Source organism: Streptomyces sp. NPDC025833, from assembly GCF_055558055.1.
In genome coordinates this window covers 338,537-392,715 of sequence record NZ_JBVHNF010000004.1, presented here as the reverse complement: position 1 = coordinate 392,715, position 54,179 = coordinate 338,537, and the positions used below count along the sequence as shown (strand labels likewise).

The following is a 54,179-nucleotide window of genomic DNA, read 5'->3' as shown; positions in this document are numbered from 1 at the left end:
GCCGCCGTCGGCGCCCACGCTGCCACCTCCGTCGGCGCCCACGCTGCCGCCGCTGTCGGCGCCCACGCTGCCGCCGCCGTCGGCCGTGCCGCCCGTGCTGCCGGAGCCCGCGGTGGCGCCGGCGTCCGTGTCCCCGCCGGAGGCGCTCCCGCCGCTCACGCCCCCGGCGGACGAGCCCCCGGTGTCCGTGTCCGGCGGGACGGTGCTCGCGACGCGCCCGTGGCGGGGGCCGTCGCCCGACGGGGCCGCGAGCGCCACGCCGACGCCGAGGGCGGCCAGGGTCGCCGCCCCCGCGACGGCGACCGACAGCCGCCTCAGCGGCAGCGCGCGGCGAGGAGTGGATGAGTCGCGAGGAGTTCCTGGTTCCTGTGCCTTCTGTGTGTCATCCATGGGGGGAGGTTAACCAGGGGTGATCAGCGGACGGGCGGCTTCCGCCGAACCGCCGCCGGCCCGGACCGCCCGGTCCCGGTAGCGCCCCGGGGTGACACCGACCAGCCGCTTGAAGTGCCGGGTGAGGTGGGCCTGGTCGTGGAACCCGGTCACCGGCGCCACCTCGCCCGGCGGCACCCCGTCCAGCAGCAGCCGCCGGGCGCGGCCGACCCGCCGGGACATCAGGTACTGGTGCGGGGCGATGCCGTACGCCCCGCTGAACGCCCGCACCAGGTGCGCCGGGTGGGCGTGCAGCAGCCCCGCGGCCTCGGCCAGCGAGACCCCCTCGACGACCCGCGCGTCCAGCAGCTCCCGCAGCGCGCGGGCGAGCTGCGGGTCCCGCACCAGGCGCGGGGGACCGGTGCGCCGCCGCAGGTGCGCCCGCAGCCGCTCCGCGACCAGGGTCAGCCTGCTCTCCGCCTCCAGCTCGTCACCGGGCCGGGCGAGCGCGGTGTGCAGCCGGCCGACGCGCAGCCGCAGCACGGGATCCCGCAGCTCGGGCGAGTCCACGGCCCGGCCGATCAGCTCGTCCCCGAGCCGGCTGCCGTCGAGGTAGACGACCCGCTTGCGGAAGCCACCCGGCGTCGCCGGCGACCCGTTGTGCGGCACGTGCGGCGGCAGCAGCGACACGGTGCCGTGCGGGGTGCCGTGCTCGTGCCGGTCCAGGTCGTACCGCACGGCCCCGTCGTCCACGATCAGCAGCGTCCAGGCGTCGTGGACGTGCATCGGATAGGCGTACTCGGTGAAGCGGGCGTGGAAGACCTCCGTGACGCCCGGGACCCGGGGACGCCACGCGGTGACTTCCTGCCCGGCGGCCATGCAAAGAACGTACAAGACGCCGGTGAGGCCCGCGGGCGAGTCTCGGTCCATGAACACCGAACCCCTCCGCTCCGACACGAAGACCGCGGTGCTGCTCCGCGCCGACCTGGAGACCTGGCAGCGACTGAACGTCACCGCCTTCCTGGTCAGCGGCCTCGGCACCGCGCTCCCCGAGGTGATCGGCGACCCCTACGAGGACGGGGACGGCGTCTCCTACCTGCCGATGCTCCGGCAGCCGGTGCTGGTCTTCGAGGGCACGAGGGAGACCCTGGCGGCGGCCCACGGCAGGGCGTTGGGCCGCGCCCTGCCCTGCGCGGTGTTCACCTCGGACCTGTTCGCCACGGGCAACGACCGCGACAACCGCGCTGCGGTCCGGGCCGTTCCGACGGCCGGCCTCGACCTGGTGGGACTGGCCGTGCACGGCCCGCGGAACGGCGTGGACAAGGTCCTCAAGGGGGCGCGGATGCACCCCTGAGGCGCGTCGCGTCAGCCGAACATGCCGGGCACGTAGTCGCCGGCGGGCTGCCGGACGATGACGTTCGCGCGGTTGTAGGCGTTGATGACGGCGATGAGGCCGACCAGCGCGGCGAGCTGCTCCTCGTCGTGGTGCCGGGCGGCCCGCGCCCACGCCTCGTCCGTCACCCCGCCGGCCGCGTCGGCGATGCGGGTGCCCTGCTCGGCCAGCTCCAGGGCGGCCCGCTCGGCGTCCGTGAACACGGTGGCCTCGCGCCAGGCCGCGACCAGGTTGAGGCGGGTCTGGGTCTCCCCGGCGGCCAGCGCGTCCTTGGTGTGCATGTCGGTGCAGAACCCGCAGCCGTTGATCTGGCTGGCGCGCAGCTTCACCAGTTCCTGCGTGGCGGCCGGCAGCGCGGAGTCCGCGAGCGCCTTGCCGGCGGCGTTGAAGTGCTTGAACACCTTGCCGGCGACGGGGCTGGCGAGGAGGTCGAGACGAGCGTCCATGGTGTGCTCCCGGTGGGTGGTCGCGGATGCCTGCACCCCATGGACGGGCGCGGGCGCGCCGGACGTGACACGGGCGGATGTGAGCTGCGCCACGTCCGGGGCCCGCCCGCTCAGGCCGCGCTCACCTCGGCCTCCTTGCCCGCCGGGGCCGCGACCGGGACCGGCCGTTCCGGCGGGACGCGGCGCATGAGCAGGCCGTAGCCGAGGCCGGCCACCGTGCCGACCGCCGCGCACATGGCCCACAGCCACTGCGCGCCGAAGCGGTCGATGACCGCGCCCGACATCAGCGGGGCGACCAGCGCGGCGACGGACCAGGACAGGGTGTACATGCCCTGGTAGCGCCCGCGGCCGTGCACCGGGGAGAGGCGGACGACGAGCCCGGTCTGGGTCGGTGCGTTGACGATCTCGGCGAGCGTCCACACGCACACCGTCAGCATGAAGACGCCGACCGACCCGGCGAACGCGGTCAGCCCGAACCCGTACCCGGCCAGGATCGACGAGACGACCAGGAGCGTGCGGGGATCGCGGTGCTCGATGAACCGGGTCACCGGGATCTGGAGCACGACGATCAGGACGCCGTTGACGGCGATCGCCAGGCCGTAGTCCGCGGCGGAGAACCCGGCCCGCCCCATGGCCACCGGCAGCCCGACCGAGCCCTGCTGGAAGACCAGGGCGACGAGGAAGGACAGCCCGACGACGGCCATGTACCGCCCGTCCCGCAGCACCGTGCCGAGGCCGACGTCCGCGCCCGCCTGCCGGGCCGTGGGCGCGGGCCGCGACTCCGGCACCCTGGCGAAGACGACGACGGCGCAGGCCAGGGTCATCCCGGCCTCGATCAGGAACCCGGTGAGGTAGCTGGACTCGGCGATGAACCCGGCCGCCGCGGAGGAGACGGCGAAACCGAGGTTGATGGCCCAGTAGTTGAGCGAGAAGGCGCGCACCCGGTCCTCGGGGCGGACGATGTCGGCCATCATCGCCTGCACGGCGGGCCGGGAGGCGTTGGAGGCCATGCCGACCACGAAGGCCACGGCGGCGATGGTGACCGGGTCGGTCATGAAGCCGAGCACGGCGACGGAGACGGCGGTCGCGCTCTGGGAGAGGAGCAGGGTGGGCCGCCTGCCGAGCCGGTCGGCCATCACCCCGCCGGCCAGCGAGGAGACGACCCCGCCGAGGCCGTGCAGCGAGGCGACGAGCCCGGCGTACGAGGCGGAGTAGCCGCGGTCGAGCGTGAGGTAGAGGGCCATGAACGTGGCCACGAAGGCGCCGAGCCGGTTGACCAGGGTGCTGGTCCACAGCCACCAGAACTCCCGGGGGAGCCCGGAGACGGACTCCCGGACGGCGCGTCTCACACGGGCTGGCGACATCGACGATCCCCCACGTCTGTAAGTGGCTCAAGCGGCAGCCACACGTTACAAACGCGGGGTTCCGCGTCGCCAGTCGATTAGCGGGGCGCGTCAATCGGCGCGCGGCGCCGCGGCCGGCCCGGCCGGCTGCGTCTGCCGCCGGGGCCCTCCCACGCGCCGGGCGGCCGGCCGGCGCCGGGTCGCCCCGCTCGGCTCGGCCGGGTGCGGGGCGGTCCGCGAGGCCCGCTCGAAGCGGCTCGGGAACGGGAACCGCCGTTCCAGGAAGGCGTGGATGGCCGCCTGGGCCGCCGCCCGGTCCCTGGGGTGGGTGTCCACGTCGTTGAGGCAGAAGAAGTCCACGTCCTCGCCGGCCGCGAGCCGCGCCAGCCGCCGCCGCATGTCGGGCGTGCCCAACTGCACGTACCGGAAGCTGTAGTCGGCCGGGACGGCCCGGCCCGTCGCGATCGCCCAGTGGTGGTGCAGCGTGGAGGCCGGGGGGACGTCGGAGGTGGACCGGAAGCGCGAGTACGACGTCCGCTCCAGCTCCTCGATGCCGAGGCCCTCCATCTCCCGCATCACCGACAGCAGTTGCGGGTGCGGGGTGTGCAGCGACTTGTGGGTGGCGTACCGGCCGTGGAAGCGCCGGACGATCTCCCGGGCGTTCTTCCCGGCCGAGTTCGGCGCGGGCTCCAGCGGGTGCGGGGCGCCGACCCCGAGCTTCAGCGGGGACAGCGGGATGCGGGCGATGCCGTTGCCGTGGAAGAAGGCCTCGGGCCCCACCGGGCGGTTGATGAAGACGTCGTCGTTGAAGTACAGGTAGTGCTCGGACAGGCCCGGTATGTGGTGCAGCCGGCTCTCGATCGCGTGCGAGTTGAAGACGGGCAGCGCCTCGGCCGGGAGGATGTCCCGGTGGTCGACGACGGTCAGGCCCGGCGTGTCCGGGTCCAGCCAGTCCGGCGTCTGGGAGTCGGTCACCAGGTACACGTGCCGGATGAACCCGGCGTGCGTGTCCAGCGACCGCAGCGCGTACCGCAGCTCGTCGTGGCTGGTGTACCGGGAGGCGCCGGTCTCGCGTGCGGCGATGACGTTGTCGGAGACCGCCTGGTGGGCGCGGCGCTTGGCGGCCAGCACCGGGTCGTCGCCGTCGACCCAGGTGTACACGGCGTCGACGGGGAAGCGGACCCGGTCGATGCCGGGCTCGGCGAACGCCGCGAACGTCGGCACGGCCCGCCCCGGCGCCCCGGCGGCCGCGTCGGCCGGGGACGGCTCCTGCGGCTCCTCCGCCGCGTACGGGTACCGCCCCGGCACCACGTTCAGGTGCCGGTCCGCCGCGGTGGCGGGCCGCCCCTCCGCCGCGGCCGGCTGCCAGACGGCCGCCGGCAGCACCTCGGAGACGGCGTTGCGGCGCGGGGCGACCAGCGCCGGACCGAAGTCGTCCGCCAGCCGGGTGCCCGGCACGGTCAGGTACCCGGGCTCCGCGCCCAGGTCCCGGCCGTACCGCCAGAACTCGATGTCGCAGCCCGCCTCCAGGCCGCCGAGGACCTGTCCGGCGGGGCCCAGCCGCACCACGCCGGTGCGCAGGACCGCCGCCCCGCGCACCGCCCGCGGCAGCCGGCCGTCGGCCCACGGCACCGCCCGCGTCACGGTCCCGTCCGGGGCCACCGCGCCGACGTACTCGGCGCCCCCGGCGAAGTGCTGCCGGGCCCGGTCGAGGACCGTTCCTCGGTAGGACTCCGGCACACCGAGCACCGGCCGCCCCACACCGGGCCCCTGCTCGGCGGGGACCAGGAAGTAGGGGACGCCGGCCGCCTCCAGCAGGGAGCACACCCGCTCCAGGTCCTCGGCGGCGGCCTGTGCCGAGGCGTACGCGGTGACCGTGCGCCCGTACAGCCGCACCGGCCCGCGGCCCACGGGACGCAGTCCCGGGACGGCGCGGCGCAACCGGCGGCGGGCCGGCGCCGCGCGCAGCGCCCAGAGCCGGGCCGACAGCCACAGCCGCAGGCGCACCAGGAGGTTCCGCACGGCCCGCAGTCCGGGCGGCGCGGCCGCGATCCGGTGGCGGAGGTCCATGGCCATGACCGTGGGCCCGTCAGCCCTGCGGGGCGTCGGAGCCGGACGCGGGCTCCTGCTTCTCGAACGGGCTCGGGAAGGGGAAGTAGTTCTCCAGGAACTCGTGCATCCGGACGCTGACCTGCTCCCGCTCCTCCGGCGGCACGTCGACGTCGTTCAGGCAGAAGAAGTCGAAGCGGCGGTTGCGGCGCAGGTCGGCCAGGCGCCGGTCGGCGTCCGGGCGGCTGATGTTCACGTACCGGAAGCTGAACTTGCCGGGCACGCCGCGGCCGGTCATCAGCGCGTACTGGTACAGCAGCGGGGCCGTCATCGCGATGTCCTGCGGCGAGCGGAACCGGGACGCCGTGGTGCGCCGGACGTCCTCCGGGAACAGCTCCTCCAGCGCCTGCAGCGCCCCGCGCTGCTGCGGCAGCGGGGTGTGCATGAAGTTGTTCGTCGTCATCCGGCCGAACTTCTCCAGCAGCAGCCGGCGCACGTTCTTGCTGGCCGAGTTGGTCGCGGTCTCCTCGCCGTGCGGCTTGCCGACACCGATCTTGAGCGGGGACACCGGGACCCGCATCAGGCCGCTGCCGAAGAAGAAGTGCTCCGGGGTGACCCGGCGGCCGACGAACACGTCGTCGTTGAAGTACAGGTAGTGCTCGGACAGGCCCGGTATGTGGTGCAGCCGGGTCTCGATCGCGTGCGAGTTGAAGACGGGCAGCACGCCCTCGGGGAAGATGTCGCGGTGGTCGACGACCGTGATGCCCTCGACGCTGTCGTCGAGCCAGTGCGGCTTCTGACCGTCCGTCACGATGTAGATGTGGCGCACGAAGTCGGCGTACATGGCCAGCGAGCGCAGCGAGTACTTCAGCTCGTCGTGGCTGGTGTAGCGGGAGGCGTTGGTCTCCTTGTCCAGGATCTCGGCGATGCCGTCGCCCTGGTACCGGGCCCGCTTGGCGCGCATCGACGGCTCCTCGCCGTCGACCCAGGTGTAGACCACGTCGACCGGGAAGGTGACCTGGTTCACCGTCGGCAGGGTGAGCGGGACGAAGCTCGGCAGCTCCCGCTCGCCGACCCGCACGGTGGCGGGCTTCTGCTCGCTCGCCGGCAGCACGTCCGTCACGCCGTTGTTGCGCGGGGTGACGAGCGACTCGGCGAACACGTCCTCCGACGCCTGCGGCTGCACCTTGGCCAGCCGCCGCGGGCCGTCGGCGGAGGCCAGCAGGGCCGCGCCGTCCTCCCAGAACTCGATGTCACAGGCCAGTTCGGGCCCGGCCAGGAGCTGGCCGGCGGGCCCGAGCAGGTTCTCGCCGACGCGCAGCACCGGGGACGTGCGCAGCTGGGGCGGCAGCGTGCCGTCCAGGAAGAGCGCCGGGTGCTTGAGCTGGCCGCCGGGCAGCGGCCGGCCGATGAAGACGGCCGTACCGGCGTAGCGCGCCTCCAGCGCGGCGAGCAGCCGCGGCCGGTCGACGGCGTTCACACCGACCGTGTACCGGGTACGGGAGGTGGGCACCAGGAAGTAGGAGACGCCCTCCTGCTCCAGCGCGGAGACCACGATGTCCAGGTTGGACGCGGCGGCCCCGACCGCGGTGAAGCCGTCCACCACCCGGCCGTAGAACTGCTGGCCGCGCACGGCCACCGGGCGCAGCACCGGGTCCGTGACCGCCGCCTTGCGGCGCCGCCGCATGGTACGCAGCTGCCACACCCGCTCGGCGGCCTTCCGCTCGACTCGCGGTCGTATCCGCCGCGCAAAGGAACGCACGGTCACGTTCTGTGCCCCTCTTCCTGCTGCCTGACCTGTTGGCGTTAACCAGACAGATTGATGTTCTGAAAGGTTGTACACGAGTTAACCCGATTTTGGTGAGGGGCCGTGAGCCCCGCCAGGCCTTTCCCGGTCCGGTGTGTCAGGCCCCACACGGGAAGCGCGTCGCACAGACCCGTTAGGTAGGCTAAGGGCATGGCCGACGCACCGTACAAGCTGATCCTCCTCCGCCACGGCGAGAGCGAGTGGAACGCCAAGAACCTGTTCACCGGCTGGGTGGACGTGAACCTGAACGAGAAGGGCGAGAAGGAGGCGGTCCGCGGCGGCGAGCTCCTCAAGGAGGCCGGCCTCCTGCCCGACGTGGTCCACACCTCCCTCCAGAAGCGCGCGATCCGCACGGCGCAGCTGGCCCTGGAGGCCGCCGACCGCCACTGGATCCCGGTCCACCGCTCCTGGCGCCTGAACGAGCGCCACTACGGCGCACTCCAGGGCAAGGACAAGGCGGCGACGCTCGCCGAGTTCGGCGAGGAGCAGTTCATGCTCTGGCGCCGCTCCTACGACACCCCGCCCCCGCCGCTGCCGGAGGACTCGGAGTTCTCCCAGGCCCACGACGCGCGCTACGCGACGATCCCGCCGGAGCTGCGCCCGGACACCGAGTGCCTGAAGGACGTCGTCGTCCGCATGCTCCCGTACTGGTACGACGGCATCGTCCCCGACCTGCTGGCCGGCCGCACGGTCCTGGTCGCCGCCCACGGCAACAGCCTGCGCGCCCTGGTCAAGCACCTGGACGGCATCTCCGACGCCGACATCGCGGGCCTGAACATCCCGACCGGCATCCCGCTCTCCTACGAGCTGGACGCCGACTTCAAGCCGGTCAAGCCGGGCGGCACGTACCTGGACCCGGAGGCGGCCGCGGCAGCGATCGAGGCGGTCAAGAACCAGGGCAAGAAGAAGTAACCCCACACGGACACGCCCCCTGCCTGCGTTTTCCCCGCTGGTAGGGGGTTTCTCCTGCCCGCGGTCCGCCCCCGGACCACTGAGCGCCGCATCACGACGCATAGGGCAGCCGGCACCGATGAACCGGGCGGCGCGGCCGGAGAGGCGCCAAAGACGGACCGTGCCGTGACGGCGGCCCCGGTCACCGCGCCGCGGCGATCTCCTCGGCGGCGTCGAGGACCAGGTGCCACGGGTACCTCTCCGGTCTGCCCTGTCCCGGCTCGTTCGGGAGGAAGCCGCCGGCGCCGTAGAGCACCCGCACCCCCATCTCCCGCAGGTCGGTGATGCTCCGCTCGAACTGCCGGTGCCGTGCGTAGGCGGTGTTCACGCACGGCATCGCGATCATGGGGATGCCCTTGCCGATGCCCTCGGCGGCGACACCGACCACGAAGTCCCGCGTGATGCCGAGCGCCCACGCGTTGACGGTGTTGAAAGTGGCGGGCGCCACCGCGATCACGTCCGCCCCCGGCCACACGTCCGGCTCGCCCGGCTGCTTGTACGCGCTGCGCACGGGGTGCCCGGTGAGCCGCTCCAGTGCCGCCCGTTGCGGCTCCAGCCAGCGGGCCGCGGTCGGGGTCAGGCCGAGACACACGTCGAAGCCGCGATCACGGGCGTCCGCGACGGCCTTCGCCACGTCGAGGACCGGCGGAGCGGCGGAGCCGAAGAGGTAGAGGACAGGACGCGTTGTCGTCATGGGCCCATCGGAGCACAACCGGTCGTCGTCTCCCACGGGTGAGTGGGGCGCGTACGGCACGTAACCGTACGACCGCCTGGGTACCGTTCCCGACGGGTGTTCAGAACGGAGACCGGCATGCCCCCACGGGACGAAGACCACACGGGCGTACGCATCAAGGAACAACGCAGACTGGCCAGACTCACCCAACGGCAGTTGGCCGAGCGGCTCCCCTACTCCTACAGCTACCTCAACCAGGTCGAGTGCGGGGCACGTCCGGCGACCGCCGCGTTCGTCGCGGCCTGCGCCAGAGCCCTCAGCATCGAGGTCACCGCACTGACCGGACAGCCCTACGTGACCGAACTGCAGCGCGACCGTCTCGCCGAACTGGTCCGGCCGATCCGCGAATCCCTCGACCTGTACGACCTCGGTCCCGACCCCGCCCTGACCACCCGGCCCACGCCACAGCTCGTCGCGGCGGCCGACCGCCTCTGCGCCGAGGTGCGGGCCGCCCGCCTGCGCAGCGCGGCCCGCGACCTGCCGGGGCTCATCACCGAGCTGACCCACGCGGCATGGTCGGCGCCCTCCACGCACCTGTGGCGGGCGCTCGGGTCCGCGTACCGCACAGCGCACGACATCAGCGTGAAGCTCGGCTACCACGACCTGTCCGCGGTCGCTCTCGACCGCATGGACTGGGCGGCGGGACGTGCTTCCGACGCCTGCCTGGCGGCCGTACGGCAGTACATGCGTGCCCTGGTGTACTTCCGCGAGGGCGAATACCGGATCGGGCAACGCCTCGTCGCCGCCGGCCACGACATGATCACGCAGGAAGAGGGCTCCCGGGAGGCACTCGCCGTCACCGGACAACTGCACCTCGGCGCCTGTGTCATCGCGGCCCGCGCCGGCCAACGGGCGACCGTCGAGCAGCACATCACCGAGGCCCGCCGGATCGCCCGGCACACCGGGGACTCCTCCGAGGTGCACTGGCTCAGCTTCGGTCCGGCCAATGTAGCCCTGCACGAGATGTCCGCCGCCGTCGAGATGTGCCGGTACGACGACGCCCTGAAGCAGGCCCGGAACATCGCGCTGCCGCCCCGGCTCCCCACATCCCGCCGTGCCCACTTCCTCGTCGACCGGGCCCGCGCCGAGATGGAGACCGGGCACACCGACGCCGCGCTGACGTCACTCATGGAAGCCCGCCGCCTGGCCCCCGAGCAGACGCGGTACCACCCCGCCGCCCGGGAGGCGATCACCGGCCTGGTGCACCAGTCCCGCCGCACACCGGAATCGCTCAACCACATGGCGGTCTGGATCGGTCTGTAGAGCGCTCGCGACGCTCACAGAACTGTGAGCGTCGCGCCCTTCGCGGCTTGTCACCCTTTACTCACATCTCGTCACCGGAGAGTGAGGGCGACGAGAGGAGGTGCGCCCCGGCGGCCGCGCGAGCGACCCCGGGGCCGGCCGATGCCGCGAAGGAGCGTCGACATGCCGAACGCCGCATGCCCGTCACAGGACGATCAGCCAGCAGCCAGGATGACGATCAGGGTGTACCAGGTGAACCGCCACGGCACCGTCATCAAGGAGTGCGGCACGGTGAGCGTCCCACCCCTCGAAGAACCGCCACCGTTCACCTCGGCCTTCCCGTCATGCGCATGCCCGGACTGCAGGGCGGGAGGGGCGACTGCCCGGTGACGCGGACCGCGGAGAACTCGCGGACCCGCGCTACGACGCGGACCGGCGGGCCGCCCGCCGGACGTCATCGGGGGCCGTCCCGCACCGGGCCGAGGCGGCACCGGCAGACGTAGGCTCTGTCACCGGCCCCGCCCCGGCCCTCCCGTGGCCGGGACCCGGCGGGCACCGGCCGTCCCGCGGGCAGCGAGCCGGGCGGCGGGAAAACGCGCAGATATTTGCCGTGCCGGGGGAACCCGGACGCCGAAGGAATACTGGTGGTCCATGTCGGTCGAGTGTCTGCCGCACCGGGGGTGACGCACATGCCGCCTGAAGGGGCCGGGCCACCGGCCGGGAGCGGTCCGCCGCCCGATGCCGAGGTCCGCCTGCGGGTCACCGAGACCCTGGCCGCCGCGGCGCGCGGCGCCGAGGACCCGCGCGCGGTTCCGGTGGCGCTCTGCGTCGCCTGCGTACGGCTGCTGCCGATCGCCGGGGCCTCCGTGTCGATCTCCGGCGGCAGGGGCGTCCAGATGACCTGGTGCGCCAGCGACCGGATCGCCTCCAGGCTGGCCGAGCTCCAGTACACCGTCGGCGACGGCCCTTGCCAGAGCGCGCTCGACGAGGGCGCACCGGTCCTCGCGGCCGATCTCACCGACGGCCACGACGCCCGCCGCTGGCCGATCTTCGCCCACGAGGCGGTGGGGCTCGGGGTGCGCGCCGTGTTCTCCCTGCCGCTCGGCGTCAGCGGCGCCGCCATCGGCACGCTCGACCTGTACAACCGCCGGCCGGGCGGGCTCGCGGAGCCGGACCTGCGGACCGCGCTGTGGGTGCGCGACGCGGTCACCTTCGCGCTGATGAACCTCCAGACCACCACCGCCGGCCCCGGTGAGCCGTACACCGGCGAGGACCCCGGGGACGCCGAGGACGAGGTAGCGTCCTGGATGGCGGCGTCCGAGGCCGACCACACCGAGGTCTACCAGGCGGTCGGCATGGTGATGGTGCAGCTGGACGTCGATCCCGAGCAGGCCCTGGACCGGCTGCGGGCCCGCGCCTACGCCGAGGGCCGCACCGTCAGCCAGGTGGCCCGGGACGTCCTGGACCGCCGGCTGGCCTTCGCGGCCGAGACGGACGGCGGCCACCCGTACTCCGCGGACCCCCCGGGGGACAGTCCCGCGGACCCCCCGGGGGAGCGAACCGAGCGGGACACTGGGGACGAGGGAAGGGACGGTGAACGGTGATGGGCCGTGAACAGCAGCTCACCGAGGCGCTCGTCGGACTCGCCGACTCCTTCGCCGACGACGTCGACCCGGTCGTCCTGACCGACCGGCTGGCGCGCAACTGCGTCGCCCTCACGGGCGCGGACGCGGTCGGCATCATGGTGATCTCCGGACGCGGCGAGCTGCGCCCGATCGCCGTCACCGAGGAACAGGCCGCCTTCCTGGAGTTCTTCCAGCTTCAGGCCGACGAGGGGCCCTGCCTGGACTGCTTCCGGGAGGGCCACCGCATCGACGTGACCGACCTGGCGCACAGCGCCGACCGGTGGCCCCGGGTGGCGCCCTTCGCCGTGCGCCGGGGCTACCGCTCCGTGCACGCCGTGCCGCTGCGGGTGCACGAGGAGACCGTCGGCGCGGTCAACCTGCTGCTGCGCCGGCCCGGCGGGCTGCCCGCGGCGGAGGTGGAGCTGGCCCAGGCACTCGCCGACGTCACGGCCGTCGCCCTGATCAACTGGCGCCCCGAGCGGCTGCGCACCACCGACATCAGCACCCGCGTCCAGGCCGCCCTCGCGGCCAAGGCGGCCGTCGACATGGCCACCGGCATGCTCGCCGAGGCCGGCGGCACCACCCCGGAGGAGGCCGCCCGCGCCTTGCGCGGCTACACCGAGCGCCACCGGGGACGCCTGGTGGACACGGCCCACGCGGTGGTCCGGCGCACGCTCCGGCCGGACGCCGTCCTCGGCCGGGAACAGGGCGCCGGCCGGGCTGACCGGCTCCCCGCACCGGACTAGCCTGGAGGTGCCGGGCCGCGCACCGGACCGGCGGGCCCCGTGTCCCGGGGGCCCCGCGACGGGCGGGCGGCAGGCGTACAGGCGGGAGGCCCGTCATGCCGCACTTCTCCTGCCGGACCGTGCTCGACCTGGACCTGCCCGGTCCGGCCACCGGCCGGCTCACCGTGCTGGCGGTGTACGGCGACACCGGGGTCGGCGCCGCCCTGGAGTCGGCCCTCGCCGCGCAGGGCTGCACGGACCTCGTCCTCGACCTGTGCCGCCTGGAGAGGCTCTCCCCGGACGCGGCCGAGATCCTGTACCGGTGCACCGCGGCCCGGGCCGCCCGGGGCGGCCGGCTGGAGCTGGCCGCCTGCCCCGCCGGCGCGGCCGGTGTCCTCGCCCGCGCCCGGCCCGCCGGAGCCCCGGCACCGGAGCTGTACCCCACCCTGTGCGACGCGCTGACCGCCATCGTCGCCCGCGCCGCGGGCCCCGGCGCGGGCGCGCGGCCGGCGGCCGGGGTGCGACCGGGCGCCCTGCGGCTGCGGCACGCGCTGCTCGCGCACGCCGGGGTCGCCCGCGCCCAGGGGATGCTGCTGGAGCGGTACGGCCTGCGGGACGTGCGGAGGGCCGCCGCGCTGCTCCACACCGTCGCCCGCGCGCACGGGCTGTCCCGCGCGGTGCTGGCCGCCGCGCTCGCCCGGACCCCACCGCCCGCCCCCGGCGAGCCGTGGCGGCCCGGTGCCGGGCCCGCCGTCCAGCCCGCCGTCCGGTTCCTCGGGCCGCCGGGCACCCGGCCGCCGACCCGGGCGGCCTTCCTGGACGCGCTGCGCGACGCCGTCTGCGCGGCCGCGCACACCCGCATGGCAGGCGTCCAGCTCCTGGACCGTGCCGACCACACGCTGTGGCTGGAGTCCCACTGCGGCTTCCCGGACGAGTTCGTCCGGTTCTTCGCGGTGATCGACGCGGCCGGCCCGACGGTCTGCGGCGCGGCCGCCCGCACGAGCGAACGCGTCGTCGTGGACGACGTCGTCACCGCCCCGCTCCTCGACGAGGACTCGCGCGCCGTGCTGCTCGCCGCCCACAGCCGCTCCCTCCAGAGCACCCCCATCCCCGGCGCCGGCGGCCGCCCGCAGGGCATTTTTTCCACCCATCACGCACGGTCGGGCCACGCCTACACCGCGGCCGAACTCGCCGCGCTGGACCGGATCGCCCGGGAGGCGGGCGCGTGGCTCGACTGGCAGCGCGGCCTCACGCTCCGCGGCGCGCTGGCCGACCTGCACCGCCGCGCCCGCGTGCCCTGACCCCGGGCGGGGCCGCAGCCCATCCAGCCGGAGCACACCCTGCCGGAGGCACACCCTCGCGCGCCGGGAGCGCACCCTGCCGGGGGCACGGTCGCGCGCGCCGGGGCCGGCCTCAGACCTGGAGCGGAACCGGGTACACCTCGTCCGCGCGGTGCCCGGCGCGTTCGTGGACACGCTGCACGGCCTCGGCCGAGGGCGCCTCGGAGAGGCAGTAGACGAGGCCGGACTCCGGGTCCGCCCAGGCGTGCTCGAAGTGCACGGACTCCTCCTCCTCGATGGCGAGGTCGGCCCGGTGCGCCTCCCTCAGCTGCTCGGCCGTGATGCCCCGCATGCCGCGGTGCACGTCCATGAACCTGGCCATGGCCGCACCTCCTTGCCGCCGGTCCGGTCCCCCCGTCCATGCTGCGCCCCGCGGGCCGGGCGGGCATCCGGTACCGCGGCGGGTACGGCACGGGGCCGGCGCGAACCGCGTCCGCACCGGCCCCGGGTGTCGTCGTCGTTCAGCCGCACTGGCAGGGGTTGCCCGACTGGCACCCGCAGCCGCAGCCCGAGCCGCAGCCGCACGCGCCGAACAGCGGCAGACTCTTGATCTCGGCGGGCTGCTCGGTCTCGCGCTGCTGTGCGGGATCGGTGGTACCGGGAGTTTCGGCCATGGGTCCCTCCTGGGCTTCGGGGCGGGCATGTCCTCCTCCATTGCACGCCCGTCCGGCCGGGCGCATCAACGGCGCACGGAGGCGCCCGGCCGGAACCGGTCTCCCGGCCCCGGGCGGGTCACGCGCCCTCGACGCCCGTCACCGGCGGGATGTCCTGCTGGAGCTCGTCCGCGTGCTCGCCGGTGACCAGGTAGACGACGCGCTTGGCGACGGCCACGGCGTGGTCGGCGTACCGCTCGTAGTAGCGGCCCAGCAGGGTGACGTCCACGGCCGTCTCGATGCCGTGCTTCCAGCGGTCGTCGATCAGGTGCTGGAAGAGGGTGCGGTGCAGGAGGTCCATCTCGTCGTCGTCCTGCTCCAGCTGGAGCGCCAGGTCGACGTCCTTGGTGATGATCACCTCGGCGGCCTTCGCCATCAGGCGCTGCGCGAGCTGGCCCATCTCCAGGATCGTGGCGTGCAGGTCCTGCGGGACCGCGCGCGCCGGGAAGCGCAGCCGGGCCAGCTTCGCCACGTGCTGGGCGAGGTCGCCGGAGCGCTCCAGGTCGGCGGACATGCGCAGCGACGTCACCACGATCCGCAGGTCGGTCGCCACCGGCTGCTGCCGGGCCAGCAGGGCTATCGCCCGTGCCTCCAGGTCGTGCTGGAGCTCGTCGATCTTCTGGTCGGCCTCGATCACGCTCTCGGCCAGTTTCAGATCGGCGTCGAGGATGGCGGTCGTGGCGCGCCCGATGGCCGACCCGACCAGCCGGGCCATCTCCACCAGTCCGTCGCCGATCGAGTCCAGTTCCTCGTGGTACGCGTCCCGCATCTTCGGTTCCCTCTCGTGCGTCGTTCGTTCGAGGCTTCGTCCGGGTCCGGGGCCGTCACGCCACGCGTGCGCCCCCCGCGAAAACCGACGGTACGAGCCCCACGCTGCCACGCTGTGCCCCGTACGCGTCCGTTTCCGCCTTCCCGGGTGAACCGGTACTGGCTGCAAGGTGAACTCTGGGCGACGAGTGTTCGAGGTCGCACCCCGACGGCTGCGGGCACGTCGTACGCCATGCCTAACCTTGAGGCATGGACGTGAACGCGGCGGTCGCCGCAGCGGCAGCGATCGCCGGGGTGCTCACCGGCGTCATCGCCATGCTGGCGTTCCGCTGGAGCGAACGCGACCAGAAGCGACCCACCAGGACTTCCTTGCACACAGATCCCGTACTCCCGCCCGGCGTGGACACCGTGCTGTCGGTGCTGCGCTCCTCCGCGGTCGTCCTCGACGAGGCCGACGCCGTCGTCAAGGCCAGCTCCGCCGCCTACGCCCTCGGGCTGGTCCGCGGCGGCAAGCTCAGCGTGGAACCGATGCTCCAGATGGCCCGGGACACCCGGAGAGACGGCGAGATACGCCAGGTAGAGCTGGATCTGCCCCGGCGCGGCACCGGACGCGGGGAGGCCCTCGCGGTCTCCGCGCGCGTGGCCCCGCTCGGCTCCCGCCTGGTGCTGCTGCTGGTCGAGGACCTGACCGAGGCCCGCAGGATCGAGGCGGTACGGCGCGACTTCGTGGCGAACGTCAGCCATGAGCTGAAGACCCCGGTCGGCGCGCTCTCCCTGCTCTCCGAGGCGGTGATGGACGCCTCCGACGACCCCGAGGCCGTCCAGCGGTTCGCCGGCCGGATGCAGATCGAGGCGACCCGGCTGACCAACCTGGTCCAGGAGCTGATCGACCTCTCCCGGGTGCAGAACGACGACCCGCTGGAGGACGCCGAGCCCGTCCGGGTGGACGAGCTGGTCGCCGAGGCCATCGACCGGTGCCGGCACCAGGCGGGCACGAAGCAGATCACCATGGCCACGAACGTGTGGACGCCCGAGGGACCCGAACAGGGCGGCGGGCGCCGGGAGGAGGGCGTGGCCGACCTGCACGTCTGGGGCAACCGGGGCCAGCTGGCCGCCGCCATCGGCAACCTGGTCGAGAACGCCGTCAACTACTCACCGGCGCGCACCCGCGTCGGCATCGCGGCCCGCCGGATCACCGCGCCGGGCGGCGACATGATCGAACTCGCCGTGACCGACCAGGGCATCGGCATCTCCGACAAGGACAAGGAGCGCATCTTCGAGCGCTTCTACCGCGTCGACCCGGCCCGCTCCCGGGCCACCGGCGGCACCGGTCTGGGTCTCGCGATCGTCAAGCACGTGGTCGCCTCGCACGGCGGGGAGGTCACGGTCTGGAGCGCCGAGGGCCAGGGTTCCACCTTCACCCTCAGACTGCCGGAGGCGGGCGCGGCCCGCGACCGCGCGCAACAGCACCCCGACCTCGATGACGAGGCCGGGCTCTCCGACTCATCCCCGTACGAACCGCTTCCCGCCCCGGAGGTCCTTCCGTGACCCGAGTGCTCGTCGTCGAGGACGAGGAGTCCTTCTCCGACGCCCTGTCCTACATGCTCCGCAAGGAGGGCTTCGAGGTCGCCGTCGCGGCGACCGGCCCCGACGGCCTGGACGAGTTCGAGCGCAACGGCGCCGACCTGGTCCTGCTCGACCTGATGCTGCCGGGCCTGCCCGGCACCGAGGTCTGCCGCCAGCTGCGCGGCCGCTCCAACGTCCCCGTGATCATGGTGACCGCGAAGGACAGCGAGATCGACAAGGTGGTCGGTCTCGAAATAGGAGCCGACGACTACGTCACCAAGCCCTTCTCCTCCCGCGAACTGGTCGCGCGCATCCGCGCGGTGCTGCGCCGCCGCGGCGAGCCGGAGGAGGTCACCCCCGCCGCGCTGGAGGCCGGACCGGTCCGCATGGACGTCGACCGCCACGTGGTCACCGTCGGCGGCTCCAAGGTCGACCTGCCGCTGAAGGAGTTCGACCTGCTGGAGATGCTGCTGCGCAACGCGGGCCGCGTCCTCACCCGCATGCAGCTCATCGACCGCGTCTGGGGAGCCGACTACGTGGGCGACACCAAGACGCTCGACGTGCACGTCAAGCGCCTGCGCGCCAAGATCGAGCCGGACCCGGGCGCGCCCCGGTACCTGGTGACGGTGCGCGGGCTGGGCTACAAGTTCGAGCCCTGACCGGGCCCGCGCCGGGCGGGCCCCGCTCCGGCCGGCGCGGTGACCGGGCCGCGCGTCCCCGCCGTGGGCCGTGGCACCGGCGCGTAGACGCCGAAGGGCGGCACCCCCGCGGGGGTGCCGCCCTTCGGCGTACGGACGGTCAGCGGGCCGAGGCCGAGCCGCTCGGGGCGACGGGCTCGCCGGAGGCGGAGCCGGACGGGTTCGCCCCGTCGTTCTTCGCGGGCTTGCCGCTGTCCGACGGCTTCGCGCCCGGGGCGGGCTTGCCGGCCTCGGCGGACGGGACCTCGCTCGGGCCCCACTTGTCGAAGTAGCCGGTGGCCGGCACCACGAAGGCGCGCAGGCCCACCTCGCCGGCCTTGCTGAAGGTGAACGTGACCTGCTGGGCGTTGCCGTCCTGCACGGCCTCGCGGCCGCTGGGGATCAGGGCGGTGGCGTTGTCCTTGCCGCCGACGACCAGCGAGCCGTGGGCCGGGACGGTCAGGCTCTGCCCCTTGGCGGGGGTCAGCTTCACCGGCTCCTTCGACCCCGCGACGGAGATCGACTGGAGCGTCTCGTCCTTGCTGCCCATGTTGAACAGGGTCGCGGAGACCGCGGCCGGCCCGGAGGCCTTCAGGTCGGGCTGGGTGATGATCGTGGCGTTCTGGACCTTGATGTCCCCGACGCTGGTCGCCGCGTTGTCCGGCTTGACCTGCAGGGTCTGGGCGTTGTTGCCCGAGCCGCAGGCGGCGAGCGAGGCGAGCGAGAAGGCGATGGCGGAGGCGGCGAGGGCGCCGCGTCGAAGGCTGCTGCTCACGGCGGCGGCAACTCCTTGAACGCACGGGCGGCTCCCTTATAAAGCCACCCTAAGTGTCTGTCAGCGGCCTCAGGTTACCGAGCCGTTCCCACGCCGCCGCACCCGACCCTCCCCCACGGCCCGGCCATCCCTCCGGGTGGGGGTACCCCGCGGGGTGCGGGGGACACCGCGGCCGCATTGCCCGGCGGGCCCGTCCGGCATTCGCAAAACGCGGCGCCGGACGCCTCCGCCGGCGCACGCGGATATTCCGTGAAGGAATGCGCGCGCCTCCCCGAAATTGATCACGGGGCACCCCTCCGGCCACCGCTGATCAATTTCGGATTCGGCTCACATCCACCCGCGGCCACCGAACGGAGTAGCGGAAGTCGCACGCCTGGGGGTGGACAAATCCGGACGTTCCGCCACTTGGAACGGGTTCGCCGGGTGTGTAACGTAGGCGTTTCCCCCTCCCTGAAGAGCCCCTCCGACCTGCGAATACCCGCTTCCGCGAGCTTCGCGCAGCACGTTCCGGTTGCTGTTGTCAAGCCCCGAGATATGCCCTGACCTGCGAAAACGCCATTCAGAAGACGCCGTATCCGTGTTACCCTGGATAGCCACGGAAGGGGTACCTGTCACATGACGTTCAAGGTTGGCGACACCGTGGTCTATCCCCATCACGGGGCCGCGCTGATCGAGGCCATCGAAACTCGCCAGATCAAAGGCGTGGACAAGACCTACTTGGTGCTGAAGGTCGCCCAGGGTGACCTGACGGTACGTGTGCCAGCGGACAATGCGGAGTTCGTCGGCGTACGTGATGTGGTCGGTCAGGATGGACTGGACCGGGTCTTCGAGGTGCTGCGTGCGCCGTACGCGGAAGAGCCCACGAACTGGTCCCGTCGCTACAAGGCAAACCTGGAGAAGCTCGCCTCCGGCGATGTCATCAAGGTCGCGGAGGTCGTGCGCGATCTGTGGCGTCGCGAGCGCGAGCGCGGACTGTCCGCCGGTGAGAAGCGCATGCTCGCCAAGGCCCGCCAGATCCTGGTGAGCGAACTGGCTCTCGCGGAGAACACGAACGAGGACAAGGCCGAGGCCCTGCTCGACGAGGTGCTCGCCTCCTGACGCGCAGCGGCAGCGAACCCTCGCTTCCGGCACGCTCAGCACTGTGAAATGCCGCGGTGCCCGACGACACTGATCCTGTCGCCGGGCGCTGCGGCATCTTGCGTCCCCGCAGCGGGTGTTCTTCGGGCAACCTCTGGAACGACCCCCCGATACTCGATGTGCCGGGCCCGGGCGGCCGACTCGACCAGGGTCACGGAAAGGGTCCGGTCAGGGCGTCGCGCCCGGCACTCCTCCAGGCCATACCCACGTAGGTCGAGCACACAAACCTGACAGGAACCGATGTCTGACGAATCGCGCCCCACGCCCGCGCAGACCTCCGTCGCCGCCGTGATTCCGGCCGCCGGCCGGGGCGTGCGCCTCGGTCCGGGCGCCCCCAAGGCGCTCCGCGCGCTGAACGGCACCCCCATGCTCATCCACGCGGTCCGCGCCCTCGCCGCCTCCCGGCACGTCTCGCTGGTGGTCGTCGTCGCCCCGCCGGAGGGCGCCGCCGAGGTGAAGTCCCTGCTCGACGCGCACGCGCTGCCCGAGCGGACCGACTTCCTCGTCGTCCCCGGCGGCGAGTCCCGCCAGGAGTCGGTCCGGCTCGGCCTGGACGCCCTGCCGCCGCAGCACGGCATCGTCCTGGTGCACGACGCGGCCCGCCCGCTGGTCCCGGTCGACACGGTCGACGCCGTCATCGAGGCCGTCCGCGACGGCGCCCCGGCCGTGGTGCCCGCGCTGCCGCTGGCCGACACGGTCAAGGAGGTCGAGCCCGCCGCGGCGGCCGGCGGCCCCGAGCCGGTCGTCGCCACCCCGGAGCGGGCCCGGCTGCGCGCCGTCCAGACCCCGCAGGGCTTCGACCGGCAGACCCTGGTCCGCGCCCACGAGACCGTCACCGGGAACGTCACCGACGACGCGGGCATGGTGGAGCGGCTCGGGCTGACGGTGGTGGCCGTCCCCGGCCACGAGGAGGCGTTCAAGGTCACCCGCCCGCTGGACCTGGTCCTCGCCGAGGCCGTGCTGGCCCGCAGGAGGCTGAACGATGGCTTCTGAGCCGCCCTTCCCGCTGCCCCGCGTCGGCATCGGCACCGACGTCCACGCCTTCGAGGAGGGCCGCGAGCTGTGGTGCGCGGGCCTGCGGTGGGAGGGCGAGGGGACCGGTCTGGCCGGGCACTCCGACGCCGACGTCGTCGCCCACGCGGCCTGCAACGCGCTCTTCTCCGCCGCCGGGCTCGGCGACCTGGGGCAGCACTTCGGCACCGGCCGCCCCGAGTGGTCGGGCGCCTCCGGGGTCACGCTGCTCACCGAGGCCGCCCGGATCGTGCGCGCGGCGGGCTTCGCCGTCGGCAACGTCGCCGTCCAGGTGGTCGGCCCCCGGCCGAAGATCGGCAAACGCCGCGAGGAGGCGGAGAAGATCCTCTCCGCGGCGGCGGGCGCCCCGGTGTCCGTGTCCGGGGCGACCACCGACGGCCTCGGCTTCCCGGGCCGCGGGGAGGGACTGATGGCGGTGGCGACGGCACTCGTGGTGCGGGTGGACTGAGGGCGTGCGAGGGTACCCCCAGCACGAAACCAGTGATCCCTGGAATCCGGGAGGGTACCCATGTCCGCCGCACTGTCCGACCGCCTGAAGTCCGTACTCGACGGCAAGGTGTTCGTCGTCGTCGGCACCGTCCAGCCCGACGGCAGCCCGCAGATGTCCCCGGTCTGGGTGAAGCGCGACGGCGACGCCCTCGTCTTCTCCACCACCGTCGACCGGCGCAAGTACCGCAACCTGGAGCGCGACCCCCGGGTGACGGTCACCGTCCTCGATCCCGAGCAGCCCTACGAGTACGCCGAGATCCGCGGCACCGCCGAGACGACGACCGACGGCGGCGGGGACCTCATCGACGAACTGAGCGTGAAGTACACCGGCAAGAAGTACGCGGAGTTCAACCCGGCCTCGGCGGACGACGCCGAGCGCGTGGTCGTGCGGATCACGCCGCGCAAGGTCGTCGGCCGGCTCTGAACGGCGCCGCCTTCCCGCGGGGGTGCGCCGCAACCTCGTGGGAAGGCGCATGGCACTGTCCGGCGCCCACTACCCTGGAGTGGTGACCATTCGCCTGTACGACACCAGCGCCCGGCAGATCCGTGACTTCTCCCCGCTCAAGCCGGGTTGCGTCTCGATCTACCTGTGCGGCGCCACCGTGCAGGCGGCACCCCACATCGGCCACATCCGCTCGGGCCTCAACTTCGACATCATGCGCCGCTGGTTCGCGTACCGCGGCTACGAGGTGACGTTCGTCCGCAATGTCACCGACATCGACGACAAGATCATCAGGAAGGCCCACGAGCAGAACCGGCCCTGGTGGTCGATCGGCTACGAGAACGAGCGCGCCTTCAACGACGGCTACACCGCCCTCGGCTGCCTGCCGCCGACGTACGAGCCCCGCGCCACCGGCCACGTCACCGAGATGGTCGAGATGATGCAGGGCCTGATCGAGCGCGGCCACGCCTACGCGGCGGACGGCAACGTCTACTTCGACGTGCGGTCCTTCCCGGAGTACCTGGAGCTGTCCCGGCAGGAGCTGGACAACCTGCTCCAGCCCTCCGGCGAGGGCGAGACCGGCAAGCGCGACCCCCGCGACTTCGCCATGTGGAAGTCGGCGAAGCCCGGCGAGCCGACCTGGCCGACCCCCTGGGGCCCCGGCCGCCCCGGCTGGCACCTGGAGTGCTCGGCGATGGCGCACAAGTACCTGGGCAGCGCCTTCGACATCCACGGCGGCGGGCTGGACCTGATCTTCCCGCACCACGAGAACGAGATCGCCCAGGCCAGGGCGTACGGTGACGAGTTCGCCCGGTACTGGGTGCACAACGCCTGGGTCACCATGGCCGGCGACAAGATGTCCAAGTCGCTCGGCAACAGCGTCCTGGTCGGCGAGATGGTCAGGCAGTGGCGCCCGATCGTCCTGCGCTACTACCTGGGCACCCCGCACTACCGCTCGATGATCGAGTACAGCGAGGACTCCCTGCGCGAGGCCGAGTCCGCGTTCGCGCGGATCGAGGGCTTCGCCCAGCGGGTCACCGAGCTGGCGGGCAAGACCGTCGACCCGGCCGCCGAGGTCCCGCCCGCCTTCGCCGAGGCGATGGACGACGACCTGGGCGTCCCGCAGGCCCTCGCCGTCGTGCACACCACCGTCCGGCAGGGCAACAGCGCGCTGGCCGCCGACGACAAGGAAGCCGCCGTCGCCCGGCTCGCCGAGGTGCGCGCCATGCTCGGCGTCCTCGGGCTCGACCCGCTCGACCCGCACTGGGCCGGCGGGGCCGCGGACCGGGGCGAGGACCTGAACGGCGTGGTCGACAGCCTCGTACGCCTCGTCCTCGACCAGCGCGAGTCCGCCCGCGCCCGCAAGGACTGGGCGACCGCCGACGCGATCCGCGACCAGCTCGGCCAAGCCGGCCTGGCCATCGAGGACAGCCCGCAGGGGCCGCGCTGGACCCTCGGGACGCGCTGAGACCGTCCGCGGTCCGGTGATCGATTGTGCCGCCCGGGCCCCCGGGCGGCACACTGCATAGACGTACACATCCGAACGCACCACAGAGACAGGTAGGTCATGGCCGCGAACAACCGTCGCATGTCCGGCAAGAAGGGCGCGCAGGTCGGCAGTGGCGGCCAGCGGCGCAAGGGCCTGGAGGGCAAGGGCCCGACCCCGCCCGCCGAGATGCGCAAGGGGCACAAGAAGAACCGCATCGCCGGCGCCAGGGCGAAGCAGGCCGCCCGCCGTCCCGCGGTCCGCGGCCGGGGCGGCAAGTCCGCCTCCGAACTCGTCGTCGGCCGCAACCCGGTCTTCGAGGCGCTGCGCGAGGGCGTGCCCGCCTCGACCCTGTACGTCCAGCAGTTCATCGACAACGACGAGCGCGTCCGCGAGGCCCTCCAGCTCGCCGCCGAGCGCGGCGGCATCAACCTGATGGAGGCCCCGCGTCCCGAGCTGGACCGCATGACGAACGGCCTCAACCACCAGGGCCTGGTCCTCCAGGTCCCGCCGTACGAGTACGCGCACCCCGAGGACCTGCTGGAGGCCGCCGCCGACGAGGGCGAGGACCCGCTCGTCGTCGCCCTGGACGGCGTGACCGACCCGCGCAACCTGGGCGCCGTCGTGCGCTCGGTCTCCGCCTTCGGCGGCCACGGCGTGGTCGTGCCCGAGCGCCGTTCCGCGGGCATGACCGCCGGTGCCTGGAAGACCTCCGCCGGTACGGCCGCCCGCACCCCGGTCGCCCGCGCCACCAACCTCACCCGGGTCCTGGAGGCCTACAAGAAGGCCGGCCTCACGGTGGTCGGCCTGGCGGCGGACGGCGAGGCCGAACTCGGCGATGTGGAGGCCCTGTCGGGCCCGGTCGCCATCGTCGTCGGCAGCGAGGGCAAGGGCCTGTCCCGGCTGGTCGGCGAGACCTGCGACGTCCGGGTGCGGATCCCGATGCCGGGCGGCGCCGAGTCGCTGAACGCCGGTGTGGCGGCGGGCATCGTCCTCTACGAGGCGGCGCGCCGCCGGAGCTGAACAACGGTCCGGACGGGCCCGAACGCCCGTCCGGAACCCCACCCGCGTGGGGTAATTCGGGGTCCCTCGCGGTGCCGTGGACCGCTTTGACGGGGTCCGGACACATCCGGCCGGTCAAAGCAGTGTCCTAACGCCACGTCACTCGGTTAGATGAGTGTGGACACCAGAACACCCCGCACACCCACGGGGGACCGCTCGTCGGGCTTCGACGACGCTCCCGCGCTGAGCATGGTGAAGGTGCCGAGCGATCCGGCGCAGGTCATCGTCAATCACGCCAGCTTCCGCGTGCAGCTGGGCGTGACGGCGAGGGGCATCCAGTCCCCGCGCATCGCCCGCCACCCGAGCGCCGGCCAGGACCCCGCCCGGACGCCCGCCATGGGCGCGGCGGGCCGGGCGGGCGCCGCCGGCCGCCGCCGCCCTGTCGTGTGGAGCGGCAGGTCCGCCCCCGACGACACCGGCGCCCACCGGCTCCTCCAGGCCGTCCGGGGCAGCAGCGTCCGTCACGCCGACGAGTCCGAGGCCGGCGCCACCCAGGTCATCCCGCGCCTCCAGACGGGCTACGCGGACACCTACGCCGCACTCGACCAGACCGTCGCGACCCCGGTCGTCGGCCACCAGCGCACCTCCCCCGACGGGGACGGCACCCGGCTGCTGCCGCACCTGCGCACGGCCGCGGGCGCCTACGACGAACCGTCCTGGACCGACCTCGGCCACGACCCGTACGCCGGCCACCCCGGCCCGGCCGACGCCGGCCCGGACCCCGACGCGGCGCGCCCCGCCAGGCGGCAGGGGGACGACCCGGCCCGGCACGCCTACTACCCGGGCCGCCGGATGAACCTCGGCGTCGTCCTCCTCCCGCTGCGCGTCTTCCTCGGCTTCATCACCGTCTACGCCGGCATGGGCAAGCTGTGCGACCCCGTCTACTTCGACGGCGGCGAGCGCGGCTCCATGGTCACGTGGCTCAACACCCTGCACCCCTGGGACGTGGCCGAGCCGCTGCGCCAGTTCGCCCTGCACCACCCGGTCGGCTCCGGCCTGGTGATCGCCTTCCTCCAGGTCGTCGTCGGCGTCCTGACCGTCCTCGGCTGCTGGCAGCGCGTCGCCGCGGTGGTCGGCGCCCTGCTCTCGGCCGCGCTGATCGTCACCGTGAGCTGGAAGACGGTCCCGGTCTACGACACGCCGGACATCATCTACCTCGCCGCCTGGTCCCCGCTGGTCATCGCCGGCGCCCCCGTCTACTCGGTGGACGGCCGCCTCGCGGGCAGCGCCTGGCGGCGGCTCGGACCCCGCTCCGACATCTGGGAGCTGCGCCGCTACGTCCTGCGCCGCGGCGCGCTGGTCACCGCCGTCACGGTCGGCCTGACCCTGCTGGCCGGCTCCCTGCTGGGCGGCGCGGTCCGCGACTCCGGCCGGGTGGTCGTCCCCGGTCCCGGCGAGGCCCCCCGCAACCACCTCCCCGGCTCCCCGCTGCCCGGGAAGCCCGGCAAGCGGCACCGGGAGGAGAGCCCGGCGGCCTCCGCCTCCCCGTCCGGCGGCACCACGGCCGGCGCCGGCCCCTCCGGGGCGGCCACCACCCCGGGCGCGAGCCGGACCGCCGGCGCCACCACCACGACGACGCCCAGCCAGACGCAGGGCACCACGGGCCAGGCCCCGCCCCGGCAGCAGACCGCCCCCACGGGCGGCGCCCCGAGCACCACGGCCGGCCCGACGAGCACCGGCGGCGCCGGCACCGGCGGCTCGACCACGGGCGGCGGGGGCGGTGGCGGCAGCAGCACCGCCACGGGCGGCAGCAGCACGGCCACCGGCCAGCCGGGCCTGGTCGGCGGCCTGCTGGGCTGACGGCGGCGACGGCACGCGCGGGGGCCCCGTACCCACCCGGGTACGGGGCCCCCGTGTCGCGCGTACCGCCGGCCGCCGTGACGCGCCGCCGGCCGGGTCGTCAACGCCCCAGCGCCGCCAGCTCCCTGGCCGCCTCGGTCAGGTCCTTGGCCGTGTCGATGGCCCGCCAGTACGCGCCCTGCGGGATGGGGAACCCGGCGAGCTTCCTCTCCCGGGCCAGCCGGGGGAACGTGGTCCGCTCGTGGTCGCCGCGCTCGGGCAGCAGGGCGGAGAACCCGGGCGAGAACACGTACACACCCGCGTTGATCTCGACCGTCGACGGGGGCGCCTCGATGAAGTCGGTGATGTGCCCGAACCCGTCGGTGCGCACCGCCCCCCACGGGATCCGCGGGCGGGCCAGCGCCAGGGTCGCGACCGCGTCCCGCTCGGTGTGGAAGTCGGCCATGTCCCGCAGGGAGAACCGCGTCCAGATGTCACCGTTGGTGGCGTACCAGGGCTGTTCGGGATGGGGCAGGTGCGCCGCCGCGTAGCGCAGGCCGCCGCCGCGGCCGAGGGGCTCGTTCTCCACGACGGTGGTGACCGAGACGGGCAGGTCGGCCGAGTCCAGCCACTTCCGGAGGACGTCGGCGAGGTGGCCGCAGGAGACCACCACGTCCGTCACGCCTTCCTCGGCGAGCCAGGTCAGCTGGTGGCCGATGATCGGAGTGCCCGTGCCGGGGATCTCGACCATCGGCTTGGGCCGGTCGTCGGTGTACGGACGCAGCCGGGAGCCCTGGCCACCGGCCAGGATCACGGCTTGAGTGGGGCGCGACGCGGCGTTCGGATGGGTCATGACCGCACTGTACGTGGCGCCCCACCGCGGCATGCCGCCGGCAAGGAGCTCCCCCGCGGGGAGCCGTCGCCGGGGCGGTGGATTCAGCCGCGCGCGGCCAGGACGCCCGTGGCGAAGGCCGTGTCGCACACCGGGCGGGCGTACGACTGGGCGCGCGTGGCGCCGTAGATGCGCACCGCCGCCGCACCGAGGGCGCGGGCGAGGGAGGAGCAGTGCCGGGCCAGCGAGGGGCGCCCGTTGACGGCCCGCTGGAGGTGGGTGAGGACCACGCCCGGGTCCTTGTCCTGGAGTTCGGTCAGCAGCCGGTCGCGCAGCACGTCCTGCGGGGCGCGGGCCGTCTTCTCGGCGGGCAGCCCCGCCGACGAGACGTCGGAGGCGGTCAGCACCGAGCCGGAGGGGTTCCCCGTCCAGTTGACCCGGGTGACCGCGAGGGTCCCGGAGAGCACCATGACGACGGGCAGGACGAGGGCGAGGGAGCGGCCGATCCGGCGGGCTGGGCCGCCCCGGTGGCCGCGTCGCGTCTGAGGGGTGGTGGAGTGCTTCACGCGTGTGAGGGTAGCGCCCGGTAATGCACCGAAAACGCTGAGTCACCCCTATGGGGGATGAGAAGGCGCCTCTTTCCGGGTAACGGGTTGACGGCAACCGCCCGGAACCACGGCCCGCCCGGGCACCGGCGCCCACGCGAAGGGCCCCGCGGTCGCACCGCGGGGCCCTGTCGTCGCGCACGGGTCAGTCGGAGAGCCGCTCGCCCGTCGACGTGGAGAACACGTGGGTCTCGCCCGGCCGCGGCAGCACGTGCACCGTGGAGCCCTTCTCCGGCACGGCGCGGCTGTTGACGCGGACCACGAGGTCGCGCTGCTCGCCGCCGACCTCGACGGTGCCGTAGATGTAGCCGTCGGCGCCGGTCTCCTCGACGACGTTCACCGACACGGCGAGACCGGCCGGGGCGCCCGCGCTGTCCTTGGACAGGGACGCGGCGGCGCCGCCGCCCAGCTCGACCACGTCGAAGTGCTCGGGGCGGACGCCGACGGTCACCGTGCGGTCACCCTTGTCGGCGGCGGCCTTGAGCGCCTCCCGGTTGACCGGGACGACGCTGTTGCCGAACTTCACGCCGCCGTCGGCGATCGGGACCTCGACCAGGTTCATGGCGGGGGAGCCGATGAAGCCGGCGACGAAGAGGTTCGCGGGCTTGTCGTACATGTTCCGCGGCGAGTCGACCTGCTGGAGCAGACCGTCCTTGAGGACGGCCACCCGGTCGCCCATCGTCATGGCCTCGACCTGGTCGTGGGTGACGTAGACGGTGGTGATCCCGAGGCGGCGCTGGAGGCCCGCGATCTGCGTACGCGTCGACACGCGGAGCTTGGCGTCCAGGTTGGACAGCGGCTCGTCCATGAGGAAGACCTGCGGCTCGCGGACGATCGCGCGGCCCATGGCGACACGCTGGCGCTGACCGCCGGAGAGCGCCTTCGGCTTGCGGTCCAGGAACTCGGTGAGGTCGAGGATCTTCGCGGCCTCCTCGACCTTCTGCCGGATCTCCGCCTTGTTGACGCCCGCGATCTTGAGCGCGAAGCCCATGTTGTCCGCGACCGTCATGTGCGGGTAGAGGGCGTAGTTCTGGAACACCATGGCGATGTCCCGGTCCTTGGGCGGCAGGTGCGTGACGTCGCGCTCGCCGATGCGGATCGCGCCGCCGTTGACGTCCTCCAGGCCCGCGAGCATCCGCAGCGAGGTGGACTTCCCGCAGCCCGACGGGCCGACCAGGACGAGGAACTCGCCGTCCTCGATCGCGATCTCCAGCGAGTCGACGGCGGGCTTGGTGCTACCCGGGTAGATCCGGGTCGCCTTGTCGAACGTGACAGTGGCCATGGTGAATGGGCCCCCTTCTACCGGCAGGAACGTGCCGGACGATCCGTTGTAGGAAGGTGGTTGGTGTAGTCCACACAGGTGAACCGGTTCTGGACGGTACCTGCCGTTCACCGGCTCTGTCAGTAGTTCCACGCCTGTGAACTTCGGGAAAATTCCCGACGGGGCGGCGCCGGGACGTGGGTACACTGCACAGGCACGGACGCGCCGCGCGCGCGTGCGGGCCTCCTTAGCTCAGCTGGTCAGAGCGCCGCTCTTGTAAAGCGAAGGTCGTCGGTTCGAATCCGACAGGGGGCTCCGGCAGCCCGGGTGGGACCCGTCCCACCCGGGCTTTCTCATGCCAGCCGGCGGGCGATCTCCCACTGCCGGTCCTCGGTCGGGCGGCCGTCCGCCACGTCCCACAGGGTGTTCTGCAGGAGGCGGCCGAGGGTCCAGGCGCGGGCGCGCTCCCGGTCCAGGCCGAGGACGTCGGTCATGGCGTCGAAGCGCCAGCGGACCTCGGCCGCGTCGAAGCGGTTGTCCAGGGCGGGCCACAGCTCGAAGCCGGGGTCGCCGGACAGCGGCTTGGGGTCGATGGCGAGCCAGTCGGCGCGGCCGGCGGCGAGGACGTTCTCGTCGTGCAGGTCCCAGTGGAGGAGCCGGTCGCCGGGTTCGGCGACGACCTCGCGGACGGCGGCGGCGCAGTCGGCGGTCATCCGGCGGGCGGCCGGGTCGGGGATGCGCGCCAGCGCCCACGGGGTCCGCTCCAGCATCGCCCCGGCGACGTCGCCGAGGCGGCGCAGGCCGGGCGGGGCCGGGTGGGCCGTCAGGCGGGCCAGCAGCCGGGCGATGACGAGGACCGTCTCGCGGGTGTCGCCGAGGCCGGCCAGCGGCCGGGTCTCGTCGAGGCGCTCCAGCAGCAGGGTGCCGGTGGCCGGGTCGTGGTCCAGGAGCCGGACGGCCCCCGCGCCGTCCCAGACCCGCAGCGCGACCGGTTCGCCCTCGCTCTCCTCGTCGAGCAACTGGAGCTTGAGGACCGCGCGGACGCCGTCGGCGCGGACGACCGGCAGCACCAGGGCGCTGACGCCGTGCATCGAGGGCCCGTCGAGCCGTAGCCGCCAGCGGTCCAGGAAGCCGGCCGCGAGGTCCGGGAGCGCGGCGACGAACGCCCGGCCCGCGGCGCCGTTGTAGGTCTCCTGCGCCTCGGCCAGCCCGCCCGGGATGTCGATCACGTGGTGGACGATACCGCCGTGCGTGAATCGGCTCATGCGAATTATCCGGGGCCTGCGTGCGGTCGGGACGTACGTCCGCGGGGCTCCCGGCACCTACGTGTGGCTGGGGGCCCTGTTCGTCACGACCGCGGCGCTGCACCACATGCCGCCGGGGTTCGAGGAGCACTTCCTGCGGCACCGGTCGACGAACATCCACGAGCTGTCGCGCAACCCGGTGCGGGTGCTGGTGACGAGCGCGATGTGGATCGAGAGCGGGCACTGGCTGCCGTACGCGTTCCTGTACACGGTGTTCCACGCGCCGGCCGAGCGCTGGCTGGGGACGCTCCGCTGGCTGGCGGTGTGCGCGCTCGCGCACGTCCTGGCGTCGCTGCTCAGCGAGGCCATGCTGCTCGCGGCGATCCGCAAGGGGCTGGCCCCGCTCACGGCGGTGCACACGGTGGACATCGGGGTGAGCTACGCGCTGGCCGGGGTGGTCGCGGTGCTCGTGTACCGGATCGCCGCGCCCTGGCGGTACGGGTACCTGTGCGCGGTGCTGGCCGTGTTCGCGGTGCCGGTGGCGGCCGGGCCGACCTTCACCGACTTCGGCCACCTCGTCGCGGCCCTCATCGGCCTGGCCTGCCGTCCGCTGGTCAGAGGCCGCGGAAAAGCATGGAATCCGAAGGAGACACTGGCCGCTCTCAGGCGTTAACGTCCCGGCCATGAGCAGCTCGGCATGCAGTGTCGTCAACGGTGGCGTCTCGTTCTGGTACGCGGACGACGGTCTTCCGGCGGTGCGGGAGCCGCTGTCCGGGGACGCGTCCGCCGATGTCGTCGTCGTCGGCGGGGGCTACACGGGCCTGTGGACGGCGTACTACCTGAAGAAGGCGGCGCCCTTCCTGCGGATCACCGTGCTGGAGCAGAAGTTCTGCGGGTACGGCGCCTCGGGCCGCAACGGCGGCTGGCTGTACAACGGGGTGGCGGGCCGGGACCGGTACGCGAAGCTGCACGGCCACGAGGCCGCCGTCCGGTTGCAGCGGGCGATGAACGACACGGTGGCCGAGGTGGTCGCGGTCGCCGAGGCCGAGGGCGTGGACGCCGACGTGCACCGCGGCGGGGTCCTCGAAGTGGCCACCTCGCCCGCCCAGTTGGCGCGGCTGAAGGCGTTCCACGAGCACGAGCTGGCGTTCGGCGAGAAGGACCGGGAGCTGTACGGGGCCCGGGAGACCGCGCGGCGGATCCGGGTGGCGGACGCGGTGGGCTCGGTGTGGACGCCGCACGGGGCGCGGCTGCACCCGGTGAAGCTGGTCAAGGGGCTGGCGACGGCCGTCGAGGCGCTGGGGGTGACGATCCACGAGTCGACGCCGGTGACGGAGATCCGCCCCCGGCACGCGGTCACCCCGTACGGCACGGTGCGCGCGCCCTACGTGCTGCGCTGCACGGAGGGGTTCACCGCGTCCCTGAAGGGGCAGCGGCGGACCTGGCTGCCGATGAACTCCTCGATGATCGCGACCGAGCCGCTGTCCGAGGAGCAGTGGGAGCGGATCGGCTGGTCGGGCCGGGAGACGCTCGGCGACATGGCGCACGCGTACATGTACGCGCAGCGGACGGCGGACGGGCGGATCGCGCTCGGCGGGCGCGGGGTGCCGTACCGGTTCGGCTCGCGCACGGACAACGACGGCCGGACGCAGCCGGCGACGGTGGAGGCGCTGCGTGAGATCCTGACCCGCTTCTTCCCCTCGCTCGCGGGGCTCGGGATCGAGCACGCCTGGTCGGGCGTGCTCGGTGTGCCGCGCGACTGGTGCACCACGGTGACGCTCGACCGCTCCACCGGTCTCGGCTGGGCGGGCGGCTACGTCGGCTCGGGCGTCGCGACCGCCAACCTGGCCGCGCGGACCCTGCGCGACCTGGTCCAGCAGGACTCCGGGCAGGGCGGCCGGACCGAGCTGACGGAGCTGCCCTGGGTGAACCACGCGGTCCGCAGGTGGGAGCCGGAGCCGCTGCGCTGGCTGGGCGTGCAGGGCATGTACGCCACGTACCGCACGGCCGACCGCCGGGAGCGGCTGCGCCCGGGCGCGGGGACCTCGCGGCTGGCGGGGCTGGCGGACCGGGTGGCCGGCCGGCACTGACCCGCTCCCGGGGCCGTGGCGCCCCCGCTCGGACGGTTTGTCGGTGGCGGGGTGCAGCATGGGCACATGGTGAGGCGAGCGACGGGAGGCCGGCCCGCGGGCCGGGCGGCGGTGCGGGGCGCGCGGCGGCCGGAGGTGCGGCTGCCGCAGGTGCGGCCGTGGTCCGGCGGCGGGCTGGAGCCGGACGGCGACTACGACGGGCTGGAGCTGAGCGGCCTGGACCTGTCCGGGCAGGACGGCTCGGGCGCCCGGTTCATGGACTGCGCGCTGACGGGGTGCGCGGTGGACGAGACGGTGCTGCGCCGGGCGCGGGTGCTGGACTCGGTCCTGACCGGCCTGCGGGGCGTCGGCACCCAGCTCGCGGAGGCCACGTTCCGCGACGTCGAGCTGGTCGAGGCGCGGCTCGGCGGCACCCAGTTGCACGGCGCCGTGCTGGAGCGGGTGGTGATCCGGGGCGGCAAGATCGACTACCTGAACCTCCGGCAGGCCCGGCTGCGGGACGTCGTCTTCGAGTCCTGCGTCCTGGTCGAGCCTGACTTCTCTGGTGCGCGCCTGGAGCGGGTGGAGTTCCCCGACTGCGCCGTGCGCGGGGCCGACTTCGGCGGCGCGACGCTGACCGACGTGGACCTGCGCGGCGCCGCGCCGCTGGAGATCGCCCGGGGCCTGGACCGGCTGTCGGGCGCGGTGGTCTCCACCGGTCAGCTACTGGATCTGGCCCCGCTGCTGGCGGCCGAGCTGGGGATCCGGGTGGAGTAGGCGTACGGCTTCCCGGCGGCCGGGGGAGGGGCCGCCGGGCCCGTCAGGGCAGGCGCGGGAAGCGGGCCTGGAGGGTCCACAGGGCCGGGTTCTCCGCCAGGTCGTCGTGGAGGTCGGTGAGGTCCGCGATCAGGTCGTGCAGGAAGTCGCGGGCCTCGCGGCGCAGTGCGGCGTGGGAGAAGGAGAGCGGGGACTCCTCGGCCGGCACCCAGTCGGCGGTGACGTCCACCCAGCCGAAGCGGCGCTCGAAGAGCATCCGGTCGGTGGACTCGGTGAAGTCCAGTTCGGCCCGCTGCGGGCGGGCGGCGCGGGAGCCCATCGGGTCCCGGTCCAGCAGCTCCACGATGTCGCACAGCGCCCACGCGAAGTCCAGCACCGGCACCCATCCCCAGGCCGTGGACAGCTCCCGGTCCGTCTTCGTGTCCGCGAGGTACACGTCACCGCAGAACAGGTCGTGGCGCAGCGCGTGGACGTCCGCGCGGCGGTAGTCGGTCTGCGGGGGGTCCGGGAACCGGTTGGAGAGGGCGTAGCCGATGTCGAGCACGGGAGAGATGGTGTCACGCCCGCGGGCCGGGCCCCGCACCCGGGAACACCGAGTGCCCGGACCCGTGCGGACCGTCCCGCGGGGCGCCCGGTGGCACTCCGCCCGGAAGGGGGGAAGCCCCCGGCCCCCGGCCGGCCGGGGGCCGGGGGCGACGGACGCGACCGGGTGTCAGACGTTCACGCCGAAGTCCTGGGCGATGCCCACCAGGCCCGAGGCGTAACCCTGGCCGACCGCGCGGAACTTCCACTCCGCGCCGTTGCGGTACAGCTCGCCGAAGACCATGGCCGTCTCGGTGGCCGCGTCCTCGGACAGGTCGTAGCGCGCGAGCTCGGCGCCGCCGGCCTGGTTGACGATGCGGATGTACGCGTTGCGGACCTGGCCGAAGTTCTGGCTGCGGTTCTCGGCGTCGTAGATGGAGACCGGGAAGACGATCTTGTCGACGTCGGCCGGGAGCGCGGCCAGGTCGACGTTGATCGACTCGTCGTCGCCCGCGCCCTCGCCCGTGCGGTTGTCACCGGTGTGGACGATCGAGTTGTCCGGGGTCTGCTTGTTGTTGAAGAACACGAAGTGGGCGTCCGAGTACACCTTGCCCTGTCCGTTGACCGCGATGGCCGACGCGTCCAGGTCGAAGTCCGTGCCGGTGGTGGTGCGGACGTCCCAGCCGAGGCCCACGGTGACGGCGGTCAGGCCCGGAGCCTCCTTGGTGAGCGAGACGTTGCCACCCTTGGACAGGCTTACAGCCATGTTGGGAGTCCCTTCCTAGGACATCTGCGTATCTGTGCCGACGAAGCTACCGTCACCCGGATCAACGTCGGGAGGGGCCCGGGAGGTTCCGGCTCCCTTTACCTTTTTTACCGAGCCGGAAATCCGGATGACGTGCGCCGGGCCGGACCGGGAACATGGGATGCATGTCCGGGCCCTACCTCATCCGTGGCTCCGTCTCGCTTCCCGAGGCCGAGCTGATGTGGCGTTTCTCCAGGTCCTCCGGGCCCGGTGGACAGCACGTCAACACCAGCGACTCCCAGGTCGAGCTGCGTTTCGACCTCGCACGCACGGAGGCGCTGCCCGCGGTGTGGAAGGAGCGCGCGCTGCACCGGCTGGCCGCCCGCCTCGTCGACGGCGTGGTGACCGTGCGGTCCTCCGAGCACCGCTCGCAGTGGCGCAACCGGGAGGCCGCCGCCGTACGCCTGGCCGCGCTCCTCGCGGAGGCCACCGCGCCGCCGCCGAGGCCCCGCAAGGCGACCCGCGTCCCGCGCGGCATCAACGAGCGCCGGCTGCGGGAGAAGAAGCAGCGGTCGGAGACGAAGCGGGGCCGCTCCGGGCGGGGCTGGGGCTGACCCGGGGCGGGTCAGAGGTCCAGGACGCCCACCGTCTCGCCCTCGACGGTCTCCCCGTTCTTGCGGAAGCCCAGGCGGAGGTAGAACTCCTCGGGGCCGTCCGGGCCGGGGTGCCAGCTGACGTACAGCTCCTTGCCGCCGCGGCGGCGGAGCTCCGCGGCCACGGCCTCGACGGCGAACCGTCCGTACCCCCGGCCCTGTTCACCGGCGGCGATGTTCAGCCGCCACAGACCGGACCGGCGCACGCTGCCGTCCTCGAACCAGTCGATGTCGAAGAACGCCATCAGGAAGCCCACCGCGCGGCCGTCGTCGGTGATCAGCCGGGGCCAGGCGACACCGTCCGGGTGGACGTGGGCCTCGGCCAGCGACCGTACGACGGGAGCGACGTTTTTTTCCTGTTCGGGACGGACGCGGATGTCCACGGCGCGTTCGAAGTTCTCGGGGGTCACTGCTTCCAGGCGTACGGTCATGCGGGCACCCTAGGCGGGCCCGTTCCCGCGGGCCAGGAAATATCGCGGGGCGCGCGTCCCGGCTCAGCCCAGGTGCCGGTACCTGCCGCGGAAGTACAGCAGCGGCCCGCCCTGCGCGCTGGGCAGGCCGGCGGTCAGCACCCGGCCGAGGACCAGGGTGTGGTCGCCGGCGCGCACCCGCTGCTCGGTGCGGCACTCCAGGGTCGCCAGCGCGCCCCCGGCCAGTGGCGCGCCGGTGACCTCGCCGCGGACGTAGGGGATGTCCTCGAAGAGCAGCCGGTCGCTGATGCGCCCCTTCATGGCGAAGCGGCCCGCGATGTGCCGCTGGCTCTCGGCGAGGACCGACACCGCCCACAGCGGCTGCTCGGCGAGCAGGTCGTCCATGCGGGAGCCCTCGCGCAGGCTGACCATGACCAGCGGCGGGTCGAGGGAGACCGAGACGAAGGCGGTGGCGGTCATGCCGACGTCCTCGGCGCCGGGCGCCCCGGGGTCGTCCGGGTCCAGCGGCGGTTCCTGGGCGGTCACCAGGACCACGCCCGCGGCCAGCCGGGTCATGGCGGCCCGGAACTCGTCGTTGCTCACCCCCTCAGCATGCCCGGTGGACTGGGGGGTGGCGGGGGAGGGGGTCTTCAGCACGCCGGAAACGCTAGTCTTCGCCCCGCGCGGTCCGCATCGGCCCCTGGCCGGAACCGGGGCCTAGGACCTCGGACGCAGCCGGGCGCCCGCGGCGGCCCGGGGCGCACGTGGGCCGCACACCGGCCGAATACAGAAACGCCACGCAATTGTTCACGTTCTCCTGTGACTTGAGTCACAAGGGGCAGGAATTGTTGACCCTGTGTACCGAGTGCGGAGCGCGCTGTGATTCAGTGGCGGGGAAGCCGCGAAGAACACCGGGAAAGCACCGCGAAGAGCCGCCGTGAAGACGCGGGAGGACCGCCGGGGACAACCCTTGATTCGCTGCGAGGTCTCGGGGGGAGGGCGAGTATGGAGACCGAGTCGGAGCCGTATGTCCGCCTTGCGTCCCTGCGTCAGCTGCACCAGGTCATGGCCGAGATGAACACGGCACGCAGTCTGGCGGACACGCTGCAGACGGTCGCCGACGGCGCCGTCGGCGCCCTCGGGTACGAGATGGCGGCCGTCAACCTCGTGCAGCCCGACGGCGACCTCGTGGTCGCCGCCTTCTCCGGCAACCCCGCCGCCGAGGCACTGATCACCGGCCGGGTCGGCTCCCGCGAGTCCTGGGAGCGGCGGCTGGGCATGGGCGAGCGCTGGGGCGACCTCGTCTTCATACCGCACACCGAGGGCTGGGTCCTCGACGACGACGACGTCCCGCAGTGGTACACGGACGGGCCCGCGCCCCGCTTCGAGGACGAGTGGCACCCCTCCGACCGGCTCTTCGCGCCCATGTACACCCCCGGCGCGCCGGGCGGCTCCTGCGGCGACCTGCTCGGCGTCGTGTCGGTCGACCGGCCCCGCAACGGCCGCCGCCCCGGCGCCTGGGGCCGCGAGGCCCTCCAGATGTACGCCTTCCAGGCCGCCATCGCGATCAGCAACGCCCGGCTGCGCTCCAACATGCAGCGCGCCCTGGTCCGCCTGGAGCGCGAGCAGCAGGCCCTGCGCGCCAGTGAGGAATCCTTCCGGCAGGCGTTCGAGTACGCCCCCTCCGGCATGGCCATCGCCGAGATGGGCGGCGACCAGCACGGCCGCATCCTGCGCACCAACGACGCCCTGTGCCGCCTGCTCGGCCGGCCCGCCTCCGCGATGCGCCGCTACTCCTTCGCCGACCTGGTCCACCCCGAGGACATCGGCACCCTGCTGCGCACCTCGGCCGAGGGCGGACGGGCCGAGCTGCGGCTCGGCCGGCGCGACGGCAGCTACGTGTGGGTGTCCCTGCGCAACAGCGTGGTGGCGGACGCCGCCGACGGCCCCCGGTTCCTGCTGACCCACGTCGAGGACATAGAGGAGCGCAAGCGGCGTGAACTCCAGCTCGCGCACCGCGCCTCCCACGACTCGCTGACCGGCCTGCCGAACTCCGCGGAGCTGCGCTCGCGCCTGTCGGCCCGGCTCTGCCGGCGCCCCGCCCACGCCGACGCCCTGGAGTCGCTGGACGCGGCCTACGGCCACCCCCCGGTCTTCGACAACCCCGTCGGCCACGGCTTCGACTTCGCCCAGGGCGCGGAGGCGTACGACGCCTACGACCACCACGTGCACACCGCCGCCCCCGACGACGGCCCCGACGACGGCGCCAAGGGCCTCGCGGTGCTCTTCTGCGACCTCGACGGCTTCAAGTCGATCAACGACCGCTTCGGCCACAACGCGGGTGACGCGGTGCTCATCGAGGTCGCCCGGCGCCTCACGCGCGGCGTCCGGGACGGCGACACGGTGGCCCGCCTCGGCGGCGACGAGTTCGTGATCCTCGCCGACGGCCTCGGCCGGGCCGACGCCCAGGACCTCGCCGTACGGCTGCGCAACGAGATCATCCAGCCGATCCGCGCCGAGGGGCGGGCCGTCCGGGTCGGCGCGAGCTTCGGCATCGGGTGGGCGCACTGCGGCATGACGGCCGACGAGGTCCTGAAGTCCGCCGACGAGCGGATGTACGTAGAGAAACGATCTCGTCCCAAACAACATCGTCGGGCGGGATGAACCGCAGGTCAGCGACGTGGTGAGGTCCCAGCCCCCCGTTCGGCCCAGTCAGAGCGGGTAGGCTCGCCCTTCCACACCCGTACCGCATCCACCCGCATCTGTTGAGGAGTACCAAGGGATGACGCCCGGCGACAACGGCCCGAGCACGCCCGAGGACGACGACCCGTTCGGCTACCTGTACGCAGACGGCCAGGCACGGGGAGCCCAGCCGCCGTCCGGCGGTTACGGCTACCCGAACTCGGTCAACAGGGTGCGGGCGGTCGGCGAGCGCCACTACGGCCAGTCGTCGCAGGCCACCTACGGCCAGGCCGCGCCGCAGCAGGGCGCCTACGGCCAGCCGAGCAGCCACTACCAGGCGCCGGAGACGCTGCCCGGCGGTGCCCCGGCCGGCCGCCGGGCGGAGCAGCCCGCGCAGGGTTCCGGCCGCCGCGGCCCGAACACCAAGGGCCTGCTGATCGGCGCGATCGCGGTGGTCGCCGCGGTCGTCATCGGCATCGGCGTCGCGATGATCAACGGCAACACGGACGACGACAAGTCCGGCGACCAGGCCGGCCCCGGCCCGAGCCAGTCGCAGTCCCAGAGCCAGGAGCCGACCCCGACGGGGAGCGGCTCGGCGACGCCGGGCGAGCTGCCGAAGGCCGACGGCGCGGACCAGAGCCTCCAGCTCGCCGGCGGTGCGGCCGCAGCCTCCGACGTCGCCGGGGCCCGGTCGGCGAACGGCAGCTACGTGGGCGGGCTGAACCAGGCCGGTGCCTCAGTGACCTGGACCGTCAAGGACATCCCCGAGGACGGTCCGTACACGCTGTTCGTGAACTACAGCGCCACCGGCGAGGACCAGTCGATGTCGGTCATCGTCAACGGCAAGGAGTTCGGCCGCAAGGTGCGGTTCAAGAACTGGCGGAGCGCGGCCGACGGCGACTTCGCCCAGGGCTGGACCAAGTCCTACGTGTGGCCGGAACTCCAGAAGGGCAACAACACCATCGCCGTCTCCTGCCAGCCCGGCGACAAGTGCAACGTCCTGATCGACCAGATGTGGCTGAAGAAGGGCCAGGTCACGGGCTAGCGGGTGTCCTGGACGGCGGTGGTCTCCCCCGACACCGCCACCCGGCCGAGCAGCTCCTCGTAGGCCGCGCGGTCGAACTCGCCCGCGGTGGCCGCGCGTACGGTCGCCGCCGACAGGGCCGCCGCGCGGGCCAGGCGGTCCGGCCAGGCGAGCCCCTCCAGCAGGCCCGACAGCAGGCCCGCCACCGCCGAGTCGCCCGCGCCGGTCGGGTTGCCGCGGAGCGCGGCGGGCGGGGTCGCCCGCCAGCGGCCCTCGGGCGTGACGGCGAGCAGGCCGTGGGCGCCCAGGGAGGCGACCACCGCACGGGCCCCGCGCCGGCGGGCGTCCTGGGTGGCGCGCGACGGCTCGTGGGAACCGGTCAGTTCGGCGAGTTCGTCGGCGTTCGGCTTGACGATGTCCGGGCGGGCGGCGACCCCGCGGCGCAGGGGCTCGCCGCTGGTGTCCAGCAGCACCGGCACCCCCGCGGCCCGCGCCGTGCGGACCAGGCTCGCGTACGCCCCCACCGGCACCCCGGGCGGCAGGCTGCCGCACAGCGCCACCGCCGAGACCCCGGCCACCAGTTCCTGGTACCGGTCGAGGAAGGCGCCCCACTCGGCCGGCTCGATCTGCGGTCCCGGCTCGTTCAGCTGCGTGGTGTCGCCGGTCAGTTCGTCCGCGACGGCTATCGTGCGCCGGGTCGCGCCCGCGACGGGGACCAGCGCGTCCGTCAGGCCCGGTACGGCCGACAGGTGGCCGCGCACCACCTCGCCGGTGGCGCCGCCCGTGAACCCGGTGACCGTCACCCGGTGCCCGAGGGCGGCCAGCACGCGGGCCACGTTCAGGCCCTTGCCGCCGGGCCGTTCGGCGACGTCCGAGACGCGGTGCGAGGCGTGCGGCCGCAGCGACCGCACACGATAGGTGAGGTCGAGAGCGGTGTTCAGCGTGACCGTGAGGATCACCCGGGCCGACCTCCCTCGAAGTCCCTCTGCCTGTGACGCGGTTTACGGGCTCCCGATCATGCCAAAGAGACGGCGGCCGGCCCAGTCCCGGGTCGGCCGCCGTGGCGTGGAAAACCGGACGGATCAGGCCGGTTGGGGCGCGACGATCCACTCGCCGTGCCGCATCACGCCCTTCAGCGCGAAGTCGGCGTCCAGCAGGACGAGGTCGGCGTCCTTGCCGGGCTCCAGGGAGCCGATGCGGTCGGAGAGGCCGAGCAGCCGGGCCGGGTTGGCCGACAGGGCCGTCACCGCGTCCTCGACCGGCAGCCCGTCGACCGTCACCGCCCGCTGGAACGCGCGGTCCAGGGTGAGCGTGGAGCCCGCGATCGAGCCGCCCTCCACCAGCCGGGCCACGCCCTCGCTGACCTCGACCTCCAGCGGGCCGAGCATGTAGCGGCCGTCGCCGATGCCGGCCGCGTCCATCGCGTCGGTGATGAACGCGACCCGGTCCGCGCCCGCGTGCCGGAACGCCAGCTCCAGCGCCGCGGGGTGCAGGTGCGTGCCGTCGTTGATCAGCTCGACGGTGACCCGCTCGTCCTCCAGCAGGGCGGCGATCGGGCCGGGGGAGCGGTGGCCGAGGGCGGGCATGGCGTTGAAGAGGTGGGTGGCGACGGTGGCGCCCGCGTCGATGGCCTCCACCGTCTGCTCGTACGTCGCGTCCGTGTGCCCGATCGCCGCGATCACGCCGTGCTCGGCGAGCAGCCGGACGGAGTCGACGCCGCCGGGCAGTTCGGTGGCGAGGGTGACCATCCTGGCCTGGCCGCGCGCCGCGTCGATCAGCTTGCGGACCTCGGCCGGGTCCGGATCGCGCAGCAGCTTCTCGGAGTGCGCGCCCTTGCGGCACGGCGAGATGAACGGGCCCTCGAAGTGGATGCCCGCGATGTCGCCCTGCTCGGCCAGCTCGCTCAGCAGCCCGGCCTGCCGGACCAGCAGGTCCATCTCGTCGGTCACGGTGGAGGCGACGAGGGTGGTGGTGCCGTGCGCGCGGTGCGTGTCGATGGCCTTGAGGATGTCGTCGGCCGTGCCGGAGAAGGAGGCGCCGCCGCCGCCGTGGTTGTGCAGGTCGACGAAGCCGGGGACGAGCCAGTGACCGCTCACGTCGACGACCCGGGCGTCCGCCGGGGCGTCGGCGGCGATGCGCCCGCCGTCGACGGCCAGCCGGCCGCCCCGCACCGTCCCGGTGGGGAGCACCATGTTCGCGCCGGTGAGCAACTGCGGGCCGGTGCCGCCCGGAGATCGATTGTCCCGCTCAGTGGCCATCAGGTGCTTACCTCCGCAGTCGTGGGGTGGGTGGACGTCAGCAGGTCCCGGGCGAGCAGCCCGGCGCCCAGGCAGCCGGCGGTGTCGCCGAGGGCGGCGGGGACGATCGCGGGCAGTTTCTGGAAGGTGACCCGGCGCCGGACGGCGTCCCGCAGCGGCCGGAACAGCACGTCCCCCGCCTCGGCCAGCCCGCCGCCGATGATCAGCGTGCCGGGGTCCAGCAGGGTGAGGGCGGTGACCAGTCCGTCGGCGAGCGCGTCCACCGCCTCCTGCCAGACCCGGACGGCGTCGGGGTCGCCGGACGCGACGGCCGCGGCGCAGTCGGCGGCGTCCGCCTCCGGTTTCCCGCAGGTCGCCGCCCATGCCTCGCTGACGGCGGAGGCGGAGGCGTACCGCTCCAGGCAGCCGTGCTGTCCGCACGGGCAGGCGGTGCCCCCGGGCCGCACGACGATGTGGCCGATCTCGCCCGCGAAGCCGTGCGCGCCCGCCTCGACCCGGCCGTCGATGCCGATGGCGCCCGCGATCCCGGTGCCCAGCGGCACGAACAGGAACCGGTCGGCGCCCTTGCCCGCGCCGATCCGGCCCTCGGCGAGCCCGCCGGTGCGCACGTCGTGGCCGAGGGCGACGGGGAGGCCGAGCCGCTCGGAGACCAGCGCGCGCAGGGGGACGTCCCGCCAGCCGAGGTTGGCCGCGTAGGAGGCGATGCCGCGCTCCTCGTCGACGATCCCGGGGACGGCGATGCCGGCGGCGAGGGCCGGGCCGCCGAGGTGCTCGGTGCCGTGTGCGTGCAGTTCGGCCGCGAAGTCGAGGATCGTGTCCACGACCGCGTCCGGGCCGCGCTCGCGTCCGGTGGCGCGGCGGGCGCGGTGCAGCAGCTCGCCGTCGTCCGCGACGAGGGCGGCTTTCATCCCGGTTCCGCCCACGTCCAGGGCGATGACATGTCTCACCACGGGGCCTAGTGTGGCCTTCTCACCCATGAGAGGTCTAGTCCACTCACGTGGTGTAGACCTTACGTGTCCACATATTGAACCGTCAGACAGCAGGGTTGGGGCTTTGAACGTGCGTCGGCGTACGGCAGGAATGATCGCGCTGGTGTCCGCACTGGGCATGACGGCGGTTCTCGGTGGTTGCGGGAGCACGGGCTCGTCCGACGTGACCCTCAGGCTCGTCGCCGCCGACTACGGCGACTCCGCCGCCAACAGCTCGAGGAAGTACTGGGACGCCCTGGTCGCGGCGTACCAGTCGCAGCACCCCGACGTGAAGATCGAGGTCAGCGTCTACCCCTGGACCGACGTCGACCGCAAGGTCAAGGAGATGGTCGACGCCGGCGACGCCCCCGACATGGCCCAGATAGGCGCCTACGCCGACTACGCCGCCGCCGACAAGCTGTACCCCGCCTCGGACCTGCTCGCCATCCGCACCCAGGCCGACTTCCTCTCCCAGCTCGCCGACGCGGGCGAGTGGAAGCACGCCCAGTACGGCATCCCGTTCGGCGCCTCCACCCGGGTGCTGTTCTACAACAAGGACCTGTTCGCCAAGGCCGGCATCACCCCGCCCACCACCTGGGCCCAGCTCGCCGCCGACGCCCGGGCGCTCGACGGCGAGGGCGTGACGTACCCCTTCGCCCTGCCGCTCGGCCCGGAGGAGGCCCAGGCCGAGACCATGCAGTGGCTCCTCGCGGGCGGCAACGGTGGCAGCGGCTACACCGACGACGTCGGCACCTACACGATCGACTCCGCGGCCAACGTCTCGACCTTCACCTGGCTCAAGGACGAACTGGTCGGCAAGAACCTGACCGGCCCCGTCTCCCCCGGCAAACTCAACCGCGCGGACGCCTTCACCGCCTTCGCCGACGGCCGGGTCGGCATGCTCAACGGGCACCCCAAGCTGATCCAGCAGGCCACGCGGAAGGGCGTGCGGTTCGGCATGGTGCCGATGCCGGGCCGCACCGGCAAGGCCAGGGCCTCCCTGGGCGTCGCCGACTGGATGATGGGCTTCCGGCAGCACGGGCACGCCGACCAGATCGGCGACTTCCTCGACTTCGTCTACAGCGAGAAGAACGTCCTGGCGTTCTCCCGCACGTACGGCCTGCTGCCGGTCACCAGCTCCGCCTCCAACGCCATGAGCACCTCGGGCCAGGCGGTCGACAAGACCCTGCGCCCCTTCCTGGAGCAGCTCGCCACCTCCGAGCTGTACCCCGCGGGCAAGACCTCCTGGGCGGCGGTCAGCGCGGCCGTGAAGCAGAACATCGGCCAGGCCGTCGCCCCCACCGGCAACCCCTCCGGCGTACTGACCCGGCTCCAGTCGACGGCCACCGCGGCCGACAGCACCAGCGCGAACTAGGACGCGTCCGCACCCGGCGCTACGGTGGCCGTATGGAACTGGGCACCCGTGAGAAGGCGATCCTCGCGCTGGAGCGCCGGGGCTTCACCGGCGCCGGCGCCAAGGAACGGGCGATCCGTGAGGAGCTGGGCCTGGCCCCGGTCCGCTACTACCAGCTCCTCAACGCGCTGCTGGACGACGAGCGGGCCCTCGCCCACGACCCGGTCACGGTGAACCGCCTGCGCCGCGTGCGGGAGACCCGCCGCACCGAACGCTGACCGGGCGCACCGCCGGATCCAGGCGTATCCCGGGCCGGCGTGGATAGGGTCGCGGTATGGACGCTCTGCCCACCCCGCGGACCCCGGCCGGCCGGGACGGACTCGCCGCCCTGCTCGCGCGGCCGCGCTCCGCGCTGGTCGGCCTCGACTTCGACGGCACGCTCGCCCCCATCGTCGCCGACCCCGAGCAGGCCCGCGCCCACCCGGGCGCCGTGCCCGCGCTGGCCGCGCTCGCCCCCGAGGTCGCCTCCGTGGCCGTGATCACCGGCCGCCCGGCCGAGGTCGCCGTCCGCTACGGCGGCTTCGGCGGCGTCCCCGGCCTGGAGCACCTCACCGTCCTCGGGCACTACGGCGCCGAACGCTGGGACGCGGCCACCGGCACCGTCACCGCCCCCGCCCCGCACCCCGGCGTCGCCGCCGTCCGCGCGGAACTGCCGGACCTGCTGGCCAGGTCCGGCGCCGGCGAGGGCACGTGGACCGAGGACAAGGGCCGGGCCGTCGCGGTGCACACCCGGCGCGCCGCCGACCCGCAGGCCGCCTTCGACGCCCTGCGCGCCCCCCTGGCCGGCCTCGCCGCCCGGCACGGACTGATCGTCGAACCGGGCCGCATGGTGCTGGAGCTGCGCCCGCCGGGCATGGACAAGGGCGTGGCCCTGCTCGACCACGCGCGCGCCACCGGCGCCGGCTGCGTCGTCTACGCCGGTGACGACCTGGGCGACCTGCCCGCCTTCGCCGCGGTCGACGAACTCCGCGGCGCCGGCGTCCCCGGCCTGCTGGTCTGCAGCGGCAGCACCGAGGTCACGGAACTGGCGCGCCGGGCCGACCTGGTGGTGGACGGCCCGGCGGGAGTCGTCGGACTGCTGCGGGCGCTGGCGGATCAGCTCGGCTGAGCGGTCAGCTCGGCCAGCTGGTCCAGGAACCACCGGGCCGGCGGCAGCGCGGTCGCGGCGTCGGCCAGCCGCTTCGAGCGGGCCGCCCGCTCCTCCGCCGGCAGGCTCAGCGCCTCGTGCAGCGCCTGCGCCGTGCCCGTGATGTCGTACGGGTTCACCACGAACGCGTCCTCGCCCAGCTCCTCGTACGCCCCGGCCTCCCGGGACAGCACCAGCGCGCAGCCCCGGTCCGAGACCACCGGGACCTCCTTGGCCACCAGGTTCATGCCGTCCCGGATGGGGTTCACCAGCGCGACGTCCGCGAGCCGGTACGCGGCCAGGGAGCGCGCGAAGTCGTCCTTCACGTGCAGCACGACCGGCGTCCAGCCCGGCGTGCCGTACCGCTCGTTGATCTCGTCCGCGACCCGCCGCACCTCGGCGGTGTAGTCGCGGTAGACGGCGAGGTCCTGGCGGGAGGGGTAGGCGAACGCCACGTGGACGACCCGCTCGCGCCACTCGGGGCGGTCCTCCAGCAGCCGCCGGTACGCCAGCAGCCCGCGCACGATGTTCTTCGACAGCTCCGTGCGGTCCACCCGGACGATGGTCCTGCGGTCCGCGCCGATCTCCTCCCGCAGCGCCGCCATCCGCTCGGTGACGTCCTCCCGGTGGGCCCGCTCGCGCAGGAAGTCCGCGTCCGCGCCCAGCCCGTGCACGCCGATCCGGGTGCCGGCCGGGATGCCGGGCCCGAGCACCGCGTGGCAGCAGTCGGTGAAGGCGTCCGCCCACCGCCGGGTGAGGAAGGCCGCCCGGTCCGCGCCCAGGATGCCGGTGAGCAGCTCGGCGGCGATGTCGTCGGGCAGCAGCCGGAAGTAGTCCGGCGGGGCCCACGGGGTGTGCGAGAAGTGGCCGATGCGCAGGTCGGGGCGGAGCCGGCGGAGCATCCGGGGGGCGAGGGCCAGGTGGTAGTCCTGGATCAGCACCGCCGCGCCCTCGGCCGCCTCCTCGGCCAGCGCCTCGGCGAACGCCCGGTTGTAGGCCTCGTACGCCCCCCACCGCCGGCGGAACTCCGCGTCGAAGACGGGTTCCAGCGGGGTCTGGTACAGCATGTGGTGGACGAACCAGAGCACCGAGTTGGCGATGCCGTTGTAGGCGTCGGCGTGCACGGTCGCGTCGATGTCGAGCATCCGCACCCGCTGGCCGCCCGTGTCCGCGGCCGGCAGCAGCCCGCCGTCCGCGTGCCGGACGGCCGCCCGGTCGCCGTCGCCCAGCGCGGCGCACACCCACACCGAGTCCGCGTCCGACCCGATGGCGGACAGTCCCGAGACCAGCCCGCCGCCGCCGCGCCGGGCGTGCAGCGAGCCGTCCTCGCGTACCTGGTAGGAGACGGGGCCGCGGTTCGACGCGACCAGCACCTGAGCTTTCTCGGCAGCATCGTGCGTGGAGGCCATACGCCTCAACCTAGCCCGGCCCGTAAACCCTCAAACGTGCGTTCCGCCCGGTAAGGGGCGGGCAAGCGGCCGTGCACCGGCCGTTCACGCCACCTTCCGGTCGGCGTACTCCGCGATCTCCACCATCGGCGGCCGCTCCTCGGTGTCCACCGGGTGGGTGCGCGGTTCGAAGCCGTCCGCGCCCCGCTCGAACTGGGTCAGCGAGGGCCGGACCAGGTGGCCGCGGGCCAGCCGGAGCTGGGCCGTGCGGTAGATGGCGGCGGCCATCCGGCCGAGGGCCTGGCCGTCCTGGTGGCGGTGCCTGCGCACGCCCACGTCGACCTGGGCCAGCGCGTCCAGGCCGGCCAGGTGCAGCGCGTCCACCAGCATGCCCAGCTCCACGCCGTAGCCGACGGGGAAGGGAAGCCGTTCCAGCAGGGAGCGGCGGGCCGCGTACTCGCCGCCCAGCGGCTGCACGAAGCCCGCCAGCCGCGGCCAGTGCATGTTCAGCAGCGGGCGGGCCATCAGCTCGGTGACCCGGCCGCCCTGCCCGCCGGTGGCCCCGAGCGGACGGTCGTACATCGCCTTGACCAGGTCCACGTCGGGCTCGGTGAGCAGCGGGCCGACGATCCCGAGGACGAAGTCGGAGGAGAACTCCTTCAGGTCGGCGTCGACGAAGCAGAGGATGTCCCCGCCGGTCACCAGCAGGGAGCGCCACAGCACCTCGCCCTTGCCGGGGACGGCCGGGAGGCGGGGCAGTATCGCGTCGCGGTGCACGACCCGCGCGCCCGCGGCGGCGGCGACCTCGGAGGTGCGGTCGGTGGAGCCGGAGTCCACGACGACGATCTCGTCGACGAGCGGTGCCCGCTCCACGAGGTCGCGGCGGATGACCGCGACGATCTCGCCGACCGTCTCCTCCTCGTCGAGCGCGGGCAGCACGACGCTGATCGTCCGGCCCGTGCGCTGCTTGGCGGCCAGGACCTGCCGGAGGGGGCGGTCGGCCACGGACCAGGAGCGGGTGGCCAGCCAGCGCTCGACTTCTTCCAGCACGGTCTGCGGCTCCTCACTGTTCGTGACCACACGGACGGCCGTGTGATCCATCTCGCGCTTCGGACGACTATCTCAACCGCCCTGGCCTTCGGTTACAGTCTTGAACAACGTCGGGGACCACCGCATGCCGGGGTCCCGGGCGTCGACAACCGCATACAGCTCATCCAGAGGGGCAGAGGGACACGGCCCGATGAAGCCCCGGCAACCCTCCAGCCGGTTCTCGTAGATCAGTTCTGATCGTCACCGCGAGGCTCCCGGCTAGGGAAGGTGCCAAATCCGTCTCACGGCGAAGTGCGCCGTGAGGAAGATGAGGAGAAAGGGCCTCGCCTCCATGGCTGTGCAGACTGTCGCAACCACCGGGAACACCACCGCCGACCTCGGTCCCGCCACCGGCCTGAGCTGTCGCGAGTGTGGTCACCGCGTCCCGCTCGGACCCGTGTTCGCCTGTGAGGAGTGCTTCGGCCCGCTGGAGATCGCCTACGACTTCTCCGGCTACGACACCGAGGAACTGCGCCGCCGCATCGAGGCCGGCCCCGCGAACATCTGGCGGTACGCGCCGCTGCTGCCCGTCCCGGCGGACGTCGCGGACAAGCCCAACATCAACCCGGGCTGGACCAAGCTCGTCAAGGCCGACAACCTGGCCCGGGAGCTGGGCGTGACCGGCGGGCTGTACGTGAAGGACGACTCCGGCAACCCGACCCACTCCTTCAAGGACCGGGTGGTCGCCCAGGCCCTGGAGGCCGCCCGCGCCTTCGGCTTCACCACCCTGTCCTGCTCCTCCACGGGCAACCTGGCCGGCGCGGTCGGCGCCGCCGCGGCCCGGGCCGGCTTCCGCTCCTGCGTGTTCATCCCGCACGACCTGGAGCAGGGCAAGGTCGTCATGGCCGCGGTCTACGGCGGCGAACTCGTCGGCATCCAGGGCAACTACGACGACGTGAACCGCTTCTGCTCCGAGCTGATCGGCGACCCGGCCGGCGAGGGCTGGGGCTTCGTCAACGTCAACCTGCGGCCGTACTACGCGGAGGGGTCCAAGACCCTCGCGTACGAGATCTGCGAGCAGCTCGGCTGGCGGCTGCCCGACCAGATCGTGGTGCCGATCGCCTCCGGCTCCCAGCTCACGAAGATCGACAAGGGTCTCCAGGAGCTGATCCGGCTGGGTCTGGTCGAGGACAGGCCGTACAGGATCTTCGGCGCGCAGGCCGCGGGCTGCTCCCCGGTGTCCGCCGCCTACAAGGCCGGCCACGACGTCGTACGCCCCCAGAAGCCGGACACCATCGCCAAGTCCCTCGCCATCGGCAACCCCGCCGACGGTCCGTACGTGCTGGACATCGCGCGCCGCACGGGCGGTGCCGTGGAGGACGTCACGGACCCGGAGATCGTGGACGCCATCAAGCTGCTGGCCCGCACGGAGGGCATCTTCGCGGAGACGGCGGGCGGGGTGACCGTCGGCGTCACCCGCAAGCTGATCGAGAGCGGCGTGCTGGACCCGGCGAAGACCACGGTCGTGCTGAACACCGGCGACGGCCTGAAGACCCTGGACGCGGTGGCCGGCACCGGTCTCACCGCCACCATCCGCCCGACCCTGGACTCCTTCCGAGAGGCTGGCCTCGCATGAGCGTGACCGTTCGCATCCCCACCATCCTGCGCACCTACACCGGCGGCCGGGCCGAGGTCAGCGCCGAGGGCGCGACCCTCGCCGAGGTCATCGACAGCCTGGAGCGGGACCACACCGGGATCGCCGCCCGCGTCCTGGACGACCAGGGCAAGCTGCGCCGGTTCGTGAACGTGTACGTCAACGACGACGACGTCCGCTTCGAGCAGGGCCTGCAGACGGCGACCCCCGACGGCGCCGGCGTATCGATCATTCCGGCGGTCGCCGGAGGCTGATCATTACCTTCGGTAATGACGGTTACCGACCGTTCGCCGGATTGCCCCCTCCGTGAGAGAAGCGGAGGGGGCAATTCTGTGTGATTGAGCGCGGTAGAGTTGGGGAACACGGTTGCCGCGCCCGGTGCGCGGGGCCCTGATTCATGCCGCCCGCCCGACAAGAAGTAGCCAAAGTGTGCGGGTTCTCTGCGGCATTTGTGGCTTTTGTGGAGCCCGACTTGCCCTGGCGGCGGGTGAATTCTCCCCTCTTCCCGGACCGTTCGCGTCCAGAATTCTCGTCCGATTGACCTGTTGCAGACGGCAGTTGGACAGATACATTCGGCCGCGGTCGACGCGTTCCGGCGCACGCCCCCGCCCGGCGGGGGTGAGGTCTGACCCGGGTCCGCGAAGTGCGGATCTGTGCAAGGGCCAGTAATAGGGGAGTTAGGCATGGCTCAGGGCACCGTCAAGTGGTTCAACGCGGAGAAGGGGTACGGCTTCATCGCGGTCGACGGTGGTGCGGACGTCTTCGTCCACTACAGCGCGATTCAGATGGACGGCTACCGCACCCTGGAAGAGGGCCAGCGGGTCGAGTTCGAGATCTCGCAGGGCCAGAAGGGTCCGCAGGCCGACATGGTTCGCGTCACCGCCTGAACGTTTTTGTCCGAAGGGCCCGCACCTCGCAGAGGGTGCGGGCCCTTCGTCGTGCCCGGTGGCGGCCCGTGCCGCTGTTCGCGGGCGGCTGACGGGGGGCCGTACCCGCCCGGGGCGCTTGCACTCGACCACCCCGAGTGCTAATCATTGCGTTAGCACTCTGAAGGTGAGAGTGACAGAGAAGGACCGGGTCGGTGAGGCCCGCAGGCCGGGTGGGGCAAGGAACCACGAGGCCGGTGAGCCGTCCGTCGCGGGCGCGGGCGCGGTCCAAAGGAATCACCCCCAGTCCTGGAGGGACCACTTCCCATGGCCAAGATCATCTCCTTCGACGAGGAGGCGCGGCGCGGCCTTGAGCGCGGTATGAACCAGCTCGCCGACGCCGTCAAGGTCACCCTCGGCCCCAAGGGCCGCAACGTCGTCCTTGAGAAGAAGTGGGGCGCCCCCACGATCACCAACGATGGTGTGTCCATCGCCAAGGAGATCGAGCTGGAGGACCCGTACGAGAAGATCGGCGCCGAGCTGGTCAAGGAAGTCGCCAAGAAGACGGACGACGTCGCCGGCGACGGTACGACCACCGCGACCGTGCTCGCCCAGGCCCTGGTCAAGGAGGGCCTGCGCAACGTGGCCGCCGGCGCCAACCCGATGGCGCTGAAGCGCGGTATCGAGAAGGCCGTCGAGGCCGTCTCCGCCGCCCTGCTGGAGCAGGCGAAGGACGTGGAGACCAAGGAGCAGATCGCCTCCACCGCGTCCATCTCCGCCGCCGACACCCAGATCGGCGAGCTGATCGCCGAGGCCATGGACAAGGTCGGCAAGGAAGGCGTCATCACCGTCGAGGAGAGCAACACCTTCGGTCTGGAGCTCGAGCTCACCGAGGGCATGCGCTTCGACAAGGGCTACATCTCCGCCTACTTCGCGACCGACATGGAGCGCATGGAGGCGTCGCTCGAGGACCCGTACATCCTCATCGCCAACTCCAAGATCGGCTCCGTCAAGGACCTGCTCCCGCTGCTGGAGAAGGTCATGCAGTCGGGCAAGCCGCTGCTGATCATCGCCGAGGACGTCGAGGGCGAGGCCCTGTCGACCCTGGTCGTCAACAAGATCCGCGGCACCTTCAAGTCCGTCGCCGTCAAGGCCCCGGGCTTCGGCGACCGCCGCAAGGCCATGCTCGGCGACATCGCCATCCTCACGGGCGGCGAGGTCATCTCCGAGGAGGTCGGCCTCAAGCTGGAGAACGCGACCCTGGACCTCCTGGGCCGCGCCCGCAAGGTCGTCATCACCAAGGACGAGACCACCATCGTCGACGGTGCCGGTTCCTCGGACCAGGTCAACGGCCGCGTGAACCAGATCCGCGCCGAGATCGAGAACAGCGACTCGGACTACGACCGCGAGAAGCTGCAGGAGCGCCTGGCGAAGCTCGCCGGCGGTGTCGCGGTCATCAAGGCCGGTGCCGCCACCGAGGTGGAGCTCAAGGAGCGCAAGCACCGCATCGAGGACGCCGTCCGCAACGCGAAGGCCGCCGTCGAGGAGGGCATCGTCGCCGGTGGTGGCGTGGCCCTGCTCCAGGCCTCCCAGGTCTTCGAGAAGCTGGAGCTCGAGGGTGACGAGGCGACCGGCGCCAACGCCGTGCGCATCGCCCTGGAGGCCCCGCTGAAGCAGATCGCCGTCAACGCCGGCCTCGAGGGCGGTGTCGTGGTGGAGAAGGTGCGCAACCTGACCCCGGGCCACGGCCTGAACGCCGCGACCGGCGAGTACGTCGACCTGGTCGCCGAGGGCATCATCGACCCGGCGAAGGTGACCCGTTCCGCGCTGCAGAACGCCGCCTCCATCGCCGCGCTGTTCCTCACCACCGAGGCCGTCATCGCCGACAAGCCGGAGAAGACCGCCGCGCCGGCCGGCGGCGGCATGCCGGGCGGTGACATGGACTTCTGATCGACCTGACGGTTGATCGCCTGTCCTGCGGACCGAGGGCGGCACCCCCAACTCCTGGGGGTGCCGCCCTCGGCGTTTCCCGGTGGCCCCGCCCGCCCGGCCCGTGAGGCCGGGGTCACGTCCCTTTCCGGCCGGGACGGGGAATGCGGGGGCGCCCGACGGTATTGCTTAAGACGTTGCAACAATGCGCACGCACATACCAGTCGGTAACCCCGTCCGCGAGGAGCCCCCATGACCGTCACCACGCCACCCGCCTCCCGGGCGGCCGGCATCCTCTCCCGCCCGATCGCGCTCAACGGCCTCACCGTCCCGAACCGCATCGCGATGGCGCCGATGACCCGCATGTTCTCCCCGGGCGGTGTCCCCGGCCCGGACGTCCGCTCCTACTACGCGCGCCGTGCCGCCGCCGGGGTCGGCCTGATCGTCACCGAGGGCACCTACGTGGGCCACGAGTCGGCCGGCCAGAGCGACCGCGTCCCGCGCTTCCACGGCGAGGAGCAGCTCGCGGGCTGGGCGAAGGTCGCCGAGGACGTGCACGCGGCCGGGGGCACGATCGTTCCCCAGCTCTGGCACATCGGCATGGTCCGCAAGCAGGGCGAGCCGCCCTTCGCCGACGCCCCCGCCATGGGCCCCTCCGGCCTGGCGGCCGCGGGCGCCGAGCCCACCGGCAAGGCCATGACCCAGTCCGACCTGGACGACGTCATCGGCGCGTTCGCCCGGGCGGCGGCGGACGCCGAGCGCATCGGCTTCGACGGCGTGGAGATCCACGGCGCCCACGGCTACCTGCTCGACCAGTTCCTGTGGGAGGGCACCAACCGCCGGGCCGACGGCTACGGCGGCGACCCGGTGGCCCGAACCCGGTTCGCCGCGGAGATCGTCGCGGCGGTCCGCGAGTCGGTGTCCGCCGAGTTCCCCGTCCTCTTCCGCTACTCGCAGTGGAAGCAGCAGGACTACACCGCCCGCCTCGCCGGGACCCCCGAGGAGCTGGAGGCGATCCTCACCCCGCTCGCGGCGGCCGGCGTCGACGTCTTCCACGCCTCCACGCGCCGCTACTGGCTCCCCGAGTTCGAGGGCTCCGACCTGAACCTGGCCGGCTGGACGAAGAAGCTCACCGGCAAGCCGGTCATCACCGTCGGCTCGGTCGGCCTCGACGGCGAGTTCGTAGGCGCCTTCCGGGGCGAGGGCTCCCCGGTCAAGGGCATCGACAACCTCCTGGACCGCCTGGAGGCCGAGGAGTTCGACATGGTCGCCGTCGGCCGGGCGCTGCTCCAGGACCCCGAGTGGGCGGCCAAGATCCTCGACGGCCGCCACGACGAGCTGAAGCCGTACGACGCGGCGACGCTGCGCAGCCTGAGCTGACGGCGGGGGCGCCGGGGCCGGGCGCTACAGGTTGCCCATCGGCTCGATGTCGACCCGCAGCGGCGTCCCCCACACCCGCAGCACCTCGTAGTCCGTGAACTCGTGGACCAGCCGGTAGGCCATGGCGGGCCGGGAGCCGCGGCGCTGGGCGGCGAGGTAGGCCTCCGCCTCGTGCCGGTCCCGGCGGGGCGTGCCGCAGAGCTGCCACTCCTGTCCGTTCCACAGCTCCGGCAGCCACCGCTGCTGGGGCTGCGGGCGGTCCCCGCGGACGCCGTACCGGGAGGGTGCGGTGGGCACCGGCTCCTCCGGCCGCCTGCCGCCCTGGAACTCCGAGCGCCGTGCGGTCCGGCGCCTGGTCTCGCACAGCAGGCACAGGTCGGGGGCGCTCTCGTCCACGGGCCCCTGCGGGTGCTCGGGGCACCGGGTGGCGGGCGGGCCGGTGGTGACACTCTCGTCCAGCAGATCGAGAGCCCGCCGCAGGTCGGCCTTGATCTCGTGCAGCCGGGCGTCGGGCGTGTCGGCGGTCAGGGTCTCCCCGTGCTCGCCGAGCAGCCGGAGAGCCCGCCCGAGGGCGGTGAGCTGGGCGTGGTTCATGTCGGTCGGTGGCCTCCTCCCCTCCATGGTGCCCTGCGCCGTCCGGGACCGGCCGTACCGGGGCCGCCGCCCCCGGTGCGGGGTCAGCGGCCGTCGTGCAGCAGGCTCCCCGCGCCGCACGCGGGGGCGCTCCGGGCCGGCGGCACGGGGGACACGGTCCCGACCATGGGGCCCGCCGCCGTGCTACCGGCGCACAGCGCGGTGCCGGTGGCGGTCCGGCGGTCGCCGGCGTGCGCGGGGGCGGCCGGCCCGGCGGCACGGACCGTGAGGGCGGCGGTGGCCAGGGGTTTCGTCGTCATGCGGGGCGGACGGCGCCCGGGCCGGACCGTCACGCACCCGCGTGGGTCAGTGGGGCGCGTGCGCCAGGGCGGTGCGCAGGCGGCCGTCGGACTCCTGGAGGAGGCGGGCGGCCGTCGGGCCGTCGACCCCGGCCAGCAGGGCCAGGATCGCGTGCTTCACCTCGCCGCCGGTCTCCGTGAGCGCCTTCTCGATCTCGGTGTCCCCGGCTCCCGTGGCCTGGGACACGATCCGGTGGGAGCGGGCGCGGAGCTTCTCGTTGGAGGCCCGCACGTCGACCATCAGGTTCCCGTACGTCTTCCCGAGCCGGATCATCGTGATCGTCGACAGCATGTTCAGCACCAGCTTCTGGGCCGTGCCCGCCTTCAGCCGGGTGGAGCCGCTGATCAGCTCCGGGCCCACGACCACCTCGATGCCGTGTTCCGCGGCGGCGCCGAGCGCGCTGTGCTCGTTGCAGGACAGACCGATCGTCAGCGCGCCGAGGGCGCGGGCGTGTTCCACGGCGCCGACGGCGTACGGGGTGCGGCCGGAGGCGGAGACGCCGACCACGGTGTCGTCGGGGG

Annotated in this window: 56 protein-coding genes, 1 tRNA gene and 1 riboswitch (2 of these 58 running past the window's edge); of the genes, 30 read left to right on the top strand and 27 right to left on the bottom strand. The window is 73.2% G+C overall.

The window, feature by feature from the left end; genetic code table 11:
* Together ACZ4K2_RS09220 and ACZ4K2_RS09215 are read right to left on the bottom strand one after the other, a co-directional pair.
* Positions 1–390 carry the 5' portion of a hypothetical protein gene (locus ACZ4K2_RS09220; RefSeq protein ID WP_467471116.1) on the bottom strand. Its footprint begins 228 nt before the window's first position, so only the first 390 of its 618 coding nucleotides appear in the window; the start codon lies at positions 388–390; its stop codon lies beyond the left edge, outside the window.
* Between the two features lie 9 nt (positions 391–399).
* On the bottom strand, positions 400–1,248 hold the full coding sequence (locus ACZ4K2_RS09215; protein ID WP_467471114.1) for an AraC family transcriptional regulator: 849 nt from the start codon (positions 1,246–1,248) through the stop codon (positions 400–402).
* 49 nt (positions 1,249–1,297) lie between these two features.
* On the opposite strand from ACZ4K2_RS09215, the gene ACZ4K2_RS09210 reads away from it, so the two are divergent.
* A complete protein-coding gene (locus ACZ4K2_RS09210) occupies positions 1,298–1,723 on the top strand; it encodes a DUF2000 family protein (protein ID WP_467471113.1) in 426 nt (141 codons plus the stop codon).
* An 11-nt stretch (positions 1,724–1,734) separates the two neighbouring features.
* Here ACZ4K2_RS09210 and ACZ4K2_RS09205 read toward each other — a convergent pair whose 3' ends face one another.
* The 4 genes from ACZ4K2_RS09205 to ACZ4K2_RS09190 all read right to left on the bottom strand — a co-directional run bounded on the left by ACZ4K2_RS09205 (position 1,735) and on the right by ACZ4K2_RS09190 (position 7,368).
* A complete protein-coding gene (locus tag ACZ4K2_RS09205; protein WP_467471112.1) occupies positions 1,735–2,208 on the bottom strand; it encodes a carboxymuconolactone decarboxylase family protein in 474 nt (157 codons plus the stop codon).
* A 110-nt stretch (positions 2,209–2,318) separates the two neighbouring features.
* A complete protein-coding gene (locus ACZ4K2_RS09200; protein WP_467471110.1) occupies positions 2,319–3,572 on the bottom strand; it encodes an MDR family MFS transporter in 1,254 nt (417 codons plus the stop codon).
* A 90-nt stretch (positions 3,573–3,662) separates the two neighbouring features.
* A complete protein-coding gene (locus ACZ4K2_RS09195; RefSeq protein WP_467471108.1) occupies positions 3,663–5,621 on the bottom strand; it encodes a stealth family protein in 1,959 nt (652 codons plus the stop codon).
* Positions 5,622–5,640: 19 nt separating this feature from the next.
* A complete protein-coding gene (locus tag ACZ4K2_RS09190; protein WP_467471105.1) occupies positions 5,641–7,368 on the bottom strand; it encodes a stealth family protein in 1,728 nt (575 codons plus the stop codon).
* A 189-nt stretch (positions 7,369–7,557) separates the two neighbouring features.
* On the opposite strand from ACZ4K2_RS09190, the gene ACZ4K2_RS09185 reads away from it, so the two are divergent.
* Positions 7,558–8,319, top strand: coding sequence for a phosphoglyceromutase (locus ACZ4K2_RS09185; RefSeq protein WP_467471103.1), 762 nt, complete (start codon positions 7,558–7,560; stop codon positions 8,317–8,319).
* A 181-nt stretch (positions 8,320–8,500) separates the two neighbouring features.
* On the opposite strand, the gene ACZ4K2_RS09180 is transcribed toward ACZ4K2_RS09185, so the two are convergent.
* The gene (locus tag ACZ4K2_RS09180) at positions 8,501–9,052 is read right to left on the bottom strand and encodes a flavoprotein (RefSeq protein WP_467471101.1); all 552 of its coding nucleotides are present in this window, start codon (positions 9,050–9,052) and stop codon (positions 8,501–8,503) included.
* Between the two features lie 117 nt (positions 9,053–9,169).
* Between ACZ4K2_RS09180 and ACZ4K2_RS09175 the strand changes: the two genes are divergently transcribed.
* The 4 genes from ACZ4K2_RS09175 (at position 9,170) to ACZ4K2_RS09160 (ending at position 13,984) form a co-directional block, all read left to right on the top strand.
* Positions 9,170–10,354 (top strand): helix-turn-helix domain-containing protein, encoded by a 1,185-nt coding sequence (locus ACZ4K2_RS09175; protein ID WP_467471099.1) that lies wholly within the window; start codon positions 9,170–9,172, stop codon positions 10,352–10,354.
* Positions 10,355–11,022: 668 nt separating this feature from the next.
* Positions 11,023–11,937, top strand: a complete 915-nt coding sequence (locus ACZ4K2_RS09170) for a GAF and ANTAR domain-containing protein (protein ID WP_467471097.1) — start codon at positions 11,023–11,025, stop codon at positions 11,935–11,937.
* Positions 11,937–12,704, top strand: coding sequence for a GAF and ANTAR domain-containing protein (locus tag ACZ4K2_RS09165; protein WP_467471095.1), 768 nt, complete (start codon positions 11,937–11,939; stop codon positions 12,702–12,704). The genes ACZ4K2_RS09170 and ACZ4K2_RS09165 overlap by 1 nt, the downstream gene beginning before the upstream one ends.
* A gap of 95 nt (positions 12,705–12,799) precedes the next feature.
* Positions 12,800–13,984, top strand: coding sequence for an ANTAR domain-containing protein (locus tag ACZ4K2_RS09160; protein WP_467471093.1), 1,185 nt, complete (start codon positions 12,800–12,802; stop codon positions 13,982–13,984).
* A gap of 112 nt (positions 13,985–14,096) precedes the next feature.
* Here the strand turns inward: ACZ4K2_RS09160 and ACZ4K2_RS09155 are convergent, their stop codons facing one another.
* The 3 genes from ACZ4K2_RS09155 to phoU all read right to left on the bottom strand — a co-directional run bounded on the left by ACZ4K2_RS09155 (position 14,097) and on the right by phoU (position 15,445).
* Positions 14,097–14,345, bottom strand: a complete 249-nt coding sequence (locus ACZ4K2_RS09155) for an SCO4226 family nickel-binding protein (protein ID WP_467471091.1) — start codon at positions 14,343–14,345, stop codon at positions 14,097–14,099.
* Between the two features lie 139 nt (positions 14,346–14,484).
* A complete protein-coding gene (locus ACZ4K2_RS09150) occupies positions 14,485–14,637 on the bottom strand; it encodes a hypothetical protein (protein ID WP_467471089.1) in 153 nt (50 codons plus the stop codon).
* A gap of 118 nt (positions 14,638–14,755) precedes the next feature.
* Positions 14,756–15,445, bottom strand: coding sequence for a phosphate signaling complex protein PhoU (phoU, locus tag ACZ4K2_RS09145; protein WP_467471087.1), 690 nt, complete (start codon positions 15,443–15,445; stop codon positions 14,756–14,758).
* Between the two features lie 248 nt (positions 15,446–15,693).
* On the opposite strand from phoU, the gene phoR reads away from it, so the two are divergent.
* Complete coding sequence (phoR, locus tag ACZ4K2_RS09140; protein WP_467471085.1) at positions 15,694–16,992, top strand: two-component system sensor histidine kinase PhoR; 1,299 nt, start codon at positions 15,694–15,696, stop codon at positions 16,990–16,992.
* Complete coding sequence (gene phoP, locus ACZ4K2_RS09135; RefSeq protein ID WP_014673455.1) at positions 16,989–17,669, top strand: two-component system response regulator PhoP; 681 nt, start codon at positions 16,989–16,991, stop codon at positions 17,667–17,669. Before phoR ends, phoP begins: the two co-directional genes overlap by 4 nt.
* A gap of 139 nt (positions 17,670–17,808) precedes the next feature.
* Here phoP and ACZ4K2_RS09130 read toward each other — a convergent pair whose 3' ends face one another.
* Entirely contained in the window at positions 17,809–18,462 is a 654-nt protein-coding gene (locus tag ACZ4K2_RS09130) for a copper chaperone PCu(A)C domain-containing protein (protein ID WP_467471083.1), read from the bottom strand.
* Between the two features lie 615 nt (positions 18,463–19,077).
* Here ACZ4K2_RS09130 and ACZ4K2_RS09125 point away from each other — a divergent pair.
* The 7 genes from ACZ4K2_RS09125 (at position 19,078) to ACZ4K2_RS09095 (ending at position 25,910) form a co-directional block, all read left to right on the top strand.
* Complete coding sequence (locus tag ACZ4K2_RS09125; RefSeq protein ID WP_003953493.1) at positions 19,078–19,560, top strand: CarD family transcriptional regulator; 483 nt, start codon at positions 19,078–19,080, stop codon at positions 19,558–19,560.
* Positions 19,561–19,839: 279 nt separating this feature from the next.
* On the top strand, positions 19,840–20,592 hold the full coding sequence (gene ispD, locus ACZ4K2_RS09120; protein ID WP_467471081.1) for a 2-C-methyl-D-erythritol 4-phosphate cytidylyltransferase: 753 nt from the start codon (positions 19,840–19,842) through the stop codon (positions 20,590–20,592).
* Positions 20,582–21,079, top strand: a complete 498-nt coding sequence (ispF, locus tag ACZ4K2_RS09115) for a 2-C-methyl-D-erythritol 2,4-cyclodiphosphate synthase (protein ID WP_467471079.1) — start codon at positions 20,582–20,584, stop codon at positions 21,077–21,079. The genes ispD and ispF overlap by 11 nt, the downstream gene beginning before the upstream one ends.
* Before the next feature lie 60 nt (positions 21,080–21,139).
* The gene (locus ACZ4K2_RS09110) at positions 21,140–21,544 is read left to right on the top strand and encodes a PPOX class F420-dependent oxidoreductase (protein WP_467471077.1); all 405 of its coding nucleotides are present in this window, start codon (positions 21,140–21,142) and stop codon (positions 21,542–21,544) included.
* Positions 21,545–21,626: 82 nt separating this feature from the next.
* Positions 21,627–23,030 carry a cysteine--tRNA ligase gene (gene cysS / locus ACZ4K2_RS09105; RefSeq protein ID WP_467471075.1) on the top strand — a complete coding sequence of 468 codons (1,404 nt, stop codon included), beginning with the start codon at positions 21,627–21,629 and terminating at the stop codon, positions 23,028–23,030.
* Positions 23,031–23,129: 99 nt separating this feature from the next.
* The gene (gene rlmB, locus ACZ4K2_RS09100) at positions 23,130–24,071 is read left to right on the top strand and encodes a 23S rRNA (guanosine(2251)-2'-O)-methyltransferase RlmB (RefSeq protein ID WP_467471073.1); all 942 of its coding nucleotides are present in this window, start codon (positions 23,130–23,132) and stop codon (positions 24,069–24,071) included.
* Positions 24,072–24,221: 150 nt separating this feature from the next.
* Positions 24,222–25,910: a DoxX family membrane protein gene (locus ACZ4K2_RS09095; protein WP_467471071.1), complete on the top strand. Its 1,689-nt coding sequence runs from the start codon at positions 24,222–24,224 to the stop codon at positions 25,908–25,910.
* 100 nt (positions 25,911–26,010) lie between these two features.
* Here ACZ4K2_RS09095 and ACZ4K2_RS09090 read toward each other — a convergent pair whose 3' ends face one another.
* The 3 genes from ACZ4K2_RS09090 to ACZ4K2_RS09080 all read right to left on the bottom strand — a co-directional run bounded on the left by ACZ4K2_RS09090 (position 26,011) and on the right by ACZ4K2_RS09080 (position 28,608).
* Positions 26,011–26,742, bottom strand: a complete 732-nt coding sequence (locus tag ACZ4K2_RS09090; RefSeq protein WP_467471069.1) for a nucleotidyltransferase family protein — start codon at positions 26,740–26,742, stop codon at positions 26,011–26,013.
* 83 nt (positions 26,743–26,825) lie between these two features.
* Complete coding sequence (locus tag ACZ4K2_RS09085; RefSeq protein WP_467471067.1) at positions 26,826–27,287, bottom strand: hypothetical protein; 462 nt, start codon at positions 27,285–27,287, stop codon at positions 26,826–26,828.
* Positions 27,288–27,471: 184 nt separating this feature from the next.
* Positions 27,472–28,608, bottom strand: a complete 1,137-nt coding sequence (locus tag ACZ4K2_RS09080) for an ABC transporter ATP-binding protein (RefSeq protein WP_467471065.1) — start codon at positions 28,606–28,608, stop codon at positions 27,472–27,474.
* Positions 28,609–28,828: 220 nt separating this feature from the next.
* Between ACZ4K2_RS09080 and ACZ4K2_RS09075 the strand changes: the two genes are divergently transcribed.
* Positions 28,829–28,902 (top strand) — tRNA-Thr (locus tag ACZ4K2_RS09075).
* A gap of 38 nt (positions 28,903–28,940) precedes the next feature.
* On the opposite strand, the gene ACZ4K2_RS09070 is transcribed toward ACZ4K2_RS09075, so the two are convergent.
* Positions 28,941–29,852: an aminoglycoside phosphotransferase family protein gene (locus ACZ4K2_RS09070; RefSeq protein ID WP_467471063.1), complete on the bottom strand. Its 912-nt coding sequence runs from the start codon at positions 29,850–29,852 to the stop codon at positions 28,941–28,943.
* Here ACZ4K2_RS09070 and ACZ4K2_RS09065 point away from each other — a divergent pair.
* The 3 genes from ACZ4K2_RS09065 to ACZ4K2_RS09055 all read left to right on the top strand — a co-directional run bounded on the left by ACZ4K2_RS09065 (position 29,851) and on the right by ACZ4K2_RS09055 (position 32,677).
* Positions 29,851–30,504 carry a rhomboid-like protein gene (locus ACZ4K2_RS09065; RefSeq protein WP_467471062.1) on the top strand — a complete coding sequence of 218 codons (654 nt, stop codon included), beginning with the start codon at positions 29,851–29,853 and terminating at the stop codon, positions 30,502–30,504. The genes ACZ4K2_RS09070 and ACZ4K2_RS09065 overlap by 2 nt on opposite strands.
* Positions 30,505–30,514: 10 nt before the next feature.
* Positions 30,515–31,921, top strand: a complete 1,407-nt coding sequence (locus ACZ4K2_RS09060; RefSeq protein ID WP_467471060.1) for an NAD(P)/FAD-dependent oxidoreductase — start codon at positions 30,515–30,517, stop codon at positions 31,919–31,921.
* Positions 31,922–31,987: 66 nt separating this feature from the next.
* The gene (locus ACZ4K2_RS09055) at positions 31,988–32,677 is read left to right on the top strand and encodes a pentapeptide repeat-containing protein (RefSeq protein WP_467471058.1); all 690 of its coding nucleotides are present in this window, start codon (positions 31,988–31,990) and stop codon (positions 32,675–32,677) included.
* A gap of 43 nt (positions 32,678–32,720) precedes the next feature.
* Here ACZ4K2_RS09055 and ACZ4K2_RS09050 read toward each other — a convergent pair whose 3' ends face one another.
* Both ACZ4K2_RS09050 and ACZ4K2_RS09045 read right to left on the bottom strand, forming a co-directional pair.
* Entirely contained in the window at positions 32,721–33,221 is a 501-nt protein-coding gene (locus tag ACZ4K2_RS09050) for a hypothetical protein (protein ID WP_467471056.1), read from the bottom strand.
* 168 nt (positions 33,222–33,389) lie between these two features.
* Positions 33,390–33,965, bottom strand: a complete 576-nt coding sequence (locus ACZ4K2_RS09045) for a TerD family protein (protein WP_467471055.1) — start codon at positions 33,963–33,965, stop codon at positions 33,390–33,392.
* 155 nt (positions 33,966–34,120) lie between these two features.
* On the opposite strand from ACZ4K2_RS09045, the gene arfB reads away from it, so the two are divergent.
* Positions 34,121–34,558, top strand: a complete 438-nt coding sequence (arfB, locus tag ACZ4K2_RS09040; RefSeq protein ID WP_467471053.1) for an alternative ribosome rescue aminoacyl-tRNA hydrolase ArfB — start codon at positions 34,121–34,123, stop codon at positions 34,556–34,558.
* 11 nt (positions 34,559–34,569) lie between these two features.
* Here arfB and ACZ4K2_RS09035 read toward each other — a convergent pair whose 3' ends face one another.
* Together ACZ4K2_RS09035 and ACZ4K2_RS09030 are read right to left on the bottom strand one after the other, a co-directional pair.
* Entirely contained in the window at positions 34,570–35,028 is a 459-nt protein-coding gene (locus ACZ4K2_RS09035; RefSeq protein WP_467471051.1) for a GNAT family N-acetyltransferase, read from the bottom strand.
* A 63-nt stretch (positions 35,029–35,091) separates the two neighbouring features.
* Positions 35,092–35,583 (bottom strand): flavin reductase family protein, encoded by a 492-nt coding sequence (locus tag ACZ4K2_RS09030; RefSeq protein ID WP_467471261.1) that lies wholly within the window; start codon positions 35,581–35,583, stop codon positions 35,092–35,094.
* Between the two features lie 429 nt (positions 35,584–36,012).
* Here ACZ4K2_RS09030 and cdgB point away from each other — a divergent pair, with 429 nt between their 5' ends.
* Positions 36,013–37,671, top strand: a complete 1,659-nt coding sequence (gene cdgB / locus ACZ4K2_RS09025) for a diguanylate cyclase CdgB (RefSeq protein ID WP_467471050.1) — start codon at positions 36,013–36,015, stop codon at positions 37,669–37,671.
* A gap of 118 nt (positions 37,672–37,789) precedes the next feature.
* Positions 37,790–38,734, top strand: coding sequence for a carbohydrate-binding protein (locus tag ACZ4K2_RS09020; protein WP_467471048.1), 945 nt, complete (start codon positions 37,790–37,792; stop codon positions 38,732–38,734).
* On the opposite strand, the gene ACZ4K2_RS09015 is transcribed toward ACZ4K2_RS09020, so the two are convergent.
* The 3 genes from ACZ4K2_RS09015 to ACZ4K2_RS09005 form a co-directional block, all read right to left on the bottom strand.
* The gene (locus ACZ4K2_RS09015) at positions 38,731–39,672 is read right to left on the bottom strand and encodes a 1-phosphofructokinase family hexose kinase (protein WP_467471046.1); all 942 of its coding nucleotides are present in this window, start codon (positions 39,670–39,672) and stop codon (positions 38,731–38,733) included. The two genes, ACZ4K2_RS09020 and ACZ4K2_RS09015, sit on opposite strands and share 4 nt — an antisense overlap.
* Positions 39,673–39,795: 123 nt before the next feature.
* Entirely contained in the window at positions 39,796–40,971 is a 1,176-nt protein-coding gene (gene nagA / locus ACZ4K2_RS09010; RefSeq protein WP_467471045.1) for an N-acetylglucosamine-6-phosphate deacetylase, read from the bottom strand.
* A complete protein-coding gene (locus tag ACZ4K2_RS09005; RefSeq protein WP_467471043.1) occupies positions 40,971–41,948 on the bottom strand; it encodes an ROK family protein in 978 nt (325 codons plus the stop codon). Before ACZ4K2_RS09005 ends, nagA begins: the two co-directional genes overlap by 1 nt.
* 103 nt (positions 41,949–42,051) lie before the next feature.
* Here ACZ4K2_RS09005 and ACZ4K2_RS09000 point away from each other — a divergent pair, with 103 nt between their 5' ends.
* From ACZ4K2_RS09000 to otsB, 3 genes are read left to right on the top strand one after another with little or no spacing between them, the layout of a single operon-like run.
* The gene (locus tag ACZ4K2_RS09000; RefSeq protein WP_467471041.1) at positions 42,052–43,314 is read left to right on the top strand and encodes an extracellular solute-binding protein; all 1,263 of its coding nucleotides are present in this window, start codon (positions 42,052–42,054) and stop codon (positions 43,312–43,314) included.
* 32 nt (positions 43,315–43,346) lie between these two features.
* Positions 43,347–43,571, top strand: a complete 225-nt coding sequence (locus ACZ4K2_RS08995) for a DUF3263 domain-containing protein (RefSeq protein WP_467471039.1) — start codon at positions 43,347–43,349, stop codon at positions 43,569–43,571.
* A 56-nt stretch (positions 43,572–43,627) separates the two neighbouring features.
* The gene (otsB, locus tag ACZ4K2_RS08990) at positions 43,628–44,461 is read left to right on the top strand and encodes a trehalose-phosphatase (RefSeq protein ID WP_467471037.1); all 834 of its coding nucleotides are present in this window, start codon (positions 43,628–43,630) and stop codon (positions 44,459–44,461) included.
* On the opposite strand, the gene ACZ4K2_RS08985 is transcribed toward otsB, so the two are convergent.
* Together ACZ4K2_RS08985 and ACZ4K2_RS08980 are read right to left on the bottom strand one after the other, a co-directional pair.
* Positions 44,449–45,888 carry an alpha,alpha-trehalose-phosphate synthase (UDP-forming) gene (locus ACZ4K2_RS08985; protein ID WP_467471035.1) on the bottom strand — a complete coding sequence of 480 codons (1,440 nt, stop codon included), beginning with the start codon at positions 45,886–45,888 and terminating at the stop codon, positions 44,449–44,451. The two genes, otsB and ACZ4K2_RS08985, sit on opposite strands and share 13 nt — an antisense overlap.
* A gap of 84 nt (positions 45,889–45,972) precedes the next feature.
* Positions 45,973–46,917, bottom strand: a complete 945-nt coding sequence (locus ACZ4K2_RS08980) for a glucosyl-3-phosphoglycerate synthase (RefSeq protein WP_467471257.1) — start codon at positions 46,915–46,917, stop codon at positions 45,973–45,975.
* 157 nt (positions 46,918–47,074) lie between these two features.
* Positions 47,075–47,231: riboswitch (SAM riboswitch) on the top strand.
* Positions 47,232–47,248: 17 nt separating this feature from the next.
* Here ACZ4K2_RS08980 and thrC point away from each other — a divergent pair.
* The 5 genes from thrC (at position 47,249) to ACZ4K2_RS08955 (ending at position 52,725) form a co-directional block, all read left to right on the top strand.
* A complete protein-coding gene (gene thrC / locus ACZ4K2_RS08975; RefSeq protein ID WP_467471033.1) occupies positions 47,249–48,532 on the top strand; it encodes a threonine synthase in 1,284 nt (427 codons plus the stop codon).
* On the top strand, positions 48,529–48,804 hold the full coding sequence (locus tag ACZ4K2_RS08970; protein WP_467471031.1) for a ubiquitin-like small modifier protein 1: 276 nt from the start codon (positions 48,529–48,531) through the stop codon (positions 48,802–48,804). The genes thrC and ACZ4K2_RS08970 overlap by 4 nt, the downstream gene beginning before the upstream one ends.
* A gap of 429 nt (positions 48,805–49,233) precedes the next feature.
* Entirely contained in the window at positions 49,234–49,437 is a 204-nt protein-coding gene (locus tag ACZ4K2_RS08965) for a cold-shock protein (RefSeq protein ID WP_004986573.1), read from the top strand.
* Between the two features lie 306 nt (positions 49,438–49,743).
* Positions 49,744–51,366, top strand: coding sequence for a chaperonin GroEL (gene groL / locus ACZ4K2_RS08960; protein WP_467471029.1), 1,623 nt, complete (start codon positions 49,744–49,746; stop codon positions 51,364–51,366).
* A gap of 231 nt (positions 51,367–51,597) precedes the next feature.
* On the top strand, positions 51,598–52,725 hold the full coding sequence (locus tag ACZ4K2_RS08955; RefSeq protein ID WP_467471027.1) for an NADH:flavin oxidoreductase: 1,128 nt from the start codon (positions 51,598–51,600) through the stop codon (positions 52,723–52,725).
* A 24-nt stretch (positions 52,726–52,749) separates the two neighbouring features.
* Here the strand turns inward: ACZ4K2_RS08955 and ACZ4K2_RS08950 are convergent, their stop codons facing one another.
* The 3 genes from ACZ4K2_RS08950 to murQ all read right to left on the bottom strand — a co-directional run.
* A complete protein-coding gene (locus tag ACZ4K2_RS08950) occupies positions 52,750–53,319 on the bottom strand; it encodes a hypothetical protein (protein ID WP_467471025.1) in 570 nt (189 codons plus the stop codon).
* Positions 53,320–53,402: 83 nt separating this feature from the next.
* Positions 53,403–53,618, bottom strand: a complete 216-nt coding sequence (locus ACZ4K2_RS08945; RefSeq protein WP_467471023.1) for a hypothetical protein — start codon at positions 53,616–53,618, stop codon at positions 53,403–53,405.
* 46 nt (positions 53,619–53,664) lie between these two features.
* Positions 53,665–54,179, bottom strand: the 3' portion of a protein-coding gene (gene murQ / locus ACZ4K2_RS08940) for an N-acetylmuramic acid 6-phosphate etherase (protein ID WP_467471021.1). It continues 406 nt past the right edge of the window; only the last 515 of its 921 coding nucleotides appear in the window; its start codon lies off the right edge, out of view — the gene reads right to left on this strand; the stop codon is at positions 53,665–53,667.

Coding starts and splice junctions, on each gene's coding strand:
- ACZ4K2_RS09215 (WP_467471114.1), bottom strand. CDS start 1,248: ATGGCCGCCGGGCAGGAAGTCACCGCGTGGCGTCCCCGGGTCCCGGGC.
- ACZ4K2_RS09210 (WP_467471113.1), top strand. CDS start 1,298: ATGAACACCGAACCCCTCCGCTCCGACACGAAGACCGCGGTGCTGCTC.
- ACZ4K2_RS09205 (WP_467471112.1), bottom strand. CDS start 2,208: ATGGACGCTCGTCTCGACCTCCTCGCCAGCCCCGTCGCCGGCAAGGTG.
- ACZ4K2_RS09200 (WP_467471110.1), bottom strand. CDS start 3,572: ATGTCGCCAGCCCGTGTGAGACGCGCCGTCCGGGAGTCCGTCTCCGGG.
- ACZ4K2_RS09195 (WP_467471108.1), bottom strand. CDS start 5,621: ATGGACCTCCGCCACCGGATCGCGGCCGCGCCGCCCGGACTGCGGGCC.
- ACZ4K2_RS09185 (WP_467471103.1), top strand. CDS start 7,558: ATGGCCGACGCACCGTACAAGCTGATCCTCCTCCGCCACGGCGAGAGC.
- ACZ4K2_RS09180 (WP_467471101.1), bottom strand. CDS start 9,052: ATGACGACAACGCGTCCTGTCCTCTACCTCTTCGGCTCCGCCGCTCCG.
- ACZ4K2_RS09175 (WP_467471099.1), top strand. CDS start 9,170: ATGCCCCCACGGGACGAAGACCACACGGGCGTACGCATCAAGGAACAA.
- ACZ4K2_RS09170 (WP_467471097.1), top strand. CDS start 11,023: ATGCCGCCTGAAGGGGCCGGGCCACCGGCCGGGAGCGGTCCGCCGCCC.
- ACZ4K2_RS09165 (WP_467471095.1), top strand. CDS start 11,937: ATGGGCCGTGAACAGCAGCTCACCGAGGCGCTCGTCGGACTCGCCGAC.
- ACZ4K2_RS09160 (WP_467471093.1), top strand. CDS start 12,800: ATGCCGCACTTCTCCTGCCGGACCGTGCTCGACCTGGACCTGCCCGGT.
- ACZ4K2_RS09155 (WP_467471091.1), bottom strand. CDS start 14,345: ATGGCCAGGTTCATGGACGTGCACCGCGGCATGCGGGGCATCACGGCC.
- ACZ4K2_RS09150 (WP_467471089.1), bottom strand. CDS start 14,637: ATGGCCGAAACTCCCGGTACCACCGATCCCGCACAGCAGCGCGAGACC.
- phoU (WP_467471087.1), bottom strand. CDS start 15,445: ATGCGGGACGCGTACCACGAGGAACTGGACTCGATCGGCGACGGACTG.
- phoR (WP_467471085.1), top strand. CDS start 15,694: ATGGACGTGAACGCGGCGGTCGCCGCAGCGGCAGCGATCGCCGGGGTG.
- ACZ4K2_RS09125 (WP_003953493.1), top strand. CDS start 19,078: ATGACGTTCAAGGTTGGCGACACCGTGGTCTATCCCCATCACGGGGCC.
- ispD (WP_467471081.1), top strand. CDS start 19,840: ATGTCTGACGAATCGCGCCCCACGCCCGCGCAGACCTCCGTCGCCGCC.
- ispF (WP_467471079.1), top strand. CDS start 20,582: ATGGCTTCTGAGCCGCCCTTCCCGCTGCCCCGCGTCGGCATCGGCACC.
- ACZ4K2_RS09110 (WP_467471077.1), top strand. CDS start 21,140: ATGTCCGCCGCACTGTCCGACCGCCTGAAGTCCGTACTCGACGGCAAG.
- rlmB (WP_467471073.1), top strand. CDS start 23,130: ATGGCCGCGAACAACCGTCGCATGTCCGGCAAGAAGGGCGCGCAGGTC.
- ACZ4K2_RS09095 (WP_467471071.1), top strand. CDS start 24,222: ATGAGTGTGGACACCAGAACACCCCGCACACCCACGGGGGACCGCTCG.
- ACZ4K2_RS09090 (WP_467471069.1), bottom strand. CDS start 26,742: ATGACCCATCCGAACGCCGCGTCGCGCCCCACTCAAGCCGTGATCCTG.
- ACZ4K2_RS09080 (WP_467471065.1), bottom strand. CDS start 28,608: ATGGCCACTGTCACGTTCGACAAGGCGACCCGGATCTACCCGGGTAGC.
- ACZ4K2_RS09065 (WP_467471062.1), top strand. CDS start 29,851: ATGCGAATTATCCGGGGCCTGCGTGCGGTCGGGACGTACGTCCGCGGG.
- ACZ4K2_RS09070 (WP_467471063.1), bottom strand. CDS start 29,852: ATGAGCCGATTCACGCACGGCGGTATCGTCCACCACGTGATCGACATC.
- ACZ4K2_RS09060 (WP_467471060.1), top strand. CDS start 30,515: ATGAGCAGCTCGGCATGCAGTGTCGTCAACGGTGGCGTCTCGTTCTGG.
- ACZ4K2_RS09055 (WP_467471058.1), top strand. CDS start 31,988: ATGGTGAGGCGAGCGACGGGAGGCCGGCCCGCGGGCCGGGCGGCGGTG.
- ACZ4K2_RS09045 (WP_467471055.1), bottom strand. CDS start 33,965: ATGGCTGTAAGCCTGTCCAAGGGTGGCAACGTCTCGCTCACCAAGGAG.
- arfB (WP_467471053.1), top strand. CDS start 34,121: ATGGGATGCATGTCCGGGCCCTACCTCATCCGTGGCTCCGTCTCGCTT.
- ACZ4K2_RS09035 (WP_467471051.1), bottom strand. CDS start 35,028: ATGACCGTACGCCTGGAAGCAGTGACCCCCGAGAACTTCGAACGCGCC.
- ACZ4K2_RS09030 (WP_467471261.1), bottom strand. CDS start 35,583: ATGACCCGGCTGGCCGCGGGCGTGGTCCTGGTGACCGCCCAGGAACCG.
- cdgB (WP_467471050.1), top strand. CDS start 36,013: ATGGAGACCGAGTCGGAGCCGTATGTCCGCCTTGCGTCCCTGCGTCAG.
- ACZ4K2_RS09020 (WP_467471048.1), top strand. CDS start 37,790: ATGACGCCCGGCGACAACGGCCCGAGCACGCCCGAGGACGACGACCCG.
- nagA (WP_467471045.1), bottom strand. CDS start 40,971: ATGGCCACTGAGCGGGACAATCGATCTCCGGGCGGCACCGGCCCGCAG.
- ACZ4K2_RS09005 (WP_467471043.1), bottom strand. CDS start 41,948: ATGGGTGAGAAGGCCACACTAGGCCCCGTGGTGAGACATGTCATCGCC.
- ACZ4K2_RS09000 (WP_467471041.1), top strand. CDS start 42,052: ATGATCGCGCTGGTGTCCGCACTGGGCATGACGGCGGTTCTCGGTGGT.
- ACZ4K2_RS08995 (WP_467471039.1), top strand. CDS start 43,347: ATGGAACTGGGCACCCGTGAGAAGGCGATCCTCGCGCTGGAGCGCCGG.
- otsB (WP_467471037.1), top strand. CDS start 43,628: ATGGACGCTCTGCCCACCCCGCGGACCCCGGCCGGCCGGGACGGACTC.
- ACZ4K2_RS08985 (WP_467471035.1), bottom strand. CDS start 45,888: ATGGCCTCCACGCACGATGCTGCCGAGAAAGCTCAGGTGCTGGTCGCG.
- thrC (WP_467471033.1), top strand. CDS start 47,249: ATGGCTGTGCAGACTGTCGCAACCACCGGGAACACCACCGCCGACCTC.
- ACZ4K2_RS08970 (WP_467471031.1), top strand. CDS start 48,529: ATGAGCGTGACCGTTCGCATCCCCACCATCCTGCGCACCTACACCGGC.
- ACZ4K2_RS08965 (WP_004986573.1), top strand. CDS start 49,234: ATGGCTCAGGGCACCGTCAAGTGGTTCAACGCGGAGAAGGGGTACGGC.
- groL (WP_467471029.1), top strand. CDS start 49,744: ATGGCCAAGATCATCTCCTTCGACGAGGAGGCGCGGCGCGGCCTTGAG.
- ACZ4K2_RS08955 (WP_467471027.1), top strand. CDS start 51,598: ATGACCGTCACCACGCCACCCGCCTCCCGGGCGGCCGGCATCCTCTCC.
- ACZ4K2_RS08950 (WP_467471025.1), bottom strand. CDS start 53,319: ATGAACCACGCCCAGCTCACCGCCCTCGGGCGGGCTCTCCGGCTGCTC.
- ACZ4K2_RS08945 (WP_467471023.1), bottom strand. CDS start 53,618: ATGACGACGAAACCCCTGGCCACCGCCGCCCTCACGGTCCGTGCCGCC.